This window comes from Gemmatimonadota bacterium, from assembly GCA_040882465.1.
GTDB lineage: Bacteria > Gemmatimonadota > Gemmatimonadetes > Longimicrobiales > Gaopeijiaceae > JBBEBG01.
In genome coordinates this window covers 112,978-170,434 of sequence record JBBEBG010000036.1, presented here as the reverse complement: position 1 = coordinate 170,434, position 57,457 = coordinate 112,978, and the positions used below count along the sequence as shown (strand labels likewise).

57 protein-coding genes (2 of these 57 running past the window's edge) are annotated in these 57,457 nt (G+C 68.2%); 56 read left to right on the top strand and 1 reads right to left on the bottom strand.

Annotation, left to right across the window (positions count from 1 at the left end; translation table 11 throughout):
- The 4 genes from WEG36_13765 to WEG36_13750 form a co-directional block, all read left to right on the top strand.
- Nucleotides 1-1,936, top strand: partial view of a tetratricopeptide repeat protein gene (locus WEG36_13765; protein ID MEX1258676.1) — the 3' portion only. It extends 113 nt beyond the left edge of the window; the window shows 1,936 of its 2,049 coding nt (coding positions 114-2,049); the start codon falls outside the window, past its left edge; it ends in the stop codon at nt 1,934-1,936.
- 100 nt (nt 1,937-2,036) lie between these two features.
- Nucleotides 2,037-2,981: a polyprenyl synthetase family protein gene (locus WEG36_13760; GenBank protein MEX1258675.1), complete on the top strand. Its 945-nt coding sequence runs from the start codon at nt 2,037-2,039 to the stop codon at nt 2,979-2,981.
- 118 nt (nt 2,982-3,099) lie between these two features.
- Nucleotides 3,100-3,393, top strand: coding sequence for a hypothetical protein (locus WEG36_13755; protein ID MEX1258674.1), 294 nt, complete (start codon nt 3,100-3,102; stop codon nt 3,391-3,393).
- A gap of 56 nt (nt 3,394-3,449) precedes the next feature.
- Nucleotides 3,450-3,725, top strand: a complete 276-nt coding sequence (locus tag WEG36_13750) for a twin-arginine translocase TatA/TatE family subunit (GenBank protein MEX1258673.1) — start codon at nt 3,450-3,452, stop codon at nt 3,723-3,725.
- 24 nt (nt 3,726-3,749) lie between these two features.
- Here WEG36_13750 and WEG36_13745 read toward each other — a convergent pair whose 3' ends face one another.
- A complete protein-coding gene (locus WEG36_13745; protein ID MEX1258672.1) occupies nt 3,750-5,600 on the bottom strand; it encodes a SurA N-terminal domain-containing protein in 1,851 nt (616 codons plus the stop codon).
- Nucleotides 5,601-5,881: 281 nt separating this feature from the next.
- Here WEG36_13745 and WEG36_13740 point away from each other — a divergent pair, with 281 nt between their 5' ends.
- From WEG36_13740 to eno, 52 genes are all read left to right on the top strand, one after another.
- Nucleotides 5,882-7,111: a hypothetical protein gene (locus WEG36_13740; GenBank protein ID MEX1258671.1), complete on the top strand. Its 1,230-nt coding sequence runs from the start codon at nt 5,882-5,884 to the stop codon at nt 7,109-7,111.
- Entirely contained in the window at nt 7,108-7,545 is a 438-nt protein-coding gene (gene aroQ / locus WEG36_13735; protein ID MEX1258670.1) for a type II 3-dehydroquinate dehydratase, read from the top strand. The genes WEG36_13740 and aroQ overlap by 4 nt, the downstream gene beginning before the upstream one ends.
- Before the next feature lie 31 nt (nt 7,546-7,576).
- Entirely contained in the window at nt 7,577-8,137 is a 561-nt protein-coding gene (gene efp, locus WEG36_13730) for an elongation factor P (GenBank protein MEX1258669.1), read from the top strand.
- A 5-nt stretch (nt 8,138-8,142) separates the two neighbouring features.
- Nucleotides 8,143-8,634, top strand: coding sequence for an acetyl-CoA carboxylase biotin carboxyl carrier protein (gene accB, locus WEG36_13725; GenBank protein MEX1258668.1), 492 nt, complete (start codon nt 8,143-8,145; stop codon nt 8,632-8,634).
- A gap of 40 nt (nt 8,635-8,674) precedes the next feature.
- Nucleotides 8,675-10,030 (top strand): acetyl-CoA carboxylase biotin carboxylase subunit, encoded by a 1,356-nt coding sequence (gene accC, locus WEG36_13720; GenBank protein MEX1258667.1) that lies wholly within the window; start codon nt 8,675-8,677, stop codon nt 10,028-10,030.
- A 17-nt stretch (nt 10,031-10,047) separates the two neighbouring features.
- Nucleotides 10,048-10,779: a 2-phosphosulfolactate phosphatase gene (locus WEG36_13715; protein ID MEX1258666.1), complete on the top strand. Its 732-nt coding sequence runs from the start codon at nt 10,048-10,050 to the stop codon at nt 10,777-10,779.
- A 34-nt stretch (nt 10,780-10,813) separates the two neighbouring features.
- Complete coding sequence (locus tag WEG36_13710; protein ID MEX1258665.1) at nt 10,814-13,141, top strand: DNA translocase FtsK; 2,328 nt, start codon at nt 10,814-10,816, stop codon at nt 13,139-13,141.
- Nucleotides 13,142-13,206: 65 nt separating this feature from the next.
- Nucleotides 13,207-13,917 carry an outer membrane lipoprotein carrier protein LolA gene (locus WEG36_13705; protein MEX1258664.1) on the top strand — a complete coding sequence of 237 codons (711 nt, stop codon included), beginning with the start codon at nt 13,207-13,209 and terminating at the stop codon, nt 13,915-13,917.
- Nucleotides 13,914-15,407: a 30S ribosomal protein S12 methylthiotransferase RimO gene (gene rimO, locus WEG36_13700; protein ID MEX1258663.1), complete on the top strand. Its 1,494-nt coding sequence runs from the start codon at nt 13,914-13,916 to the stop codon at nt 15,405-15,407. The genes WEG36_13705 and rimO overlap by 4 nt, the downstream gene beginning before the upstream one ends.
- A gap of 20 nt (nt 15,408-15,427) precedes the next feature.
- Nucleotides 15,428-16,723 carry a glutamate-1-semialdehyde 2,1-aminomutase gene (gene hemL / locus WEG36_13695; GenBank protein ID MEX1258662.1) on the top strand — a complete coding sequence of 432 codons (1,296 nt, stop codon included), beginning with the start codon at nt 15,428-15,430 and terminating at the stop codon, nt 16,721-16,723.
- On the top strand, nt 16,720-17,454 hold the full coding sequence (locus WEG36_13690) for a hypothetical protein (GenBank protein MEX1258661.1): 735 nt from the start codon (nt 16,720-16,722) through the stop codon (nt 17,452-17,454). The genes hemL and WEG36_13690 overlap by 4 nt, the downstream gene beginning before the upstream one ends.
- Nucleotides 17,455-17,557: 103 nt before the next feature.
- Nucleotides 17,558-17,989, top strand: coding sequence for a ferritin-like domain-containing protein (locus WEG36_13685; protein ID MEX1258660.1), 432 nt, complete (start codon nt 17,558-17,560; stop codon nt 17,987-17,989).
- Nucleotides 17,990-18,093: 104 nt separating this feature from the next.
- Nucleotides 18,094-18,303, top strand: coding sequence for a 50S ribosomal protein L31 (gene rpmE, locus WEG36_13680; GenBank protein MEX1258659.1), 210 nt, complete (start codon nt 18,094-18,096; stop codon nt 18,301-18,303).
- A gap of 99 nt (nt 18,304-18,402) precedes the next feature.
- Nucleotides 18,403-19,470: a peptide chain release factor 1 gene (gene prfA, locus WEG36_13675; protein ID MEX1258658.1), complete on the top strand. Its 1,068-nt coding sequence runs from the start codon at nt 18,403-18,405 to the stop codon at nt 19,468-19,470.
- Entirely contained in the window at nt 19,467-20,399 is a 933-nt protein-coding gene (prmC, locus tag WEG36_13670) for a peptide chain release factor N(5)-glutamine methyltransferase (GenBank protein MEX1258657.1), read from the top strand. The genes prfA and prmC overlap by 4 nt, the downstream gene beginning before the upstream one ends.
- 100 nt (nt 20,400-20,499) lie before the next feature.
- Nucleotides 20,500-20,856 carry a YlbF family regulator gene (locus WEG36_13665; protein ID MEX1258656.1) on the top strand — a complete coding sequence of 119 codons (357 nt, stop codon included), beginning with the start codon at nt 20,500-20,502 and terminating at the stop codon, nt 20,854-20,856.
- A gap of 46 nt (nt 20,857-20,902) precedes the next feature.
- Entirely contained in the window at nt 20,903-21,610 is a 708-nt protein-coding gene (locus tag WEG36_13660) for a CDP-alcohol phosphatidyltransferase family protein (protein ID MEX1258655.1), read from the top strand.
- Between the two features lie 24 nt (nt 21,611-21,634).
- Entirely contained in the window at nt 21,635-22,954 is a 1,320-nt protein-coding gene (locus WEG36_13655) for an inositol-3-phosphate synthase (protein MEX1258654.1), read from the top strand.
- Nucleotides 22,951-23,673 carry a dTMP kinase gene (gene tmk / locus WEG36_13650; GenBank protein ID MEX1258653.1) on the top strand — a complete coding sequence of 241 codons (723 nt, stop codon included), beginning with the start codon at nt 22,951-22,953 and terminating at the stop codon, nt 23,671-23,673. Before WEG36_13655 ends, tmk begins: the two co-directional genes overlap by 4 nt.
- 46 nt (nt 23,674-23,719) lie before the next feature.
- Nucleotides 23,720-25,417, top strand: coding sequence for a S41 family peptidase (locus WEG36_13645; GenBank protein MEX1258652.1), 1,698 nt, complete (start codon nt 23,720-23,722; stop codon nt 25,415-25,417).
- Between the two features lie 24 nt (nt 25,418-25,441).
- Nucleotides 25,442-26,290: a sulfite exporter TauE/SafE family protein gene (locus WEG36_13640; GenBank protein MEX1258651.1), complete on the top strand. Its 849-nt coding sequence runs from the start codon at nt 25,442-25,444 to the stop codon at nt 26,288-26,290.
- Nucleotides 26,291-26,427: 137 nt separating this feature from the next.
- Nucleotides 26,428-27,462, top strand: coding sequence for an asparaginase (locus WEG36_13635; protein MEX1258650.1), 1,035 nt, complete (start codon nt 26,428-26,430; stop codon nt 27,460-27,462).
- A complete protein-coding gene (locus WEG36_13630) occupies nt 27,459-28,148 on the top strand; it encodes a carboxymuconolactone decarboxylase family protein (protein ID MEX1258649.1) in 690 nt (229 codons plus the stop codon). The genes WEG36_13635 and WEG36_13630 overlap by 4 nt, the downstream gene beginning before the upstream one ends.
- A gap of 10 nt (nt 28,149-28,158) precedes the next feature.
- Nucleotides 28,159-29,265, top strand: coding sequence for a GTPase ObgE (gene obgE, locus WEG36_13625; GenBank protein ID MEX1258648.1), 1,107 nt, complete (start codon nt 28,159-28,161; stop codon nt 29,263-29,265).
- Entirely contained in the window at nt 29,238-30,392 is a 1,155-nt protein-coding gene (gene dprA / locus WEG36_13620; GenBank protein ID MEX1258647.1) for a DNA-processing protein DprA, read from the top strand. Before obgE ends, dprA begins: the two co-directional genes overlap by 28 nt.
- Nucleotides 30,389-31,582 (top strand): coproporphyrinogen-III oxidase family protein, encoded by a 1,194-nt coding sequence (locus WEG36_13615; GenBank protein MEX1258646.1) that lies wholly within the window; start codon nt 30,389-30,391, stop codon nt 31,580-31,582. The genes dprA and WEG36_13615 overlap by 4 nt, the downstream gene beginning before the upstream one ends.
- A complete protein-coding gene (hrcA, locus tag WEG36_13610) occupies nt 31,579-32,664 on the top strand; it encodes a heat-inducible transcriptional repressor HrcA (GenBank protein MEX1258645.1) in 1,086 nt (361 codons plus the stop codon). Before WEG36_13615 ends, hrcA begins: the two co-directional genes overlap by 4 nt.
- Before the next feature lie 67 nt (nt 32,665-32,731).
- On the top strand, nt 32,732-33,898 hold the full coding sequence (gene dnaJ, locus WEG36_13605; GenBank protein ID MEX1258644.1) for a molecular chaperone DnaJ: 1,167 nt from the start codon (nt 32,732-32,734) through the stop codon (nt 33,896-33,898).
- On the top strand, nt 33,895-34,842 hold the full coding sequence (locus tag WEG36_13600; GenBank protein ID MEX1258643.1) for a 50S ribosomal protein L11 methyltransferase: 948 nt from the start codon (nt 33,895-33,897) through the stop codon (nt 34,840-34,842). The genes dnaJ and WEG36_13600 overlap by 4 nt, the downstream gene beginning before the upstream one ends.
- Nucleotides 34,843-35,384: 542 nt before the next feature.
- On the top strand, nt 35,385-35,738 hold the full coding sequence (locus WEG36_13595) for a histidine triad nucleotide-binding protein (GenBank protein MEX1258642.1): 354 nt from the start codon (nt 35,385-35,387) through the stop codon (nt 35,736-35,738).
- Between the two features lie 127 nt (nt 35,739-35,865).
- Nucleotides 35,866-36,306, top strand: coding sequence for a GatB/YqeY domain-containing protein (locus WEG36_13590; GenBank protein ID MEX1258641.1), 441 nt, complete (start codon nt 35,866-35,868; stop codon nt 36,304-36,306).
- 28 nt (nt 36,307-36,334) lie between these two features.
- Nucleotides 36,335-38,782, top strand: a complete 2,448-nt coding sequence (locus WEG36_13585; protein MEX1258640.1) for a Smr/MutS family protein — start codon at nt 36,335-36,337, stop codon at nt 38,780-38,782.
- On the top strand, nt 38,779-40,629 hold the full coding sequence (gene dnaG / locus WEG36_13580) for a DNA primase (GenBank protein MEX1258639.1): 1,851 nt from the start codon (nt 38,779-38,781) through the stop codon (nt 40,627-40,629). The genes WEG36_13585 and dnaG overlap by 4 nt, the downstream gene beginning before the upstream one ends.
- Nucleotides 40,626-41,465 carry a hypothetical protein gene (locus WEG36_13575; protein ID MEX1258638.1) on the top strand — a complete coding sequence of 280 codons (840 nt, stop codon included), beginning with the start codon at nt 40,626-40,628 and terminating at the stop codon, nt 41,463-41,465. The genes dnaG and WEG36_13575 overlap by 4 nt, the downstream gene beginning before the upstream one ends.
- On the top strand, nt 41,462-43,228 hold the full coding sequence (gene recJ / locus WEG36_13570) for a single-stranded-DNA-specific exonuclease RecJ (protein MEX1258637.1): 1,767 nt from the start codon (nt 41,462-41,464) through the stop codon (nt 43,226-43,228). Before WEG36_13575 ends, recJ begins: the two co-directional genes overlap by 4 nt.
- Nucleotides 43,225-43,752: a 16S rRNA (guanine(966)-N(2))-methyltransferase RsmD gene (rsmD, locus tag WEG36_13565; protein MEX1258636.1), complete on the top strand. Its 528-nt coding sequence runs from the start codon at nt 43,225-43,227 to the stop codon at nt 43,750-43,752. The genes recJ and rsmD overlap by 4 nt, the downstream gene beginning before the upstream one ends.
- Nucleotides 43,749-44,255, top strand: coding sequence for a pantetheine-phosphate adenylyltransferase (gene coaD / locus WEG36_13560; protein ID MEX1258635.1), 507 nt, complete (start codon nt 43,749-43,751; stop codon nt 44,253-44,255). The genes rsmD and coaD overlap by 4 nt, the downstream gene beginning before the upstream one ends.
- Before the next feature lie 148 nt (nt 44,256-44,403).
- Nucleotides 44,404-44,736: an STAS domain-containing protein gene (locus WEG36_13555; protein ID MEX1258634.1), complete on the top strand. Its 333-nt coding sequence runs from the start codon at nt 44,404-44,406 to the stop codon at nt 44,734-44,736.
- Nucleotides 44,737-44,783: 47 nt separating this feature from the next.
- Complete coding sequence (locus WEG36_13550; GenBank protein ID MEX1258633.1) at nt 44,784-45,218, top strand: ATP-binding protein; 435 nt, start codon at nt 44,784-44,786, stop codon at nt 45,216-45,218.
- A 9-nt stretch (nt 45,219-45,227) separates the two neighbouring features.
- Nucleotides 45,228-46,814 (top strand): GAF domain-containing SpoIIE family protein phosphatase, encoded by a 1,587-nt coding sequence (locus tag WEG36_13545; protein ID MEX1258632.1) that lies wholly within the window; start codon nt 45,228-45,230, stop codon nt 46,812-46,814.
- An 11-nt stretch (nt 46,815-46,825) separates the two neighbouring features.
- Nucleotides 46,826-47,653 carry a 16S rRNA (adenine(1518)-N(6)/adenine(1519)-N(6))-dimethyltransferase RsmA gene (gene rsmA, locus WEG36_13540; GenBank protein ID MEX1258631.1) on the top strand — a complete coding sequence of 276 codons (828 nt, stop codon included), beginning with the start codon at nt 46,826-46,828 and terminating at the stop codon, nt 47,651-47,653.
- 120 nt (nt 47,654-47,773) lie between these two features.
- Nucleotides 47,774-48,436 carry a redox-sensing transcriptional repressor Rex gene (locus WEG36_13535; GenBank protein ID MEX1258630.1) on the top strand — a complete coding sequence of 221 codons (663 nt, stop codon included), beginning with the start codon at nt 47,774-47,776 and terminating at the stop codon, nt 48,434-48,436.
- 6 nt (nt 48,437-48,442) lie between these two features.
- Complete coding sequence (locus WEG36_13530) at nt 48,443-49,273, top strand: 3'-5' exonuclease (GenBank protein MEX1258629.1); 831 nt, start codon at nt 48,443-48,445, stop codon at nt 49,271-49,273.
- A complete protein-coding gene (locus WEG36_13525; protein ID MEX1258628.1) occupies nt 49,270-50,151 on the top strand; it encodes an MBL fold metallo-hydrolase in 882 nt (293 codons plus the stop codon). The genes WEG36_13530 and WEG36_13525 overlap by 4 nt, the downstream gene beginning before the upstream one ends.
- A complete protein-coding gene (locus WEG36_13520; GenBank protein ID MEX1258627.1) occupies nt 50,148-51,257 on the top strand; it encodes a Glu/Leu/Phe/Val dehydrogenase dimerization domain-containing protein in 1,110 nt (369 codons plus the stop codon). The genes WEG36_13525 and WEG36_13520 overlap by 4 nt, the downstream gene beginning before the upstream one ends.
- Nucleotides 51,254-52,519, top strand: coding sequence for a serine hydroxymethyltransferase (glyA, locus tag WEG36_13515; protein MEX1258626.1), 1,266 nt, complete (start codon nt 51,254-51,256; stop codon nt 52,517-52,519). The genes WEG36_13520 and glyA overlap by 4 nt, the downstream gene beginning before the upstream one ends.
- A gap of 49 nt (nt 52,520-52,568) precedes the next feature.
- Nucleotides 52,569-52,949: a Minf_1886 family protein gene (locus WEG36_13510; GenBank protein MEX1258625.1), complete on the top strand. Its 381-nt coding sequence runs from the start codon at nt 52,569-52,571 to the stop codon at nt 52,947-52,949.
- 23 nt (nt 52,950-52,972) lie between these two features.
- Complete coding sequence (locus WEG36_13505) at nt 52,973-53,170, top strand: hypothetical protein (protein MEX1258624.1); 198 nt, start codon at nt 52,973-52,975, stop codon at nt 53,168-53,170.
- A gap of 85 nt (nt 53,171-53,255) precedes the next feature.
- Nucleotides 53,256-54,845 carry an NAD(P)H-hydrate dehydratase gene (locus WEG36_13500; GenBank protein ID MEX1258623.1) on the top strand — a complete coding sequence of 530 codons (1,590 nt, stop codon included), beginning with the start codon at nt 53,256-53,258 and terminating at the stop codon, nt 54,843-54,845.
- Nucleotides 54,842-55,849, top strand: a complete 1,008-nt coding sequence (gene thiL / locus WEG36_13495) for a thiamine-phosphate kinase (GenBank protein MEX1258622.1) — start codon at nt 54,842-54,844, stop codon at nt 55,847-55,849. The genes WEG36_13500 and thiL overlap by 4 nt, the downstream gene beginning before the upstream one ends.
- Nucleotides 55,846-56,616, top strand: coding sequence for a lysophospholipid acyltransferase family protein (locus WEG36_13490; protein MEX1258621.1), 771 nt, complete (start codon nt 55,846-55,848; stop codon nt 56,614-56,616). The genes thiL and WEG36_13490 overlap by 4 nt, the downstream gene beginning before the upstream one ends.
- Nucleotides 56,613-57,457, top strand: partial view of a phosphopyruvate hydratase gene (gene eno / locus WEG36_13485; GenBank protein ID MEX1258620.1) — the 5' portion only. It continues 445 nt past the right edge of the window; the window shows 845 of its 1,290 coding nt (coding positions 1-845); its start codon is at nt 56,613-56,615; its stop codon lies off the right edge, out of view. The genes WEG36_13490 and eno overlap by 4 nt, the downstream gene beginning before the upstream one ends.

The following is a 57,457-nucleotide window of genomic DNA, read 5'->3' as shown; positions in this document are numbered from 1 at the left end:
GCCGGAAATTGCGCTCCACAATCGCGTCGGCGACCTCCAGCTCCGGCTCGGGGACGTGCTCGGCGCGGTGAGCAGCTACAACCAGGCCATCTCGCTCTACCTCGACGCGGGTCTTCCGAACAACGCCATCGCCGTCTGCCGGAAGATCATCCGCAACGATCCCCGGCGTCCCGATGCCTTCCTCCGGATGGCAAGGATTCGTGCGTCTCAGGGGCTGGTCGTGGATGCGCGGCAGAACTTCCTCACCTACGCGGAGATGATGCAGGCGAAGGGGAAATCCGAGGAAGCCATCGCCGCGCTCGAGGAGCTCATCGCGGCGGCGAGGGACGATGCCGAGACGCGCGAGCTCCTGGCGGATCGCCTCCTCCGGCATGAGCGCTTGGACGATGCGCTCGCCCGCCTGAAGGAAGCATACCGGATCCATGCCCGCGCGGGCGATGAGGAGAACGCGAGTCGCATTCTCGACCGGCTGCGCGAGCTCGCGCCCGACCAGCCCCTTCCCGACGCCGACGGTCCTTTCCCCGCTACGCCGGAGTTCGAGGAGGTGCCGCGCGACGAGGCCGCAGGACTGGCCGGCTTTGAAACCACCGCGCTCGGAGGGGAGGCGGAGCCGGAAGCAGCCGCGCGTGAGGATGAAGCCGCGCCGGTCTCGGGCCTGGAACCCGCGCACGACATGTTCAGGACCGATGCGGAAGCCGAGTTCGCCTCCGGAGCGGAGACGGAGGCGGAATCCGAAGTCCCGCGCGAGTGGGACGACGACCTGGTCTCCGCCGAAGCGGAGATCGAGCCGGAGGAAGACTCTTCGCCTCTCCCCTTTCTGACCGCGGACGCGGCGGAGCTCGTCGGCACCCACGAAGATGCCGAAGACTATGAGGAGGGGCCGGAGTCGTGGGAGGCCGAGGCCGCTCTGGAACTTCCGGACCTGGTGCCCGCGCTCCGCGAGCGTGTGGCGAGCGATCCGGCGGACGGGGAGGGTTGGCTTCTTCTCGCCCGCGAGCTCCTCGAAGGGGGCAACGAGGTGGAAGGGGGTGACGCACTCCACCGTGCGCACCAGGCATACGCCGCCGGAGGCGACCCAAGGGCCGCGATGCAGGTCGCCGAGGAGCTCCTCATCCTCCAGCCAACGAGGCTCGATCTTCGCCAGCGCGTGGTCGAATACGCCCATATGACCGGGGATCAGGACCTCCTCCTGGATGCCTTCATGGAGTTGGCCTCCGCTCTTCACGGCACAGGCGACACGGATCACGCCCGTGCGGTCCTCGAACGCATCGTGAAACTCGCCCCCGGCCACGAACGGGCCGGTGCCCTCCTGGCCGAAATCACGCCGCGCCAGGCGCCGCCGCCCACGAAGGCCGCGCAACCGCGGGCGGAGACTTCGCCGCCGGCGAAGGGAGCCCCGCCCGCGTCTCCTCCATCGGGCGATTACGTGGACCTCGGGGCTCTCGTCCTCGACGAAAAGGGAGAGGAAACGACCCGCTGGGTCGTTCCCGCCGACGCTCCCTCCGCGGACGAAGACGCGGACTTCAAGCGCACTCTCCAGCAGTTCAAGGCGAAAGTCGCGGAAAATCTCTCCGTGGATGACGCCAAGGCGCACTACGATCTTGGGACCGCCTATAAGGAGATGGGGCTGATGGAGGAAGCGATCGGCGAGTTCCAGCAAGCGCTCCGCGCGGATCCCGCGAACCTCGCCGCCTTCGAGGTCCTCGGCCAGTGTTTCCTCGAAAAGGGAGAACCTCAGGCGGCGATCCGGACGCTCGAGCGCGGCCTCCGCCTCCCGATCCAGGTCGAGGACGACCTCCTCGGGATCTACTACTGCTTGGGGAACTCGCACGAGGTGGTGGGGAACACCGATTCCGCGAAGGAGTTCTACGAGAGAATCTTCGCACTCGACATCAACTTCAAGGATGTGACGGATCGCCTCAGGGACCTCCGGTGACGTCCGGTCGGGTCCAACCGTCGCGGGCCGGCCGGCCATGAACGAAGCTCCCTCCGCTCCCCTCCGTGCGCCTTCGAGGCTTGCACGTATCCAGGAGCCCGTGCGGGAACGGCTCGACGGCGTCGTCGAGGAGATCCGCCGGATCATCCACTCGGACTTCGAGATCCAGGAGGAGGTGAACGACTACCTCCTCAAGATGCGCGGCAAGTTTTTTCGCCCCACCCTCCTCCTCCTCACGAGCCAGGTCGGGGACCGTCCCCACGAGGACGCCCTCCCCCTCGCCGCGGTCGTGGAGCTCGTGCATCTCGCGACGCTCGTTCACGATGACGCCGTGGATCATTCGGTCCTCCGCCGCGGGCTTCCGACGGTCAATCAGCTCTGGAACCACCAGGTCGCGATCATCGCGGGGGACTTCCTTTATTCGCGTTCGGTCCTGGAGCTCACGCGGGTGGGGCGGCTCGATGCGATCCGGGCGCTTGCGGCGGCCTCGAACGAGATGAGCGTCGGGGAGCTTCGCCAGCTCGTTTCCTTCGACGCGCTCGACTTCACCGAAGAGGACTACTACCGTCTGATCTCGTGCAAGACTGCTTCGCTCATGGGCGCGTCCTGCGAGATCGGGGCGCTCGTCGGGATCGAGGGGTACCGGGAACCCTACCGGCGATACGGGGAGGCTCTCGGCATGGCTTTCCAGATCGCGGACGACCTCCTCGATTACGAGGGGAGCGAGGAACGTACGGGGAAGCCGGTTGGGCACGATCTCCGGGAGCGGAAGGTGACCCTCCCTCTCGTGGAGGCCCTCCGCCGATGCGGCCCCGACGACCGGGAGCGGGTGCGGAGCTTTTTCACCCAGGTCGAGCCTTCCGATGAGGAGATCTCCGCTATCGTGGAACTGGTCCGGACTGCCGGGGGGCTTGAATATGCACGGGAGCGGGCGCGCCACTACGCCGAGATCGCCGGGGCGGCGCTCGCCGAGGTTCCCGAGCGGGGGGAGGCCCGGGATGCCCTCCAGGCGGCGATCGGGTACGCCGTCGAACGGTCCCGATGAGCCTGGCCGCAACCCTTTCGACCCCTGGCGCACATCGGCGCGAGGCCGTCCAATTGGTTAGATTAAGTAGATCGGAGATGGGGGAGACGACCGAGAGGGGCTCGAGACCCGGGTGGAGGTGGTGACGCTGAGCATGCTCCTCGACAACCGGAGCCGCACCGCCTCCCGTGTGGCTTGGAGCCTGATCCTCGGACTTTTTCTCGGCGGGCTCTTCACGGAGCTTTCCGAGCGATTCCTCCCCGAGAGCGCGGCGCGCGACTTCTTCACGACATCGGTCTCCGCGTCGGTCGGCCCCCTTCACCTCGATCTGGTCGCCGTCGCCATCACGCTGGGCCCCGTGGCCCTGACGATCAACGTGCTCACCCTGGTGGGGATCGGGCTGGTGCTCCTGGTCGCCCGCTCGTGGATCTGAGGCCGTAAGGGCCGGATTCCGAGGCCATCTAAGCCACCACTGGAGGACCGAAGGCCATGTTCAGCGGAATCGGGATGTGGGAGCTCATCTTCCTCTTCGTCATCGTGCTCCTTCTCTTCGGCGCGAAGCGGCTCCCCGAGATCGGGGCGTCCCTGGGGAAGGGAATCCGAGAGTTCAAGGGCTCGCTCCGTGAGATCGAAGGCGAGCTGAAACTCCCGCCGGAGCAGGAGAAGGGCCGCCCGCAGCAGGCGCAGCCGCAGGCTCGCGCCAAGGAAGCGGAGGAAGAGGGGGGGAACGGTGGGGAGCCCCGGCGCCTGACGACGAGCCAGTAAAGCCGGAGTTCTCGGCTCGGCCGGTCAGTATCCCAGACCGCCGAACGGCATGTTCGCCTGCATTTCTTCGGCGGCTCTGAAGTATGCCTCGCGGTTGTCCACGATGCGGATGGTCTCGCGGAGCCCCTCGATCCACTTTCCGAGCCGCTCCTGCTCGATCTGGAGCGTGACCTCCGAACGCTGAACGTCCTTCTGGGCCTCCCAGGCCTCTCGGTCGGCCTCCGTGCGTGCCTCGACGCGCAGGATGGCGATCCGGTTCCCGGCGATGACCGGCCCCGCGATCTCGCCGACGGGGGCGCCGAAAGCGGCCCCGATTGCCGGCGTGGACTGCCCCAAATTCGGCACGATCGTGGTTCGAGCGAACGGGCCCTCGTGGACCACCGGACGCCCCAGCCGGGCCGCGAGTTCCTCGAGACTGATGGCTCCGTTTCGGAGTTCGGTCGCCCAGCCGCGCGCCTCGTTCATCGCGAGTTCGAGCTTCCGCTCCGCCCGGATGTCCGCCTCGATCCGGCTCGATGCCTCGGCGACGGTGAGAGTGCCGGCCGGGGCGAGAGAGACGATCTCCAGCATGTAAAAGGCGTCGGGGCTTTCGAAGAGGGGGCTGACAGCGCCTCCGCCTTCCGCGTCGAGGAAGATCCAGTCCTGCCCTTCAGCCGCGTTCCCGACCCCCGCGAGCGTGGCCGACTCCTCCGTGATCTCTCCCGTGAGCACATCGAGCCCGAAGGCCGCGGCAGCCTCCGCCAAGCTGCGCCGCTCGCCCAGTGTCTCCAGGGAGTCGGCTTGGGTGAAGAGCGCGATCTCCGATTCGTCGGTTCGGACCACCTCGATCAGGATGTGGCGAAGCTCGGCCTGGTCCTCCTCGCGCGAAATGACCTCGAGGAGGTGAACTCCCGCCGTGGTCAGCACCGGCTCGCTCACTTCTCCCACGGGGAGTGAAAAGGCGGCAGAGTCGAGCTGGGGGAGAAGCTCTCCCCGGGCCCAGGACCCCATGTCGCCGCCGCTCATCGCCGAGCCCACGTCGTCACTCTCCCGTTCCGCCACCTCCGCGAAGGGCGTTCCCCCGAGGATTTCCTCCCGCAAGGTGAGGATTCGATCGCGTGCGGCGGTGGTGTCCGCGGCGGTGGGGCGGATGTCGAGGAAGGTGTAACGCACCTGGGCCCGCCCCGGAACCGCGAATTCGTCCGCGTTCGCCCGGTAATAACGAGAGATCTCCTCTTCGGTGACCGTAACCGCGGCGTCGGGGACATGTGTGACGGGGTCGATCAGGAGGGCGGTGACTTCGACCGACTCCCGGGAGGCCTTCCAGCGCTCCCAGAGCTCCCGGTCGGAGACGAAAATGCCGGCGGTGACCTGGAAAGCGAGCTTCTCCCTCGGGATCGTTTGCCGGTAGTATTCCTCGAGGCTCAGGAGGAAACCCGGGTTCTGAGCCTGCTGGCTGATATATTGGCGGTAGAGGGCGAGGTCGAACTGGCCCGCCGCGTTCTGAAAGGCCGGATCGCTCCGGAACTGCGGCGGCGGGTCGTTCTGGGCCCGGGCGAGGATCTCCTCGTCGCTCACCCGGATTCCACGGCGCTCCAGCTCGTTTCGGATGAGGATGTCGTTCACGACCTCGTTCCACGCCGTATCCTCGATCTCCCGGTTCTGCGCTGTGGAAACCGGCCCCGACTGGGAGCGCGCGACCTGGTCGTAAAGCGTCTGGTAAACGTTCTGGTAGGCCTGCACCGAAACCGGCGTGCGCCCGACTCTCCCCAGGTCTCCACCCACTGAGCGCCCGCTCACGTCCATCCCCCACTCGAAGACCATCAGCGCCACGAACGCGAAGGCCACGAGGATCATGATGATCTTCGTGTTCTGGCGCATCTGCCGCATCAGCATACGGCGAACTCCTCGAAGGTGGACTCGCGCGGGAGGGGTGCCGGCGCGCCCCCGCGCCCGGATGAGGGCCCGAAGGCCCCCCGGAGATCCCGGGGAAACGGGCCGAAACGTAACCCGTTTCCACGGGGCGCTCAACCAGATTCCGACCCGCCCCGGGGCCCGAGGTTCCGTTGACACGATTTCCGGGCGTTCCGTATCTTCCTCGACAGGTTCTCCTCGGGCATCTCCGCCGCCCAATCCTCGCTCGATGCACCGACAAGTCGGTGAAGAAAGGAACCAGCGTGTCCGAGTCGCTCGACCAGGAGATCCGAACTCTGCGGGCCCAGTTCTGGTCGGCGCGGGACCCCGAAGGGCGGGCCTTCGCCCCGCTTGCGGAAGCTTACCGGCGGTTGGGGGATCTCGACGAGGCGACCTCTCTCGTCCGAGACGGCCTGGACCGCCTTCCCGACTTCTCAACCGGCCATCTCGTCGCTTCCCGAGTGGCGCGGGACCGCGGCGACCTCCTTTTGGCCCGGGAGCACCTGGATCGGGTCCTCGACCTCGACCCGGAGAATGTCCTTGCCCTTCTGGAGCGGGCGGACGCACGGGCCTCGGAGGCGGACGGGGAAGGCGCGGCCTTCGACCTGAAGGCCGCGTTGGAGCTGGAGCCGGAAAACGCGGCCGCCCTGGGGCGGCTCGCCGACCTCGAGGACTCCCGCTGGGCCACGATGTTGGAGGGGGGGCAAGTGGGCGGTCCCGGTCTCCCGTCCCAAGGGGATCCCGCGCCCCCTCCCACGCCACCGCCGGACATCGCGACCGGCTCGGCCATTGTGCCCGCTCCCGAGCGGGTACCGGCCGACGGCGAGGACCGGGAAGAGGCGGAGGAGGACGAGTTCGCGGCGCGTATGGCCGCGGAGGAGGAATCGGATGAAGAGACTTTCCTCATGACCCGCACGATGGCTGAGCTCTACGCGAAGCAGGGGCTCCACGAGCGGGCGGTCGAGGTGTACGTGCAGCTGGTCGAGGCGAACCCGGATGACGCCGGGCTCGCGGAGCGACTGAGCGAGCTCGAGACTCACGCCTTCGAAGAGACGGAGGGAGAGGAGGAGCGCCCGCCCGCCCGGCTCGTGATCGAAGACATCGAGGAGGAGGAGGAGGAGGAGGGACCCGGAGTTCCGCCCTCCCCCCTCCCTTCTGCCGCGGAAGTTGCCATGGAGGTAGAGGGAGTCGGAGAGGTGTGGCTGGAAGTGGAGGTCGTCGAAGAGGAGGCGATCGAGAGGACGAGCCTCGCGCCGACCACGCGCGAGAGCGGTCCCCGGACGATCGCGGAGTACCTCGGGGACCTCCTCGCCTGGGTTCCCGGCGCCGTTCCCGTCGCCTCCCTCGCTCCGGATGGGTTGGAGGGTTCGAGCGTTCCACCCGCCCCTCTCACCACCGCCGAATGCGACCCCGATGAGGACGCGGAGGGGGCACACCGGGACGAAGGGGACACGGACGGGTTCGATGCCTGGCTGAGGAGCCTCCGCTCGTGAAGATCGTCGTCATCCACGGCCCCAACCTCCAGCTCCTGGGAACACGTGAGCCCGAACTGTATGGGGCGGAATCCCTCGCGGACGTGGATCGAATGATCTCCGAGCTCGCCGGCGAGCTCGGGGTCCAAGTCGAAACCTTCCAGTCGAACCACGAGGGGGAGATTCTCGACTTCGTGGCGAGGGCGGCCGGATCGGCCGACGGCTTTCTCGTGAATCCCGGCGCCCTGACGCACACGTCAGTGGCGTTCCGCGACGCCCTGGTCGGGGTCGGGCGGCCCTTCGTGGAGGTCCACATCTCGAACACGGCCGGCCGGGAGCCGTTCCGCGCTCACTCCTACCTTTCCCCCGTGGCCGCCGGGGTAGTGTTTGGATTCGGGGTCCAGGGCTATCTTCTTGGGTTCCGGGGGCTGGCGAGCCGGCTTTCCGGCGCCTGAACAGAATCATCACACATCCCAGATAGATCGCATGGCCTCGACGGCGGATTTCAGGAACGGGCTGGTGTTGGACATGGACGGGGTCCTCTGGGCCATCACCTACTTTCAGCACGTGAAGCCCGGAAAGGGCGGCGCCTTCGTGCGGACGAAGCTGAAAAACGTCCTTACGGGCCAGGTCGTGGAACGGACGTTTCGTGCGGGAGACAAGGTGAGCACGGTGCGTCTCATGCGGCGTCCCGTGAACTACAGCTACACGGACGGCCAGTTTTATTTCTTCATGGACCAGCAAACCTTCGAGATGATCCCGATCTCGGGGGACCTGATTGGCGCTGGCCAGCTCCGATACCTGAAGGAAAACATGGAGTGCGAGGGGCTCGTGCATGACGATCGCGTGATCGCGGTGGAGCTCCCTGACTTCGTCGTTCTCCAGGTGACGCGGACCGATCCGGGCCTGCGGGGCGATACGGCTCAGGGCGGAACGAAGCCGGCGACGCTAGAGACGGGAGCGGTCATTCAGGTTCCCCTTTTCATCGAAGAGGGCGACGTGGTCCGGGTGGATCGCCGCGAAGACAAGTATCTGGAGCGAGCCTGAGCTGAATGATTGATCTCGAGTTCATCGAGAGGCTGATCCGCACGCTCGACGCGAGCGGGCTCGATCACATCGAGATCGAGCGGGGCGGAACACGTGTCCGCCTTTCGAGGACGCCGGCGCCCGCCCCCGTCGTCTTCGCGCCCGAGGCTCCGGGCCACGCGGCCGATCCTTCTGGCTCCGCACCAGGGCGGCCGGCACCCCAAGGCGCTCCGGACGCGGGGTCCGCTGCGCCTCCGCCGGAGTCCTTGCCGGACAACGTCGTCGAGATCACTTCCCCCATGGTCGGCACATTTTACAGGGCCGCTTCCCCCGACGCCGATCCTTTCATCGAAGTGGGCCGCCGCATCGCCAAGGGAGATCCGCTCTGCATTATCGAGGCGATGAAGCTCATGAACGAGTTGGAATCCGACCTCGATGGAATCGTCCGAGAGGTCTGCGTGTCCAACGGGGCGCCCGTGGAGTACGGCCAGGTGCTCTTCCGGGTCGAGCCCGCCTGAGACGAGCTCCCAGGAAATCTCTTCTTTCGGGGACTAATCGGTGTTCAAGAAGGTGCTGGTCGCGAACCGGGGCGAAATCGCCCTGCGGGTGATTCGGGCCTGCCAGGAGCTCGGCGTTCCCACCGTCGCCGTGTTTTCCGAAGCGGACCGAGAGTCGCTCCATGTTCGTTTTTCGGACGAGGAGGTGTGCATCGGACCGCCCCAGTCCTCCGAGTCCTATCTGAACATTCCGAGGATCATGGCGGCCGCGGAGATTACCGGGGCCGAGGCGATCCACCCCGGTTACGGATTCCTCGCGGAAAACGCCGAATTCGCCGAGATCTGCGAGCGCTCCAACGTGACCTTCATCGGTCCGTCGGCGGAGCAGATCCGGGCGATGGGGGAAAAGGCGCGGGCGCGCCAACTCATGATTGAAGCGGGAATTCCGACCGTCCCGGGCTCGGACGGCCTTGTTCGCGATCCGAGAGAGGCGATGGAGATCGCGCGCGCCACCGGCTTTCCCATCATGGTCAAGGCGGCGGCGGGGGGCGGAGGGAAGGGAATGCGAGTCGCGCCAGACGAGGCGAGCCTGGAGCGCCTTCTCCGCGCGGCTCAGAACGAGGCTCAGGCCGCCTTCGGGGACGGCTCCGTCTATCTGGAGCGGGCCCTTCAGCACCCGCGCCATGTGGAGATTCAGGTCTTCGGCGATACGCACGGGCGGATCGTCCACCTCGGGGAGCGGGATTGCTCGGTGCAGCGCCGCCATCAGAAGCTCGTGGAGGAGGCGCCCTCGCCCGTCCTCAATTCCGAGCTCCGTGAGGAGATGGGGGCGGTCGCCGTGCGGGCCGCGGCGACGATCGGGTACGTCGGAGCCGGAACGGTCGAGTTCCTTCTCGAGCCCGATGGCTCTTACTTCTTCATCGAGATGAACACGCGGATCCAGGTGGAGCACCCCGTCACGGAGGTGACGACGGGATTCGACCTGGTCAAGGAGCAAATCCTCGTCGCCGCGGGCGAGCGGCTCTCCTTTCCGGAGGGCCCCGTCGTCATGCGCGGCCACGCCATCGAGTTCCGGATCAATGCTGAAAACCCCGAGAGGAACTTTCAGCCTTCGCCGGGGCAGATCACGACCTTTCACCCGCCGGGAGGACCGGGTGTACGGCTCGACACCCATGTCTATGCGGGGTACCGCGTTCCGCCCTATTACGACTCCCTGCTCGCGAAACTCATCGTGAGTGGAAAGACGCGAGAAGAGGCGCTCGTGCGGGCACGCTACGCGCTGGGTTCCTTCGTGATCGAGGGGGTATTCACGACGATCCCATTCCTATCGGAGCTGGTTCGACACCCGAGATTCCAGTCGGGAGATGTCGACACCCATTTCGTCGAGCGGATGCTCGCCGAGCGCGCCGCATCCTGAGATTCGAGACGAGATCCATGAAGGTCCGCACCTTTTTGTCCGCCGCCGAAGCCGAGTCCGGGGAAGTCGCGGGGCACACGGCGGTCGTGATCGACGTCATCCGGGCCACCTCCACGATCGTCGAAGCGCTCGCCGCGGGAGCGCGAGCCGTCTACCCGACCGTCTCCACGGAAGATGCCATCCGTATCGCCAACTCACTCGGCCGCGACGACACTCTCCTCTGCGGTGAGCGGAAGGGACTCAAGATTCCGGGGTTCGACCTGGGGAACTCCCCCTCGGAATTCACTTCGGAGAGCGTCGGTGGGATGCGTCTCGTGATGAGCACCACGAATGGAACGCGGGCCTTTCTCGCCGCGGAGGATGCGGATCGCATCGTCGCCGCCTCCCTCATGAATCTCTCGGCGGTCGTAGAGTCCGTCCGCGACGCCGACCGAATCGCGCTGATCTGCGCCGGCCGCGAGGGCCGCTTCTCGCTCGACGACGCCCTCTGCGCGGGGGTGATCATCCGCGAGCTCGAAGGCGACGGCGAGGCGGCGGAGCGGGATCTCGACGACGCCTCGCGCGCGGTCCTCGCCCTTTCCGCGAAGTTCAAGCCGGACCTCGCCCTCCTCCGCTCGACGGAGGCGGGCGCGGCCCTGGTGGAGGTGGGGCTCGAGGCCGATCTTTCGGCCTGTGCCTCGAGGGACCGGCACGACCTCGTGCCCGAGATGGGCGATCGGACGATCCGGGTGCCGGAGAAGGGATCTTGAACGGCTCACCGAACTCGTCGTGAGCCGAGCCAGAATGGCGAAATCCCAGCGCAAGAACGAACGAAAGAGCGAGCGAAAAAAAGAGCTCATCGGCGTGGGGCTTTTGGCCCTCGCCGTCTTCGTCCTCCTGACCCTCCTCCCCACCGCCCTCCTCGGATCCCTCGAAGCCACCTGGTTTCCGTCGGGGAATCTCATGGGGGTAGTGGGACACTGGTTCCGGACCGGCGCCGTCTACCTTTTTGGCGGGGGCGCCTGGCTCCTTCCCGCTCTGGTCGCGCTCGCGGGGATCCACCTCGGCGGATGGATCGCGCGGGAGCGGGCTGTGCGCCTCGCGATCCTGGGCCTCGGCCTCCTCGTCCTGCTTCCCGGCGCCTTCTTCGTCCTTTCGTTTCCGCCCGAGTGGCCGGGGCGGCTCGGCGTTGGCGTTGGCCTTCCTCTGGCCGGCGCCCTCGGCGTCTTCGGCGCAAGTTTTTTCCTCGCCGTCGCCTTTGTCCTCCTATCGCTGGCGACGCTCGGATGGAACCCGCTCCAGCGACCGGCGTTCTGGCTCCTCAAGGGGGCGAAACTCGCTTGGGAGCGGGGCGCGGGATGGCTCGAAGGGCGGCACATTCCGGAGATGCGGACCCCGGCACCGGCGGTCGTCGTGGAGGAGGCGCGCCCCTTCGAACGGGAGCCCGTCGTCGTGGAAGAGCCGGTCGAGGCGGCCGACGTGGAAGCCGAGGAGCCCGAGCCCGAGAGGGCGGTCGTTCCGGCGACGACGACCGCGGCCCCGTCCCGCAAGGACATCCTCCACGATCCACGCGACCCCAGGGAGTTGGCGGGGGACGAACTTCCGCCCCTCGACCTTCTCGATCCCTCCGAGCATCCCGACCGGAGGGAGATGGAGCGCGACCTGGACGCGCTGGGGGAAGTCCTCGTGGAAAAGCTCCGGACCTTCAGTGTGGAAAGCACGCTGGGCGGGCGCACCACCGGGCCCGTCGTCACTCAGTTCGAGGTGATCCCCGCCCCGGGAGTGAAGGTCAATCGAATCGCGAATCTCGACCGCGACCTCGCCCTCGCGATGAAGGCGAAGACGATCCGGATCGTCGCGCCGATACCGGGGAAGGGTGCCGTCGGCGTCGAAATTCCGAACCCCCTGGCCTTCACGGTCCGCCTGCGGGAGATCCTCGAGAGCCGGGCCTTCGGCGGGTCGCGCGCCGAACTTCCCCTGGGGCTGGGAAAGGATCTGAGCGGCGACCCCTACGTGGCAGATCTCGCCCGGATGCCGCACGCCCTCATCGCGGGCGCGACCGGGTCGGGAAAGTCGGTCTGCCTCAATACGATCATTACCTCCCTCGTATACCGGCACACCCCCGAGACCCTCCGCCTCCTCCTGATCGATCCGAAAATGGTGGAGCTCTCCACTTACGCCGATCTTCCGCACCTCCGGCACTCCGTCGTGACCGACCCGAAGGAGGCGGCTGGAGTCCTCAAGTGGGCGCTCATCGAGATGGAACGGCGGTACGCTCTCCTCTCGGCGAACGGAGTGCGCTCGATCAGCGAGTTCAACCGGCGAGTCCGGAAGGGCAGTACGCTCAAGCGGGTCGAGGCGGACGGAGACGAGGGGGATCCGGACCGCTGGATCTACACGGACGGAATCCTTCCCTTCGTGGTCCTCGTCGTGGACGAGCTCGCGGACCTCATGATGACCGTGCAAAGCGAGATTGAAAAACCGCTCACGCAAATCGCCCAGAAGGCGCGCGCGATCGGTCTCCACCTCATCGTCGCCACGCAGCGTCCCTCCGTGAACGTCGTCACCGGATTGATCAAAGCGAACTTTCCGTCGCGGATCGCGTTCCGCGTCGCGTCCAAGACCGACTCGAGAACCATCCTGGACCAAAACGGGGCGGACGTCCTCCTCGGCGACGGCGACATGCTTTTTCTCCCCCCCGGGCAGAGCGAGCCGGTCCGCATCCAGGGGGCGTATATCTCCACGGAGGAGACGGAGCGCCTCATAGGCTGGTATCGCGAGCTCCGCGAGCGGAAGCTCGCGGCCGAAGAGGGGGCGGGGCCGGCGGTGGAAGAGGATATCCTCGAAGTCGTCCGCGCTCGCGAAATCGAACAAGCGGGAGGCGGGGAAGAAGTCCTCGGGGGCGAGTGGGACGAATACTTTCGGGAAGCGGCCGAGATCTGCATCACGAACGACCAGGGTTCGACCTCTCTCCTCCAGAGGAAGCTCCGGATCGGGTACGGACGGGCGGCCCGGATCGTGGACCAGCTCCACGACTCCGGTGTCCTCGGGCCTCCCGATGGTTCCAAGCCCCGCGAGGTCCTGATCAACCTGGATCAACTCGACCGGATGTTCGGGGGGGGTCGGAACTGAGGACCCGGGAGGCCCGGCGGAGCTTCCCGAGAACCCTCTCCGTCCTCGGGCGTGTAATGAGACTCATGCGAACCAAAGACCTGGTGCATCGAATCCGGCGGACGTGTCCCGCCTCTGCCTTCTCCCGAGGGCGGACCGCGGGGGGCGTCTGCTTCTTAGCTTTAGCCATGGCTCAACCGGCGCGGGGACAGGAGGCCGTCGCGATTCTGGAGCGGGCCTCCGCGCGGCACGAGGCGCTCGACGGCTTCTGCGCCAACTTCCATCAGGTCATCGACGTGACCCTCCTGGGGGATACGATCGCGAGCCGGGGCGAGCTCTGTCAGGCGCGGTCGGACCGCTTCGACATGCGGTGGTCCGATCCGGCGGGGGACCGCATCGTGGCAGACGGGATCGATCTCTGGGTCTATTTCCCCAGCGTGGACGAGGGTGCGGTGAACCGGACCCGACTGACGGGCGCCGAGGGGAGGTTCGACCTCCACCGAGAATTTCTCTCGAATCCCGGGGAGCGGTACGATGCGACCTACATCGGGACCGAGCGGGCGGGGGGACGGCCGACTTATCTGGTCGCCCTTCGCCCAACCGAGCCCTCGCCTTACCGGAGCGCGCGGATCTGGATCGACACCGCCGACTACCTGATCCGGAAGATCGAGATCGAGGAGCTGGATTCCGAGAACACACGGACCGTCGAGCTCACGAACATCCGCCTGGATCCGAACCTTGCCGCGGACCACTTCCGCTTCGATCCCCCGGCCGGCGTGCAGGTGATCACGCCATGATCGGGCGGCTCCGCACGCGGGACCTCCCGGTCTTTCCGGTCACTGCGACGCCCATCCGGCCGGATGTCTCCCCCGCGGTGTCCGCCGTCCACCACGCCTTCGATCCGACCGGTCCCGCCGCCGGCCCGCGAATCGGTCTCGTCACTCTCGGCTGCGACAAAAACACGGTGGACTCCGAACGGATCATGGGAGCGCTCGTGGGGGAAGGCGCGCGGGTCGTCCCCGACGTCGCGGACGCGGACGTCATCGTCATCAACACCTGCGGCTTCATCGAGGCGGCGAAGGAAGAGTCGGTCGAAACGATTCTCGAGGCGTGCGCCCTCAAGAGCTCCGGGAAGGTGAAGGCGGTGGTCGCGGTCGGGTGCCTCGTCCAGCGTTACAAGGAGGAGCTCGCGGCCGAGATTCCCGAGGTGGATCTCTTCCTCGGGCTCACCGAGATGCAGGGGCTCGTGAGCGAGCTTCGGGCGCGCGGGCACCTCCCGGAGGAGGAATGCGCGATCCCGGTGATGGAGCGTCCTCTCCGGATCCTTTCGACCGACACGCCGCATGCCTCCCACCTCAAAATCTCCGAGGGGTGCGACCACACCTGCGCCTTCTGCGCGATCCCTCACATGCGGGGGCTCCACCGGTCCGCGCCCGTCGCGGAGCTGGTCCGCGAAGCACGGGGGCTCGAAGCGCGCGGAGTGCGGGAGCTGAACCTCGTTTCCCAGGACACGACCTGGTACGGGAAGGATCTGCGTCGCAAGGCCGTCGCGGCGACGCGCTCCGGGGGGGAGGCCGGGAACACGCCGCTCCTCCCGGACCTCCTCCGCGCACTCCTCGGGGAGACGACCATCCCCTGGTTTCGGCTCTTCTACATGTACCCGTCAGGGATCACGGACGAAATCGTGGAGCTCCTCGCCGGGGAGCCGCGGCTCCTCCCCTACCTCGACATGCCGATCCAACACGGAAGCGACGCCGTCCTCAAGCGGATGCGGCGCCCCGAGCGGAGGGACACGATTCGCGAGCGCGCGGGGCGCCTCCGCGCGGCGATTCCCGAGCTGGTGCTCCGCACGACGGTGATCGTCGGCTTCCCGGGGGAAACCGAGCGCGAATTCGAAGAGATGCTGGACCTTCTGGCGGAGGCGCGATTCGACCGGGTGGGCGCCTTCGCCTATTCCCCCGAAGAGGGGACGCCGGCCGCGGAGCACCCAGGCCACCTCTCGGAAAACGAGAAACGGGATCGCCTCGAGATCCTCATGGAGCTCCAGCGCCAGATCTCCTTCGAAAAAAACGAAGAACTCATCGGGCGCCGCGACCTGCTCCTCGTGGATCGGATCCTCGACGACGATCCGGAGCACGCGGGAGAAGGGAGAACCCGGGGTCAGGCACTGGATGTGGACGGACTCACCCGCATCCTCCCCGGAGTGGAGCTCCGACCCGGGGCCTTCCTCGAGGTCGAGATCGTGGACGCCCTCGACTACGATCTGATCGCCCGGGTGGTGGCATGAAAGGCGAGACCTCGGCGGCGATGACCAGAAAAGCGCGGTCCCCCACCTCCGGGCTCTGGGAGCGGGCGCTCGCGGTCCTGCCCGGGGGCGTCAACTCGCCGGTGCGCTCCTTCCGCTCCGTCGGAGGGATCCCCTTTTTCGTGGAGCGGGGCGAGGGCGCCTATCTGTGGGACACCGCCGGAAACCGATACCTCGACTACGTCCTCTCCTGGGGGCCCCTCATCCTCGGGCATGCGCCCACCGTGGTCGTGGAGGCGCTCGAGCACCAACTCTCGCGGGGGACGAGCTACGGAGCGCCGACCGAGGCGGAGGTGGAGCTGGCGGAACGGCTCGTGCGGCTCGTCCCCGGGATCGAAATGGTCCGGCTCGTGAGCTCGGGGACCGAAGCGACGATGAGCGCGCTCCGCCTGGCGCGGGCCTTCACGGGACGAACCCGCTTCCTCAAGTTCAGCGGGTGTTACCACGGCCACGCGGATCCTTTTCTCGTCGCTGCCGGGAGCGGAGTCGCGACGCTCGGGCTTCCGGACTCGCCTGGGGTCCCCGCCGCCGCGGTGCGCGATACCGCCGTTCTCCCCTTCAACGACCTCGAGGGCGTCGCCGACCTCTTCCGCCGGGACGGAGACGACTTCGCCGCGGTCGTCCTCGAGCCGGTCGTGGGGAACGCCGGCCTCATCCTCCCCGAGCTCGGATTCCTCGAGGGACTCCGGGAGATCACGGCGCGCCACGGCACGCTCCTCGTCTTCGACGAGGTCATGACCGGCTTCCGGGTGGGGCTCGGCGGCGCGCAGGGTCACTACGGAGTCGAACCGGACCTCACCACCCTCGGAAAGGTGATCGGGGGGGGGCTTCCGGCCGGTGCCTTCGGGGGGCGGCGCGACATCATGGCGATGGTTGCCCCGGCCGGCCCCGTGTATCAGGCCGGCACCCTCTCCGGCAATCCCCTCGCGACGGCCGCCGGGAATGCCCAGCTCGCCTGGCTGGAGGAACATGACCCCTTCCATGGGTTGGCGAATTACGGGGAGCGGCTCGTGAGCGGCCTGGTCGAGGCTCTCGGCGCGGCCGGAGTCCCTGCCACGGGGGCCGCCATCGGCTCCATGTGGGGAATCTTTTTCCACCCCGGACCCGTCCGATCCTTCGAAGAGGCCCGCGGCTCGGACACGGAGCGCTTCGCCCGCTTCCATGGAGAGATGCTCCGCCGGGGCGTGTTCTTGGCTCCCTCGCCCTTCGAGGCGGGGTTTCTTTCGATCCGGCATGGCGAAGAGGAATTGGCGTTCACACTCGAAGCCGCCCGGGGGGCGGCGGAGGCTCTGGGATGATGCGAAGGAGACGGGAAGAGATCTTTGGCGGATCGCGCCATTCGGTGAGTGCGGACGGAACGGTGTGGGGGGAGGGGAGGGGGACGGCGGCCGCGGGAATTGCGACTCTCCTTGCGATCGTTCTCGGCTCCTTCGCGCCCACTCCGGCACGAGCTCAGGGGCTCGCCGACTTCGACTACGAAAACCTCTCCTTCCAGGGGGCCATGCTCGATGTGGGCTACATCTTCCCCGCAAAGGTGGACAACACGCAGTCCTTCGGCGGACGGGTGGACCTGGGGCTCCTCGGTCCCGGGGTTCGCGTCACCTTCGGCTTCAACCGCTGGTCCTCCTTCCTGACCAGCTCCGAGGTCGAGCGGCTGGAGAACAGCGTCTCCGCTCTCATTTTCGAGCGGACCGGTGAGGTGGTCCTCGTGGACCTCGGTGCGATCCGGTGGTCGGACGTGGCGCTGCACGGGGATATGCACTTTCTCTGGGAGGTGCCCTTCGGACTCCTGACCTACGCCGGGGGAGGCCTGAGCGCCCACGTCCTTCGGGGAGGGGGATCCGCGGTGGACGGGACCTTCGTGGACGACCTGCTCGATTCGGTCCGGGCGGGAGTGAACGTGCATGGAGGCGTCGAAGTGCCGCTCGGGACGCGCCTGCGCGTCGTGGGCGAAGGGCGCTTCGAGCTTCTCGAAGATCTGAGCTACTTCCAGCTCCGCACCGGCCTCGAGATCCTCTTCGGCCGTTGACTTCGGGTAAGCTCTCGGGTCCTTTTCTGATCCCCCGGCCTGCTCCGGGGTAAGAATCCCCCCCAAAGGGCGAGCTCGGAAGGCGACCCCAAAGGAGAATCGAATGGCCGCGACGATAAAGAAGCTGCTCGAGGGCCTAAATATAGATCTGGCCGCGGAATACCAGGCCGTCATCACTTACCGGCTCTTCGCGAGCCTCGCTTCCGGCCCCTACCGGCAGGAGATCCGGGACTTCTTCGAAGCGGAGATTCCGGACGAGCTCGGGCACGCACAGTTTCTCGCCGACAAGATCGTGGCCCTCGGCGGCACCCCTACCGGGGCGCCCCGCCCGGTGAAGATCTCCCGCACGAACCGCGAAATGTTCGAGATCGCGCTTGCGGCGGAAAAGGACGCGATCGGGCGTTATGAGAAGCGGGCGAAGCAGGCCGAGGAGCTGGGGCTCACCGCGCTCAAGGTCCGTCTCGAAGACCTGATCGTGGACGAGACGGGGCACAAGGAGGAGATCGAGCGCCGGTTACACAACTGGAAGGAATGAGGGGTCGGCCCTGGGAGCTTGAATCGGGTCCAGAGGATTTCTATATTTAAGGTCTGGCATGGGGTTGGTCGATCCCGCGCCGCGCACGGTATCCGGAGAAGTTTATGAGGCAGGGTATCCACCCCGAATACAAGCCGGCACGCATCGTCTGCGCGTGCGGCAACGTCATCGACACCCGCTCTACGGCAGGCGACCTCCACGTCGAGATCTGCGCGGTCTGCCACCCCTTCTACACGGGGAAGCAGAAGCTCGTGGATACCGCGGGCCGGGTCGAGCGTTTCAACCGCAAGTACAAGCAGGAAAGCGAGTCCTAGCTCCCGCCGCGGACCGTCCATCTTCGGTCCGGGCGGTCCGGTCGGCACCTGTCGCTTCCTTCCGGCCTACCGGTGAAGGTTTCCCAACTCGACGAACGAATGGAGCGGCGGCTTTCGGATGCCGTCGCGCGTTTTCGCGCCATCGACACCCGCCTGTCCGAGCCGGAAACCGCCCGCGATCCCGACCTCCTGAGACGGCTAGGGCGCGAGCGGGCGGAGCTCGAGCCCGTGGTCCGGACGGCGAACGCCCTAAGCTCAGTGGCACGCGAGTTGGCCGGTGCCGGCCAGATGGTGCGCGAGACGGACGACGACGAGATCCGGTCGCTCGCCGAGTCGGAGATTGCCGGGCTGGAGGGCCGTTTCGAAGTCCTGAGCGCCGAGGCGCGGCGCCTCCTTCTCCCCAAGGACCCGTTCTCCGGGCGCGATGCGGTCCTCGAGATTCGCGCGGGAACGGGAGGGGATGAGGCGGGGCTCTTCGCGGCCGATCTCCTCCGCATGTACCGTCGTTTCGCCGAGCGCGAGGGGCTGAAGGTCGAAGTCCTCGACATTTCCGAGGGGATTCCCGGGTCGGTGAAGGAGGCGATTCTGGTGGTGCGGGGCCCGGGCGCCTACGGGACGCTCCGTTTCGAATCCGGCGTACACCGCGTGCAGCGGGTCCCGGCCACCGAAGCCCAGGGTCGGATCCACACCTCCGCGGCCACCGTCGCGGTCCTCCCCGAGGCCGAAGAGGTGGACGTCCAGATCGAGCCCGGAGAGCTGCGGGTGGACGTGTACCGTTCCTCGGGTCCGGGGGGGCAGTCCGTGAACACGACCGACTCCGCCGTCCGGATCACCCACCTCCCGACCGGGCTGGTCGTAACCTGCCAGGACGAAAAGTCCCAGCTCAAGAACAAGGTGAAGGCGATGAAGGTGCTCCGGTCCCGCCTTCTCGACCGCGTGGTGGCCGAGCGGGAGTCCGCGCGGGCACGCGACCGCAAGGCCCAGGTCGGCACGGGCGACCGCTCCGCGAAAATCCGCACATACAATTTCCCGCAGAACCGCGTGACGGACCACCGAATCGGCCTCACCGTCCACCAGCTCGAAGACGTCCTCGACGGCGATCTGCGGGAGCTCGTCGGGGCGCTCCGGCTCGCGGATGAAGAAGAGCGCCTCCGGGAGGCGGTGTGAAGGACGCGTCGCCGCGCCCAGGCGCCGCCGTCGCGCTCCCTGCGGAGGGTGCGTGTTGGACGGTCCTCCATCTGGTCCGCTGGAGCGCCGAATACTTGAAAACAAAGGGGATCGCAGGGGGACGTCTCGACGCGGAACTCCTCCTTGCGGAGGTGCTCGGGATGGACCGGCTCCACCTCTACCTGGACCACGACCGCCCCCTCGAGCCCGAGGAGCTGGCCCGCTTCCGAACCACTCTCCTGGCTAGAGCGCGGCGGCAGCCTCTCCAGTACATTCTCGGGCGCGCGCACTTCCGGGAGGTCACCCTTCGAACCGACCCGCGAGTGCTGATCCCGCGTCCGGAAACGGAGGAATTGGTCGGGGCTGTGCTCGCCCGCGTGGGCCTCTGGGATCGGACCGGCCTGCGCGCGCTCGACCTGGGCACCGGGAGCGGGGCCATCGCCCTCTCCCTCGCCCTGGAGGGCCCCTTCGTGCAGGTTGTCGGAACCGATGCGTCGGGGGGTGCTCTCGACGTGGCGCGCGAAAACGCCGCGCACCTCGGGCTCGAAGCGAAGGTCGAGTTGCGCCTGGGCGACCTCTTCGACCCCGTGGCGTCGGGAGAGGCGTTCGATGTCATCGTGTCGAACCCTCCCTACGTTTCCGAAGGGGAGCTTCCGGGTCTCGAGCCGGAGGTCCGGGAGTGGGAACCTCGGGAAGCGCTGGTCTCCGGGGGGGAGGACGGGACGGCCTTCACCTTCGCTCTGATTGAAGGAGCGGCGACCCGGCTCAGTTCCGGCGGCCTCCTCGCCCTCGAAGTAGGGGTGGGGCGGGCGGGCCGAATCGCCGAAAAGATCCGCGGCGTGGGGGGCTTCGGTCCTCCGGAGGTTCTCCGGGATCTGGCGCGCCGGGAGCGAATCGTTCTGGCGACGCGGCTCGGGCCGGAGGCATGAGGGAGGAGTTCAGAGGCGCCTCGGACGTTCCGAAGGAGAAGAGGTGGTCGCGGGAGTGGCCCGCGCCCTGTGGATGTGACGACCAGGAAGGGGTGGTGTGATGTCCAGGATTCAGGACATGGCGAAGGATCTCGGCCAGGCCCTCGGGCGCACGGACGAGTATCAGGCGCTCAAGAGCGCGGCGGAGAAGGTGGACGATGACCGGGAGCTCGTCGAGCTTCGCAACCAACTCGAGCGGCTCGAGTCCGAGATGGTCGCACTGCTCCAGAGCGGACGGGAGCCGGAACAGGCCTCCCGGTCCCGCTACGAGCTGCTGGCGCAGGATCTCCAGGTGCGTCCCTCGTACCAGCGGCTCGTGGCGGCGCAGGCGAACTTCGACAAGCTCCTTCAAAAAGTGAACGAGACGATCTCCACCGGGATTCGGGAAGCGGCCGGCAGCCGGATCATCCTCCCCTGAGCGGCGCGACGGACACCACATCGCAGTCCCAGAGCGCGGGCGAACGATGCAATCGCTGAAAGTCTTCAAGCACATCGTTTACCGGATCATAGACCCGGTCACGCGCGGGCTCGTGCGGGCAGGCGTGCATCCCAACGCGGTCACGACGATCGGGTTCGCCGTCACCGTGATGGCGGGGGTCTTTTTCCACCTCGATCACGTGCGTTGGGCGGGCCTCTTTATCCTGATCGGAGGGGTGATCGACATCTTCGACGGCCAGGTCGCGCGGCAGAGCGGGCTCGCCTCGAAGTTTGGATCGTTTTACGACTCCACTCTCGACCGGATCAGCGAGATCGTCGTTTTCCTCGGTCTCCTTTCCCTTTACAACCAGTACGGGAGGGAGCTGGCCGACGTCTGGATGGTCTACGTGATCATGCTCGCGATGGGGGGATCCCTCATGGTGAGCTACACGCGCGCGCGCGCCGAGGCGCTGGGGCTCGACTGCTCGGAAGGGCTCATGCAGCGGGCCGAGCGGGTCGTCCTTCTCGGGGGGAGCTGCCTCGTGGTCGGACTCGCGTGGAACGGGATCGTTCTCCGCATCGTCCTCATCATTCTAGCCGTCACGACGATCGGGACCGCGATCCAGCGCATCGTCTGGGTCTATCAGCACGCGAGGGGCGTCCCCCTCGATCCGCCTCGGACGAATCGGTCTCGGGCCGACGCGGATGAAGGATTCGAGGCCGGGCAAGCGGATCCATCCCAGGTCAGACGTTGAACCCAATCGCATGGAGCTTTTTCTGTGACCGATAGACCGGAGATTCCACCCGCGAAGGGCCGCCTCGGCATTCTCCTTCCCGGATTCGGGGCGGTGGCGACCACCATGGTCGCGGGTGTGGAGGCGGTGCGAAGGGGGCTCGCAACGCCTGTGGGATCCCTCAGCCAGCTGAACAGGATCCGTCTCGGGAAGCGCACGGAGGGGCGGAACCCGCTCATCAAAGACTTCCTCTCCCTCGCGACGCTCGACGACCTGGTTTTCGGCGCCTGGGATCCGATCCCCGACGACGGTTACGCGAGCGCGAAAAACGCGGGTGTCCTGGAGCCGCGCCACATCGAGCCGATCGAGGATTTCCTCCGCTCTATCAAGCCGATGCCCGCGGTGTTCGACCGTGAATACGTGCGGCGGCTGGATGGGACGAACGTCAAGACGGGGAAAAACAAGCTCGATCTCGCAGAGCAGCTTCGCGAAGACATCCGACGTTTCTCCTCGGACAACGACTGCGACCGTCTCGTCATGATCTGGTGCGGGTCCACGGAGATCTTTCTCCGCCCCGGTCCGGCGCACGCTTCCATCGAAGCCTTCGAATCGGCGATGAAGGCGAACGATCCCGCGATCGCGCCGAGCATGATCTACGCATACGCGGCGATCATGGAGGGGATTCCCTACGCGAATGGGGCCCCGAACCTCTCCGCCGATTTCCCCGCCCTGGAACAGCTCGCCGAGGAACGCGGGGTCCCAATCGCGGGGAAGGATTACAAGACGGGGCAGACCCTCATGAAGACGATCCTGGCGCCTGGCTTCAAGGCGCGGATGCTGGGGGTAGATGGGTGGTTTTCGACGAACATTCTCGGGAACCGGGACGGCGCGGTCCTGGACGATCCGGATTCGTTCAAGACGAAGGAGGAGTCGAAGCTCGGCGTCCTCGAACACATCCTCCAGCCCGACCTCTACCCGGACCTCTACGGGAAGCTCTACCACAAGGTGCGGATCAACTACTATCCCCCGCGGGGCGACAACAAGGAGGGATGGGACAACATCGACATCACCGGGTGGATGGGGTACCCGATGCAGATCAAAGTGGACTTCCTCTGCCGCGACTCGATCCTCGCGGCCCCGATCGTCCTCGACCTCGCGCTTTTCCTCGATCTCGCCAAGCGCGCGGGAATGGGCGGGATCCAGGAGTGGCTCTCCTTTTACTTCAAGAGCCCGCAGACCGCTCCCGGCCTCTATCCCGAGCACGATCTCTTCATCCAGCACAAGAAGCTGAAGAACACCCTGCGTTGGCTGGGGGGGGAGGAGCCGCTGACCCACCTCGGCCGGGAGTACTACGAAAATGAGTGAGCCGTGCGGATGCGCAGCGGGGCATGCCCGGCGGCGCGCGGCCGCCGCACCGTGGTGAGGGGGCGGAGTTGACTGGACGGGGCCTCTTTCTCGCGCTCGAAGGCGTCGAGGGAGCGGGGAAGACGACGCAGCTCCGACTTCTCGGCGAGTGGATGGCTTCCCGTGAGCTCCCGCACACCCTCGCGCGGGAGCCGGGAGGAACCCCCGTGGGAGAGGCGATCCGCCGCGTCCTCCTCGACTCGGGCGCGTTGGATGTCCCGCCCCGGACGGAGCTTCTTCTGATGCTGGCGGCACGGTCCGCATTCGTCCGGGGCGTCGTGCGCCCGGCGCTGGAGAGGGGGGAAGTGATGGTCTCGGACCGCTTCGAGCTTTCCACTTTCGCCTACCAGGGAGGCGGCCGGGGGCTGGACCGTGAAGAGATCCGTGCGCTGAACCGGTTCGCGACGGAGGGGGTGCGACCGGACCTCACCCTCCTCTTCGACCTCCCCGTGGCCGCGGGGATCGCTCGGCAGCGCGAGTCGGGGAAAACCCGTGACCGGATCGAGCGGGAAGCCGGGGACTTCCAGGAGAGGGTGCGCGCCGCCTATCTGCAGATGGCCGAAGCGGATCCATCCGTGATCGTCGTGGATGCCGCTTCCTCCCCGGGGGCCGTGCATGAACGGGTTCGTGAACTGCTTGCGGCCCGCTTTCCGGAACCCTTCGCCCCTTCCCGGGGTTGAGAATCCGGCGCTCGTAGCCCCACTCAAATTCCGGCGCGGATTCCGCATGCGACCCCCACGCGCTCTTTTTGGACCCGGTCTCGTCCTCCTGCTCACCCTCGTCACCGGGGGGTGGTTTCTCCGCCAGGGAGTGGCCCAGGACCAGAGCGCGGCGGATGCCCGCCTCTTCCAGGAAGTCGTCGAGCACATCGCCAACCAGTACGTGGATCCGGTGGACCGCAATGCCCTTTACGAGAATGCGATCAACGGGATCCTGACGGAGCTCGGGGACCCGAACACCGCGCTCATGACCGGCGAAACGTTCGAAAACTTCCGACTCCAGACCGAAGGGGACTACGGTGGGGTGGGTCTCGAGATTTCCGATCGCGACGACTTCATTACGGTCGTGAGCCCGCTTCCCAGCACGCCCGGCGCCCGGGCCGGCATCCGGGCGGGAGACGAGATCGTCGAGGTGGACGGCGCTTCGACGCGCGATTGGCCCGTCCAACAGGCGGTGCAGCTCCTCCGGGGCCGTCCGGGGACCGATGTCGAGGTCCGAATCGTGCGCCAGGGCGCGGACGATCCCATCGACTTCACGATCACGCGGGAGCGAATCCAGCTCTTCGCCGTCCCCTTCGCGACCCTTCTCGAGGGGACGATCGGCTACGTCCCGCTCGGACTCTTCAGCGAGAGCTCGACCGCCGAGGTGCGCGCCGCGGCGGATTCGCTCAGGAGCGCGGGCGCGACATCGCTCATCCTGGACCTTCGTGGAAATCCCGGGGGGATCCTGGATCAGGGGGTCGGGATCGCGGATCTCTTCCTCCCGGCCGGGGCGCCGGTCGTCGAGACGCGGGGACGGAACGGGGTGACGAACGGGATGCTCAGGGCCTCTTCCGGCGACCGATACGAAGGGATGCCGATCGTCGTCCTCGTGGACCGCGGAAGCGCATCGGCGTCGGAGATCGTCGCGGGGGCCCTTCAGGACCTGGACCGTGCCTTGATTCTCGGGGCGTCCACCTTCGGAAAAGGGTCGGTCCAGAGCCTCTTCTCCCTCTCGAGCGGATATGTGCTGAAGCTCACCACGGCGCGCTGGTTCACTCCGCAGGGCCGGTCCATCGAGCGGATGGGGTCCGGCAACCTCGACCTCCTCACCCTCACCGCAGGGGACTCGGTGGCCGCCGCCGTCGTCCCGGAAGCGCTGGAACACCTTCCGATCACGGTGACGGGGGCCTACGTCCTTCCGGCGGACACCGCCGGACGCCCGACCGTGATCTCGGTGGCCGGCCGCACCCTCTACGGGGGAGGCGGGATCGTCCCCGACGTCCTGGTGCGGCAGGACACGCTGACGACCGCCGAGCAGGAAGCCACGCGCGCGCTCTTCCAGGAAGGGGGCAAGTTCTCCCTCGGCCTCTTCAGCTACGTGGTCGAATTCCTGAACGAGCGCGGGACCGGGAATCCGGACTTCGAAGTGACGGACGCCGATCTCGTGGAGCTGCACGAAGTGCTGCGCACGGAGCGGGAGCTGGAGCTCGACTTGCCCACCTTCCTCGTCGCGGGACGCATCGTTCGTTTCGAGCTCGAGAGCGAAATCGCCGCGCGGGGGTGGGGCGCCCTCGAAGGGTTCCGGAGGACCATGCAGCACGACGCCCCGCTCCAGAGCGCCATCGAGCTTCTCCGCGGCGCGGACTCGCCGGCAGACCTCTTCACGCTGGCCGGTCGGGCCGGGATCGCGACGCTGGGGTTCTCGGGCGGGGTGGGCTTCTAACTCGGAATCGTCAGGCCACCCCCGGTGAGTCCTACGGCCCTCGTCCTTTCCCTCCTCGTCGGGGCCGTCGCGGGGATGGCGTCCGGGTTACTCGGGATCGGGGGAGGGCTCCTCATGGTCCCTTTCCTCTATTTCCTCATGGGATCGAGCGGATGGAGCGGGCTGGCCATCCCCCTCGAGTCGCAGGCGGCCCTCGCGCACGCCACTTCCCTGGCGGTCATCGTACCGACCGCGCTTTCGGGACTCATCGCGTTCCGGAGGATGGGTCTCGTTCCCTGGTCCACCGTGCTTCCGCTCGGAGGCGCGGCGGCAGTCGCGGCACTTCTGGGGGCCCGGGTCGCCATCGTCCTTCCGACCCCAACCCTCAAAGCCGGATTCGGACTTTTCCTCCTCATCTCGGGGATTCGACTCCTCAGAACCCAACCGCTTCCAGGCGCGGCCGCGGGAGGAGGCGAGTCGCTCGGGCGGACGCGCGCGGTCGCGGGAGGGGGCGCGGTCGGCTTCCTCTCGGCTCTACTGGGCGTGGGAGGCGGAGTCATCGCCATCCCCATCTTGCTCCACTGGGGGAAGCTGGAGCTCCGTCGCGTGGTTCCGGCTTCCATCGCGATCATCCTCTTCGCGGCCCCCGCCGGAGTCCTCTCCTACGCACTCGCCGACGCCTCCACCGCTGGACTTCCGGCTTCCGCGATCGGCTACGTCCACCTGACGGCGGCGCTGGCGATGATCCCCGGGGCCGCCGCCTTCGCGCCGCTCGGGGCCCGCTGGAACCAGCGACTCGGCGCCCGTATCCGTCCCCTCTTCGCGATCCTTCTCCTCCTGGCCGGCACCCAGCTCGTCTGGGCGAACGGGACTCGGATTTTCGGCGGACCATAGGAGGCCATCGAGAGGGGTCCGAACTTTCCCTCGACCGATCGTTCGGGTGGGGACGCGGCACGGCTGGTCCGGTTACCTTCCCACGCGCGCCGGAGTCCCAGGCTCCCATTCCGGGGGCGCGGTCCGGAGGAGAGGTTATGACATCGGTGCTGGTCCTGCGCGGATCGGTCGTCGAATCTCGGCACCGGATCCATGCCGCGGTGGCCGGGCCGGGCGGTGAGCTCGAGGCGTCGGTGGGAGATCCGGGGTTCGTGACCTTTCTGCGGTCGGCGGCCAAGCCCTTCCAGGCGCTCCCGCTCATCGAAGAGGGAGCGGCGGCGGCCTTTGGAATTCCGCCGGAGGAGCTCGCCCTCTGCTGCGGTTCACACAGCGCCGAGCCCGAACATGTGACCGGCGTGCGTAGCCTCCTGGCACGGACCGGGATTCCGGAGCCGGCCCTGGAATGTGGTCCACATGCGCCGATGAACGAGAGTGCGGCCCGGGCGCTCCGCGAGACGGGAGAGGCGCCGAAGCCGATCCACAACAACTGTTCGGGCAAACACGCCGGAATGCTGGCACTTGCAAGCCATCTCGGGTGGGAGCTCCAGGGGTATTCCCGGGCGGGTCACCCCGTCCAGGAACGAATGCGTACCGAAGTCGCCCGATGGACGGGAGTGCCGGCCGAAGCGATCGGGACGGGCGTGGATGGGTGCGGAGTCGTCTGCTTCGCGATTCCCCTCCTGGCCGGAGCCCGCGGCTATGCCAGGCTGGCGGCCGCCGCGGCCGAGGGCGCGGTTGCGCCGCGGGAGGTGGTGGAGGCGATGACCGGACACCCGTGGATGGTCGGCGGGACCGGTCGCCTCTGCACGGGCATCGCGGAGGCGACGGGGGGGAAGGTGTTCGCGAAGGTGGGCGCGGAGGGGGTCTACTGCGCCGGCGTGCGCGACGGGGCGCTGGGGATCGCACTCAAGGTGGAAGACGGGGCGCGCCGCGCTGCGGAGGTGGCGCTGGTCCAAATCCTTCACCTCCTTGGCCTGCTCTCGGAGGGCGCTCGAGCCGCGCTCGCGGGGAGTCTGCGCCCCGCTATCCGCAACACCCGTGGGGAGATCGTGGGTTTCGTGGAGCCCGCCTTCGAGCTGGCGCGACCCAAAGGGACGCGGGCGGGACGCCCGGCGGCGCGGAGCGCGGAGTGAGCGCGGAGACGCTCGCGCCGGAGCTGGCGGGCCTCGTTCGCTTGAGCGGAGCGTTGGCCACGCGGGACTCGGCGACGATTCGCGGCGAGATGGCCGCAGCGCTGGACGTCTGCGTTCCGGACGAGGTCGAGGAAGCGATCCTCCAGTCCTACCTCTTTCTCGGGTATCCGGCGGCCCTGGCCGCCTTTGGGCTCTGGCGAGAGCTCTCGGGGCGCCCCGCGCCGCCGCGGCGCAAAGACGACCGGGAGTCGTGGCGGACCCGGGGGGACCGCGTCTGCCGCGCCGTGTACGGGCGCCAGTTCGAGGCGCTCCGCCGAAACGTCGCGGCCCTTCACGTGGAGCTGGGAGATTGGATGGTGGAGGAAGGATACGGAAAGGTTTTGGGCCGGGAGGGGCTGGGATTTCCCGCGAGGGAGCTCTGCATCGTCGGGCTTCTCGCGGTGCTTCATGCGCCCGACCAGCTTCATTCGCACCTCCGGGGCGCGTTGGCCGTGGGTGTCGATCCGGGAGCGGTCGAGGCGGCCTTGCGCGAGGCGGATCCTTATCTGATGCCGGAAGCGCATGAAGCGGCGTGGTCCCGCTGGCGGGAAGTCATCGGCCGGCGGCGAGGCTCCCACGAGACAGCCCCGGGAACAGGAAACGCGCCGGGTGGGCCTTCGGAGCCTGACTCCGCGCCGGGGAGGTGAGGAACGATCCATGTTCGTAGATCTGGCGACGATCAAGGTCGAAGGGGGCACCGGGGGCTCGGGGGCCGATGCCTTCCGGAGAGAGTCCGGAGTGCCTCGGGGGGGCCCTTCCGGTGGAGATGGAGGCCACGGCGGAAGCGTCGTGCTTCTCTGCGATCCCCAACTCTCCACGCTCCTCGACTTCCGGTATCGCGCCGAATACCGGGCGCCCCGGGGCGCGCATGGAATGGGAAGCAACAAGTCGGGCGAGAGTGGCGACGACCTCGAGCTGAAGGTTCCTCCGGGGACCATCGTGCGCGACGCGGAGTCCGGTGCGACGCTGGGCGAGCTCGTGCATGAGGGTCAACGGATGGTCGTCGCGAAGGGGGGGCGGGGGGGGCGGGGAAACGCGCGCTTCGCGACCGCGACGCGTCAGGCGCCGCACCACTGGGAGCCGGGAGAGGAGGGAGAGCGCCGGACGATCGAGCTCACCCTCAAGCTGATCGCCGACGTCGGGCTCGTCGGTGAGCCCAACGCGGGGAAGTCCACCTTCCTGTCATCGGTCTCGGCGGCGCGCCCGAAGGTTGCGGACTATCCCTTCACGACCCTGACGCCCCAGCTCGGGGTCGTGGAGCTTGCTGACTATCGCTCGTTCGTCGTGGCCGACATCCCCGGGATCATCGACGGGGCGCACGAAGGGAAGGGGCTCGGCCACCGCTTTCTCAGGCACATCGAGCGCACGCGCGCCCTGGCTCTCCTCGTCCCCGTGGACGACCCGGATCCGCAAGGGTGTTACGCGCGCCTCCGGGAGGAGTTGGCGCGTTATTCCCCCGCCCTCGCGAGTCGCCCGCATTGCGTCCTCCTCACGAAGCGGGATCTGCTCGGTCCGGACGAAAAGGCGCCGCCCCTGGAGGCGCCGGACGCATGGGGCCAATTCCCGGTTTCCTCGGTCACGGGGGAGGGGATCGCTCCGGTCCTGGAGACGCTCTGGTCTCAAACCCGCGGTCCAGGGGCCCTTCCGGATCCGACCGACGATGTCGGTCCCGCCGCGGGGGCTCCCCCGGTCGTCGAATCGAGTGCGCCGGGTGAGGAGTCCGCTGAGGAGTCGTGGTGGAGGTCGGTGGACCGCGAGATCTGACCTCCGCCGTGGAGCTCCGCGCCCTCTTGGTCCTCCGGCTCCTCCCGGGGATCGGGGACCGGACGGCGCTCCGGCTTCTCCGCGCTCAGGGGTCGGCCAGCCGGGCGCTCGCCCTCCCGGCGCCCGCGTTCGCCGCCGCCGCCGGAACTGGCGCCGAGCGAGCCCGGGGGGACGGAAGGATTCATGCGAGGTCGGATGAAGTTCTGGAGTCGTGCGCCCGCCTCGGAATTCGGATCGTTCCCTTCGGCGGAGAGGAATACCCTCGCTCCCTCCACGCGCTCGTGGATCCTCCTCCCCTCCTCTTCCTCCGCGGACGCCGGCCTCTCCCCGGTGAGCGCACGGTCGCCATCGTCGGATCGCGGCGTGCGACGCCGGTGGGACGCCGCGCCGCGGAGCGGCTCGGAAGGGAGCTTTCGGAGGCGGGGGTGACCGTGGTGAGCGGGATGGCGCTTGGGATCGACGGGGCCGCGCATAGGGGCGGGCTTGCGGGTGAGGGCGGCACCGTCGCGGTCCTCGGGTCGGGGCCGGACCGTCCGCATCCTCCCGGAAACCGAGGGCTCTTCGAGCGAATCCTCCGCGAAGGACTGGTTGTGAGCGAATTCCCTCCGGGCGAGCCCGCTCGGCCTTATCACTTTCCGCGGCGGAATCGGCTCATCGCGGCCCTCGCGCGGGCGGTCGTGGTTGTTGAGGCCGCCGAGAGGAGCGGGGCCCTGATCACGGTGGACCACGCCCTCGATCTGGGCCTCGATGTCTTTGCGGTCCCGGGATCCGTCGAGACGCCCCAGGCCGCCGGCGCGAACGCGCTGATTCGAGACGGCGCCCACCTCCTCACGCGGGGGGAAGAACTCATGGAAGTGATGGGGTGGAGCGCCCCGCCGCGCGCGACGCTCGATGCCTTGCCCGCGGAGGCCTCGCCCGGAGCGGGTTCGGGAGAAGCGGCCATTCGGACGTTCGCTGCCGCCCTCGGTCAATCCCCGCGCTCGCTCGAGCAACTCGTCGAGGCGCTCGGCATCACCGCTTCCGCGGTGCTCGCCCAGCTCACGCGCGCGGAGATCGCGGGCACGGCGCGCCGCAGCGGAGAGGGTTGGGTGAGGGGCGAGCCTCCGCGCTCGGAGGTCCGAGGGTGAGCCTTCCCGCGCACCTCTATCTCCACGTGCCCTTCTGCCTCCGCGGTTGCCCTTACTGCGACTATGCGGTTTCCGTGGATGATCCTCCAAGTCTGGAAGGATGGCTGAGCGCCGTCCGGGGAGAGCTCGATCTGCGCGGCGGCCCGGAGACTCTGTCGAACCCCCTTCGCACGGTCCACGTCGGAGGAGGAACGCCTTCGACGCTGGGGGAGGCACTTCCCCTTGGGATCCTCGCTCTCCTGGGTGCGAAGCGATTGGATGGGCTCGACGAGTGGACGATTGAAGCGAATCCGGAAGATCTGGACGCCCCTCTCCTGGCCCGCTGGAAAGAAACCGGTGTGACCCGGGTCAACGTGGGACTTCAAAGCCTTCATCCGGCCGCACTCGACTTCCTGGGCCGCGGGCATGAGGCGGGGAGGGGAGAGGTGGCTCTCCAGGCCATCGCGAAGGGTGGGTTCCGGAGCTGGGGAGTGGACCTCCTCTATGGCCTCCCTCCTGACGTGGAGCGGCGGCCGAGGGTGTCTCTCGAGCGGGTCCTTCGGGCGGCTCCACCGCATGTCTCGCTCTACGAGCTCGTCGCCGAAGCGGGCACCCCGCTCGGCCGGGCCGTGGCCCGTGGCGCCGTCAGGCTCGCCGACGACGATCTCCGTGCCGATCAATACCTGGAGCTAGGAGGGCTTCTGGAGGTGGAGGGGTACGAAGCGTACGAGATGACCGCCTTCGCGCGGCCCGGGCATGAATCCCGCCACGGGCGCGCCGTGCTCCTGGGCGAGTCCTTCGTGGGGCTCGGACCGAGCGCCAACTCCCGGATCGGTGGCCGGGTTCTGCAAAATGCGCGAAATTGGCAGGGTTACGAACGATCCGTCGCCCGGGGCATAGGGATCGGCCGTGCCCGCGGATGGGACGCGCGGGCTGGCGTCGAAATCGTGGCGGAGGGCGAGTTGACGCTCGTCCGGCTCCACGATCGGCTCCGGCTGCGAGAGGGACTCCCACTCGAGGGGCTCACCGCAGCGGGCCGCGAGCTCGGGCGCCGATGGACCGCCCTCGGGTGGGCCCATCCCGATCCGGAGAGACTTCGCCTCACGCCGGCGGGGTGGCTCCGGCTGGACTCGTTGGCGATCGAATTGGGCCGTGTGGAAACGGAAGGGGCGGAGAAGGTGTTGGACCGGAACGGGATGGAGGACGGATGAAAGACATTGCATCGAGACGAGCGTCGAGACCGCGCGACGCGGAGGAGCTCTCCGAGCGGGAGCGACAGGTCCTCGAGGCCGTCGTGCGCACGTACGTGGACACGGCTGAACCGGCGGGGAGCCGGAACGTCACACGCCGCTACGACCTCGGCGTCTCGCCCGCGACCGTCCGCAACACCATGAGCGACCTCGAGGCGAAGGGCTACCTCTTCCATCCCCACGCGTCCGCGGGTCGCATTCCGACGGACCGGGCCTACCGAGCCTTCGTCGAACAGTTCATGCAGCCGGCCCGCCTCACCGATGTGGAGAAGGAACGGCTCGAGCTCGCGATCGACGCACGGGGATCGTCGGCAGTCGAAATGATCGTCCGCCGCGCCACGCGCGCCCTCGGGCTCCTCTCGCAGGAGCTCGGCGTCGCGGCGGCGCCCCGTCTGACCTCCGCCGTTCTCGAACGGATCGACTTGGTGCGTGTGTCGTCCACGAAGGTCCTGATGGTGGCCCAGGTCCGGAGCGGCTTCGCACGCACGGTGTACGTGGACCTCGCTTGCGAAGTCCCGGACGACACGCTGGTGACCCTGACCCTCCTTCTGAACGAGCGTCTCACCGGGCTCACGTTGAAGGAGATCCGCGACACGGTCGCGCTCCGCATCCGCGACGCGGTCTCGGACGGCGATCCGGCCACGGAAGAGGTTCTGAACATCTTCATGCAGTCGGGGAGCGACCTCTTCGACTGGCCGGAGATCGATGGGAATGAAATCCACATCGGGCAGGCCAGCGTGCTCGCTTCACAACCGGAATTCACGAGCGGGGAACGGCTCAAGGGACTCCTGGAGCTGACGGAGCGAAAGGACGTGCTGGCCGGGGCGCTCGCCGGACGGTCGCACCAGCGGGGGATCCAGATCACGATCGGGGGCGAAAACCAGACCGAAGAGCTGACCGGCTTCACGATCGTGACGGCGGAGTATCGCGTCGGCGGGCTCAAAGGGGTGATCGGTGTGATCGGCCCCACCCGGATGCCCTACGAAAAGGTCTGCGCGATCGTGGACCACACCTCATCCCTCGTGAACCGCATTCTCGAATGAGATTCCCGCCGGTGGAGATTCTTCTCGGACCGGACTTCCTCCCTCACGGCCCCCCGTTCTGAGCGCGATGGCGGACTATTACGAGATTCTCGGCGTCTCGCGCGACGCGGATGCCGAGCAGATCAAGAAGGCATATCGGAAGCTCGCGATGCAGTTCCATCCGGACAGGAACGCGGGCTCGACGGAGGCGGAGTCCCGCTTCAAGGAGCTCTCGGAGGCCTACGAGGTCCTGAAGGATCCTCAGCGCCGGACCGCCTATGATCGCTTCGGGAAAGAAGGGGCGCGCGCGGAGGCAGGGGGACCTTTTCCGGAAGGGTTCGACCTGCACGATGCCATCGAGATCTTCATGCGCGACTTCGGTGGCGCCGGTGGATTCGAGGAGCTTTTCGGGGGTCGCCGCCGCGAAGGGGCGCGACGGCGGAAGGCGACGGGAGAGACGCTACGGGTGCGGGTTCCGATCACCCTCCTGGAGGTCCTGAAGGGGGCGACCCGGAAGCTCCGCGTCGCGATCCTGAATCCCTGCGCCACCTGCGACGGGACCGGGTCCGCGGACAAGGGCGAAGCGGAGACCTGTGCCACGTGTGGTGGATCCGGCGAGGAGCGGGTCGCCCAGCGCTCCGTCTTCGGCCAGTTCCTCTCCGTGACGACCTGCCGGAGTTGCGGGGGGGAAGGCCGGGTCGTCCGAGATCCCTGCCCGACCTGTCATGGGGAAGGGCGCGTGCGGGGCGAAAGTGAAATCGAGGTCCAGATCCCGCCCGGCGTGACCTCCGACAACTTCATCACCCTACGGGGGAGGGGGAATGTGGGACCTCGCGGCGGGCCGCGCGGCGACATCGTCGTCCTCCTCGAGGTTCAGGAGGATCCCCGCTTCGTCCGCGAGGGGAATCATCTCGTGATGGATGTGGCCATCACGGCCGCCCAAGCGGCCCTCGGCGCCGAATTGGAGGTCCCCACCGTGGAGGGCCCGGCCACCGTGAAGGTCCCGAACGGGATCCAGAGTGGACGCGCCGTGCGACTCCGGGGGAAGGGACTTCCCGATCTGAACTCCGGCGCGATTGGAGACCTGATCGTCCGCGTGCGGGTCTGGACTCCGAGCCGCCTCGGCACGGAGCAGCGCGAGGCCTACGAGCGCCTGCGGTCCGTCGAGGATGCCGCCCCCGACCGCGTGGAGGAAGGGAAGGATGGCCCCAGGGGCTTCTGGTCGAGGGTGAAAGAAGCCTTCACATCGGGATGACGCGCCCGGGTCCGCTCGACCCCAACCCCCGCACGGCCCCCGCGGAGTGGCTGGTCCTCGAGGTGGGGAAACCGGTCGATGAGGAGGCTGCCGCGATCGCGATCGAAGTGCTTGTCGCGCGATCCGGGCGGGGAATCGAAGAGCGAGACGGGATTCTGGTTGGTTACCTCCCCGCGACCGAGGCTCCTGCGTCCAGCGTGGTCGAGGAGTTGTGCCGGGAGCTCGCCCGGGCGCTCGGGGGGACCGCACCCCCGGTCGCGTACCGTCTCCAGCGCCATGAAGCGTGGGAGGAGAACTGGAAGCGCGGCTTCGGTCCCCGCCGGGTGACGGAAAGGATCGTGGTGAGCCCGAGCTGGGCGGATCCAGGACTTCAACCGGGAGAGCTTCTCCTATCGCTCGATCCCGGGATGGCCTTCGGGACCGCGGAGCACTCGACGACGCGCGGCTCCCTCCGCCTCCTCGATCGCCGCGTCGCGGCCGGGGACCGGATCGCCGATGTGGGCTCGGGTTCCGGTATTCTCGCGATCGCCGCAGCCCTCCTCGGCGCGAGCCGGGTCGTCGCATTCGAACCGGATTCCTGGTCGTGCGCGGCGGCCGGAGAAAATGCGGTGCGCAACGGGGTAGCGAAAATCGTCGAGGTGCGGGAGGAGGCGGTGGGCCCGGACACGCTCGCCGCGTTCTCCCCCTTCGACGGGATCGCCGCGAATATCGAAAGCGGCATTCTGACACCGCTCCTCTCCTCCTTCCGCCGAGCTCTGGGTCCCGGCGCCTGGGTCATTCTGAGTGGGATCCTCGCGGCGGAGTGGGACGAGATGGCGAAACGATGTGATGCTGCCGGTTTCTCGGTCGAAGCAGTGGATCGCGAGGACGAATGGGTTTCCGCGGCGCTGCGGGCGCGCCCGGTGGGGTTGGGGACGCCGACTCTCCAGGTGGACGCCGTGTAAGGATCGTGCGCACGCGGGCTTCCTCTTCCAGGAGCCTCGTCCACCTCGCCCAGGCGAGGGCCGAGTCCGGCTCGACGGCGCGGCCAAGGTGGCGTAGCGTGAGTCTCATTCGGGCGAGCAGGGGACGGAGGGGCGGCGACTCGACGCGCGGCCGGTCGCCGGCGAGGATCCAGGCCCTCGGTCCGACCGGGGTGCACCACCTTCGCTTGGGACAAACCAGAACACGGAGCCGCCCTGAACCGTCTGCCAGCTTTTCGAGGAGGCGAGTCCCGTCCGGATCGCCGCCCGGCGACTCCCCGGCCATGAGCGCCCGCATTCGGTCCATCGGAAGCGCGGGCGAGGGGTCGCGGCCGAGGAGGTCGAGGGCGGTGAGGCTCAGAGGTTCCATGCGGGGCTCCCGTGGACGTTACATGTGGGCGGAAGGTGCGGAGACCGGGTCGAATCCGTCCGCTCCGCACACGATAGGAACCCAGGGCGGGCCGCCCCATGGCGAGAGGGGCCTGATCTCGGGCGCGCGCGCCTCCACCTGAAAGGAGTCTCCGATGGGCGGATCCACTTCCTGCATCTTCTGCCGCATCGCGAGCGGCGAAATCCCCGTGCGGCTGGTCCACGAGGACGACCAGCTCGTGGCCTTTCACGACCTGAACCCTCAGGCCCCGGCCCACGTGCTCGTCATCCCCCGCAGGCACGTCGAGTCGCTAGGGTCGCTCGTGAAAGACGATGCGGAGCTCGCCGGGCGCCTCCTCCTTACGGCGGCCGAGATCGCCCGGTCCCTGAAGGTGGACGAGACCGGCTACCGGGTGGTGGCAAACGTCGGCGAAGACGGTGGGCAGTCGGTCGCGCACCTGCACCTGCACCTCCTGGGCGGGCGCGCGATGGTCTGGCCGCCGGGATGACCCGGGCGCGGGGCGCCACCTGACGCCCTCGCCCCGGCGGCGCGTTGACCCTGCCTGGGGCCCCCGGTAACTTTCGGTCGAACGGCGCGCAGGGCCTCCCTGGCGCCTCCACAGCTTCGGGAACCCCGTGGGAATCAGTCTGCAGCAACAACTTAGGGACGCGCTGACCCAGGCCCGGAAGGGAAGGGACAAGGCGCGGACCGTTCTCCTCACCTCGACCCTCTCCGACATCCGGAACCGCGAGATCGAGCTCGGCCAGGAGGCCGGCGACGACGTCGTGCGGGAGGTCCTTTCCCGCGGGATCAAACAGCGCAAGGAATCCGCGGAGCAGATGCGGGCCGGGAAGCGAGAGGACCTCGCCGGCAAGGAGGACGCGGAGGCGGCGGCGCTCGCCCAGTTCCTCCCTCCCCCCATGAGCGAGGAAGAGGTCCGCGCGATCGTACGGGAGATCCGGGCCGAAGGGATCACGCAGGCCGGTCCCCTAATGGGGAAGCTCATCCCCCGGATCCGCGGGCGGTTCGACGGCAAGGATGCGAACCGGATCGTGCGGGAGGAGCTCGCCGGGTGACGGCTCGCGCCGTCGGGGGAGGCGGTTCGTGAACGCCCACGCCCTCACGGTGCTCGAGTTCGGGCGGGCGCTCGAACTCGTCGCGGGCCGAGCCGCCAGCCAACCGGGGAAGGAGCATATCCTCTCCCTTCGGCCCGGGACGGCACTCGAGCCGCTCCGCGCCGAGCTCGCGAGAGTGGGAGAGACGCTGCTACATCTGGAGCGCCATCCCGATTGGGCGCCGCCTCCCTTTCCGGATTTCCGCGAGTCCCTCGCCCGCCTCGATCTGGAAGGGAGTGTGCTCGGGCCCGCCGAGCTGCGGGATACGATTCGCCTTCTCCACGCGTCCCGAGAGTTGTCCTCCGGTCTCGCGGACGCCGGTGCGCAGGGTGAGGCCGGGACGGCGAAGGCTCCCGGCCCCTCGCGCCAGGCCCCGCCCGGCCTCGGTCCATCGGCGCTACGGGAACTTCGAAGGCGCCTCCTCAGCCGCCGCGATCTGGAGGCCTCGCTCGACCGGATCGTGGACGAAGAGGGAGGGGTGCGGGACGATGCCAGCCCCGCTCTCTCCTCGATCCGGCGGGGCCTTCGCGAGACTCGCGGAAAGATCGTTCGGAAGCTCGAAAAGTATCTCGCCGGTCTCCCGGACCGCTTCCGGGTCGAGGACGCTTCCGTTTCGATCCGGGACGGTCGTTACGTCATCTCCGTGCGCCGGGAGGGGAAGGGAGATGTCGGAGGTATCGTCCATGGGGAGTCGGCGACCGGAGCGACGCTTTTCATCGAGCCCCCGCTCGCGATCGAGCTGGCGAACGAGTTGCACGAGCTCGAACGAACGGAAGCGCGCGAGATCCAACGGATCCTTCGCGAGACGACCGATCTCCTCCGCCCGGCTCGCGCGGAGCTCGGCGACGCCTTCGACGCGCAAGTGGAGCTGGACACGCTCTGGGCGCGGGCGCTCACGGCTCGTCGCTGGAGCGGGGTCCCGCCCGAGCTCGTCCCGCCGGCGGACCAGGCGCTTCGGGTGGTCGAGGCCCGCCACCCTCTCCTCGTGGAACAGGGAATCCCGGTGGTCCCCTTTTTCCTCGAACTCGGCGGCGATGAGCGGGCCGTCGTGATCTCGGGCCCGAATACGGGGGGAAAAACCGTTCTCCTGAAGGCGATGGGTCTCATCCACGCGCTCGCTCAGAGCGGCGTCGTCCCTCCCGTCGCCGAGGGAACGCGACTCCCCCTCGTGGAAGACATCTTCGCCGACATCGGGGACGAGCAGTCGCTCGCGGCATCGCTTTCGACCTTCTCCGCCCACCTCGCGAACGTCCGCGAGATCTTGGACGGGGCGGGTCCCCGCTCCCTGGTTCTCGTGGACGAGATGGGAACGGGCACCGATCCCTCCGAGGGCGCCGCGCTCGCTCGCGCACTGCTCGAGGTCCTCGTGGAGCGCGGGGCGCGCGTCTTCGCGACATCGCACCTGGGGGCGCTCAAGCGGCTCGACGTGGAGGGAAGCGGGATCGTCAATGCGTCTCTCCTCTTCGATGCCGGGCGGATCGAGCCGACCTACACACTTCAGAAGGGGCTCCCCGGACGGAGCTACGGGCTCGCCATCGCCCGCCGCCTCGGGCTCCCTGCCGAGGTCCTCGACCGCGCCGAGGGTTACGTGGACGCGGGTGAGCTTCGTCTCGAGACTTTGCTGGCGACCCTGGAAGAGAAGGAAAGGCAACTCTCCGAAGCGTTGCGCCGGGCCGAAGCTGCCCAGCGGGAAGCGCTCGAGGTCCAAGGCGAGGCGGAGGCGCGCCGGGAGCGTCTCGACGACCGTGAGCGGACCGCGGAGGCGCGCGCGCGGGAGCAGGCGCGCCGACTTCTGCTCGAAGCGAGAGAGGAGGTGGAGGAGGCGATCCGCGAGGTGCGAACCGCCCACGGCGCCGCCGCCGATGAAGTGGAGGGTGAGGCGCGCCGCCGCCTCGAAACGGCGGCGCGCGCCCTCCGCGAACCCGCGCCCGAGCAGAGGTCCTCCGGGGCCTTCGAGGATCCCCCCCGCGTGCATGAAGGCGACCGGGTGGAGCTGGTCGGAAGCGGGGCGCGCGGCGTCGTCCGCGGGCTGACGGATGAACGCGTGACCGTGGAAGTGGGCGGCATGCGCCTCAGCGTTCCGCTCCGGGAGGTCGCGCCCGTCGCGGGTGGAGGCGATTCGCCCCGGCCCGACGCTCCCCGGGGCCGGGTCCCCGCGATGAGTGGCGCCGGCTGGTCGGCGCCCGAGGTCGAGGCCCGCCTCGAGGCCGATCTTCGCGGGCTCCGGGTGGACGAAGTGGCGATGGCGCTCGGGCGCGCGCTCGACGGAGCGATCGTAGGCAACCTCTCCGAGCTTTGCGTCATTCACGGGAAGGGGACGGGCGCGGTGAAGTCCCGGGTCCAGGAGCTCCTTCGCCAGGACCTACGCGTCGCCGTCTTCCGACCCGGCGGAGAGGGAGAGGGGGGAAGTGGGGTGACCGTGGTGACCCTCCGATGATCCCGGATGCCGTGGTGGACGAAGTGCGCGCCCGCGCGGACATCGTCGAAGTCGTGTCCGAGTCGGTCCCCCTCAAAAAGTCCGGGAAGGACTGGAAGGGGAAGTGTCCCTTCCACGATGACCACTCCCCTTCCTTCTACGTCGTCCCGGAGAAGGGTTTCTACAAGTGCTTCGGGTGCGGGGAATCGGGAGACGTCTTCACCTTCCTCATGAAGCGTTCGGGAATGGAGTTTCTGGATGCGGTTCGTTACCTGGGTGGGCGTTACGGCATCGAAATCCGCGAGGTGACCGGGGGACGGGAGGAGGACGATCCCTTCCGCGCGCTCTACGAGGCGAATGCCTTCGCACGCGTGTGGTTCCACGAGCGACTTCTGGACCCCGATGCGGGAAAACCCGCCCGAAGCTACCTGGAGCGACGTGGAATCGGGCTCGAGGTGGCGGAGCGCTTCGGCCTCGGGTTCGCGCCCGACTCCTGGCGAGGGCTCCGGGAGGCGGCGGCGAAACATGGGATCGGCGACGACCTCCTCCTCGAGGTCGGCCTCCTCACGACCTCCGAGCGCTCCGCGGAACCCTACGACCGCTTTCGGAACCGGGTCATTTTTCCGATCGAATCCGTAACCGGTCGGGTAGTCGGATTCGGGGGAAGGATCGTTTCAGGCGAAGGCGAGGGGGTGCCCAAGTATCTCAACTCGCCCGAGTCTCCGATCTACCACAAGGGCGACACTCTCTACGGACTCGGCTGGAACCGGAACGCGATCCGGCGAGAAGGAGTCGCCCTCCTCGTCGAGGGGTACATGGACGTCGTGGCGCTCGCCGCCGCGGGGATCGAACACGCGGTGGCCGCGCTCGGGACCGCCGTGACGGAGGAGCATGCGCGTCTCCTCACCCGGTATACCCGAAAGGCTCTCCTCCTCTTCGACTCGGACGAGGCGGGAGAACGGGCGACCTTTCGGGCCGCGGATGCGCTTCTCGCGCACGGGATCCACCCGTCGGTCGTCACACTTCCGCCGGGCGAGGATCCGGACACTCTCGTGCGCGCCCAGGGCGCGGCCGGCCTGAAACGTTTTCTGGACGCGGCGGTGGATGTGATGGACCGCAAGATCCAGCTCCTCGACGAGAAGGGGTATTTCGGGTCCATCGAAAAGGTCCGGGCGGCGGTGGACAAGCTTCTCCCCACCCTCCGCGCCGTGCGCGATCCGGCGCTGAGAGACATCTATCTGGCGAGCGTAGCGCGCCGTACGGGCGTTCGGACCGAGACCCTCGAGGAGGAGGTCGCACGAGGAAGCCGGCCAACGAGTCCGTCCGGTGTTCCGGCGCCGATGGGCGCGACTTCTCGTGGACTCCGGCCCAGCCCCCGCGGGCGTGCGAGTGGCGGCGAGCTTCGGCGCGCGGGCTTCGGCGCCGAGCGGAAGCTTCTCCTCGTTCTCCTCCGCGATCGAACTCTTGTGGAAAGGACGTTGGAGAGAATCGGGCCAGAGGAGTTCCGCGATCCGAGCTACCGCGCGATCTTCGAGGCGCTCTCTCAGAATCCGGAGTTGGAGGCCCTTCCTCCAGGGGTGTCTCCAGAGGCGGAGAGGCGATTCGATGAGCTCATGGGGAGTCCGGAGGACGTTGAGCACACGGAACAGATATTCCTAGATTCGCTTCGTGTGTTGGAGGACCAGGGTCCTCAGGCACGCCAGGCGGCGATGAAGACCGAGATCGCGGAGGCCGGCTCCGAGGACGAGGAGCGACGCCTTCTCGAGGAATCCGCTCGGTTGAGAAGGGAGCGCAGTGGAGGGTGGAACGTGATCCGGCGGGGGGGACCCGTCGGAATTGGTGGAGACGATCAACTGGTGAACGAATGACCAATACGACGATGAGCGCCCTGAGAGAGGTCCAGAAGCTCGACGAGAGAATCCGCGACGTGAAGAAGGAGATGGGCGCCTTCGACGAGCGACTGGCCGAGGTCGAGGAGCCGGCGCTCGCTCTGGAGCAAGAGTTGTCCCAGCTCCGGGATCGACTGACGCAAATGCGGAGCGACGCGCGCCGTCTCGAGCGGGGGGCCGACGACAAGCGGGCGCGGGCGGAAAAAATGGATCAGCGACTCACCCGCGTCTCGAACCTGCGCGAGGAGGCGGCGGTTCGCACCGAGCTCGACCTGATCCGCCGGGCGATCGAGGCGGACGAGCAGGAGGCCCTTCAATTGATAGATCAGATCCGGCGGCTGGAGGTCACCGAGGAGGAGCTCGACGCCCGCACCTCTTCCGCGCGTGCCGAGGTGGGTCCCCGCCAGGATGCGCTCCTCTCCGACCGCGCCTCCTGGCAGTCGCGCCTCTCCGACCTCCAGAACCGCCGATCCGAGGCGCTCGGGACAGTGGCGCTTCCCGAGCGTCGCGTTTACGACGCTTTCCATCAGTCCGGTCGTTCGGTCGTCGTTGCCTCCCTCCTGGACGACGGGGCATGCGGCCACTGCTTCGGGGTGATTCCCCTCCAGATTCAAAACGAAGTGCGGCGGGCGGAGGGGCTCATCCGGTGCGAGGCGTGCGGCGTGATCCTCACGACCGAGCCGGAGCCGGAGTTGGATCCTTCCCTCGTCGAGCCTCTCTCCAGCGCTTCCACTGACGACGAAGGGGCGGACTTCGAAGAGGAGCCCGCGGAGGAAGGGACGGGCGAATCCGAACCGGGGTCCGATCTGGCGTGACCCGGTCCACCGCGCCGGTCGCGGCTCTCCCTCCTCCTCCGTCTCCGGAGTGGACGTTTCGCGGCGACCCCGATCCCGCCATCGTCGAACGGCTCGAGCGCGAGCTCTCCCTCCCGCGCCCTCTCTGCGCCCTCCTCGCGGCCCGAAACGTCACCGACCCCGAGCAGGCTAGGTCCTTCCTCCGCCCCCGCCTGGAGGATCTCCATCCCCCCGAAGCGATGCGTGACCTGGACCGAGCGGCGGCCCGCATCCTCGCGGCGATCGCAGGGGGTGAGATCATCCTCGTGCATGGGGACTACGATGTGGATGGGGTCTGCGCGACCGCCCTCCTGACCCGATGGCTTCGCCACCTCGGGGGAGAAGTCGTTCCCTTCGTTCCACACCGGAGGCGGGACGGTTACGACCTCGGGGAGGCCGGCATCGAAGCGGCTCGGTCCGCTCGGGCGACGCTCCTCATCACCTGCGATTCTGGGATCCTCGCGCACGACGCGGTCGCGAGCGCACAGGCCGCCGGGATCGAGGTGATCGTCACGGATCACCACACTCCGGGCCCGACCCTCCCCCCGGCGTTCGCCGTCGTGAATCCGTCGAGGGGCGACTGCACCTATCCCGAAGGCACTCTCTGCGGGGCGGGGGTCGCCTTCAAGCTCTGCCAGCGCCTCGGGGCGCTCCGAGAGGTCCCGTCCGAGGAGCTCTGGCCTCACCTGGACCTCCTTGCCCTCGCAACGGTTGCCGATCTGGTTCCCCTCGTCGGAGAAAACCGGGTTTTCGTGAAGTTCGGGCTCCGCTACCTCTCGCACACGCCGAAGCCCGGGCTCCGTGCCCTCCTCGAGGTTGCGGGGCTCACGCCGGGGAAGGCGCTCGGAGCGGGGCAGGTCGGGTTCGTCCTCGCCCCCCGGATCAACGCCGCGGGGCGGATGGAGCACGCCGAGCTGGCGCTCCGCCTCCTCCTCACCGAGGACCCAGAAGAGGGTCGCGCGCTCGCGGGAGCGCTCGATGCCGAAAACGCACGGAGGCAGGACGAGGATCGCGCGACGCTCGTGGACGCGCTCGAGCGGCTGGCGGCGGACTTCGATCCCGAGCGGGACTACGGGGTCGTGCTGGCGGGCGAAGCGTGGCACCCGGGCGTGATCGGGATCGTGGCGTCCCGGGTGGTCGAGCGGATCCACCGGCCCGTCGTCCTCATCGCCCTCGACGGGGAGCGGGGGAGGGGAAGCGCACGCTCCATTCCGGGCGTGCATCTCTTCGAGGCGCTCGACGCGACCCGGGAGCATCTCCTTCGCTTCGGCGGGCACCGCCAGGCGGCCGGCCTCGACATTTCCCGCGCCGAGCTCCCCGCCTTTCGGGCCGCCTTCAATCGGAGCGTGAAGGCGCAGCTCGAGGGGCGCCTGCCGCGTCCTCAGGTCGGCGGCGACCTCGCGCTCCCCCTGGCACGCGCCGACCGTGAGCTGCATCGCTTCCTCGAGCATCTGGGACCGTTCGGAATAGGGAATCCGCGCCCGGTCTTCTGGGCCCGCGGCCTTCGCGTCGTCGGTTCCCCGCGCATCGTCGGAAGCGGGCATCTGAAGCTTCGCTTGGGGGAGGGGGGGCGGGAGCTCGATGCGATCGGCTTCGGGATGGCGCCCCGGGTTCCCCCGGGATCATTCGGCGGGGGCGCGGTGGATGTCCTCTTCCAGTTGCAGGAGAACGAATACCGGGGAACCCGCTCTCTCCAGGCCCTGCTCGTGGACCTCCGTCCCGCGGATGTTCTCACGGCCGGATGAGGATCATCGCCGGCGAGTGGAGGGGGCGGACGATTCGGGCGCCCCGCGGATCGAGAGTCCGGCCCACCACAGACCGTGTCCGCGAGGCATGGATGTCCTCTCTCGGGGCGCGGATCGTGGGCGCCCGCGTGCTGGATCTCTTCGCCGGCTCGGGTGCGCTCGGCCTCGAGGCCCTTTCCCGCGGGGCGGAGGAGGCCGTTTTCGTCGAACAAGATCGCCACGCCCTTCAGGCGCTCGAGGCCAACGTGCAATCGCTCGCAGCCGGTTCCCGGTGCCGCATCGTCCGCGGGGACACCTTCCGCTACCTGGAACGCCTCGACGAACCGATGTTCGACCTCGCCCTCGCCGATCCCCCCTATGACCAGGGGTTCGCGGTCCGCCTCCTCGGGGCTGCCGCCGCCAAACCGTTTGCGCGGGAGCTTTGGGTCGAGCATCGTACGGGCGAGTCGCTTCCGCCCCTTCCGGGGCTTCGCTCCCGACGATATGGCGACACCACCCTCACGATCTGGGAGATCCCCGAATGACCCGTTCCCGAGCGGTGACCGCGCTTTATCCCGGATCCTTCGATCCGGTCACCCTGGGGCACGAGGACATCGCGCGGCGGACCCTTCGCGTCGCGGACCGCGTTGTCGTGGGGGTGGCCGACACGGCTACCCAGGCCAAGACCCCGGCCTTCACGCTCGAGGAGCGCCTCGAGATGCTCGAGGAGGTCTTCGCCGGCGAACCCCGCATCGAGTGTGAGGCTTTTTCGGGGCTCCTCGTGACCTATGCCCGCGAACGGGGCGCGGATCTCGTCGTCCGCGGGCTTCGAGCCGTCTCGGACTTCGAATACGAGTTCCAGATGGCTCAGATGAACCGGGCGCTTTCCCCGGATGTAGAATTCATCTTCCTGACTCCGGATGCGCACCTCTCCTTCCTCTCGGCGTCTATCGTGCGCGAAGTGGCGCGGCTTGGAGGAGACGTGTCACCTTTCGTCTCCCCGCCCGTCCTCCGGCGTCTTCGGGAACGTTTCGGGTCCGGTGGGTGAACGCGGACGTGGAGCTTCACGCGCGCCTTGCCTCCGGGCGCAGGATCTTAATAGCTTTTTTTGACTCTACCGCGATCGCGCCCATTTCGGGGCGTGTCCACCCCCGGCCGGACCCAAGAACGCCGGCCGCCGCCCTGATGGAGAATTCATGGCATTCACAGTGAAGCGCGAGGGGAGTGTCACCGTCGTGGATGTGGACGGCCAACTCATCGTCGGCAACCGCCAGGAGCTCAAGCAGAAGGTTCTGGACGAGCTCGAAGGTGGAGCCCGGAAGTTCCTCATCGATTTCACGCGCACCGGTTACATTGATTCATCGGGGCTCGGGGTTCTCGTGAGCCTCTCGAAGAAGATTCGCGAGCAAGGAGGCGAGCTCCGGCTCTCCACCCTGAATGAGGACCTGCGGACCCTCTTCGAGCTCACCAAGCTGGACACGCTGTTCCGAATCGCCGCGACGAGAGAGGAGGGGCTGTCGGGGTTCTAGGGGACCGTCCCCGTCACCACCGGTCGCTGAAAGAGGGAGGAGTGCCCTTGGAGCGACAGATTGTCTTCGATCTTCCAAATGACCTCAATCGCATTGAGGAGACGGTGGAGTTTGTCGTCTCGCGATGTTCGACCTGCGAGGAAGTGGCTCGCAAGGTCCGCTTCAATTTCCGGGTGTCTCTCGTGGAAGCCCTTTCCAACGCGATGATCTACGGAAACGGCCGCGATCCTTCCAAGCGCGTACAGATCGAGGTGGCCGTGGAAGGGAAGTTTCTCACCGCGCGTGTCACGGACGAGGGGACCGGATTCGATCCCTTCGGCGTCCCCGATCCCACCACTCCGAGGAATATTCAGAAGGTCGGAGGCCGGGGCCTCTTCATCATGCGAAAGCTGATGGACGAGGTGCATTTCAACGAGTTGGGAAACTCGGTCACCCTCATTCTGCGACTTCCCGACCGGGACCAGATATCACACCAGGCGTAGTGGTCCCCCATGGCCCCTGACCGGACCACTCCGGAGCTTCTCCCTGAGTCGGCCGTTCGGGTGATGAACGAGTTCCGGCGTGGGTTCTCGCTCGATCTTCATCTCTGGCGGGAAGTTCGGGGGCGGCGCGCTCTCCACCTCTATCCCTCCGAGGACGGCGGGGTGGCCCCCCTCTCCGATTCGATCCTCCTCGCCATCCCCACGCGCGGGGCGACCGAGCTCACTCTCGAGGTGCGAGGCGCGAGTGGCGACGGCCCCGAGGCGGCGGCGAACGCCCTCCGGCTCGTTCTCGAGAATCTCTATGATTACGCGGAAGAGGTCCGCTTCTTCGCGTACGAGATGTCGGAGCGGTACGAGGAGATCAACCTCCTCTACTCGATTTCCGAGACGCTCGGCTCCCTCCTGCATTGGAGCGATGCCTCGCACACGATCTTGACCGAGGTCTGCGAGGTCATGGGGGCGAGGCGGGGCTCGCTCTGGGTGCATGATCGGCGGGGAGGGCAGCTCCATCTGGTCGCTTCGGTCGGGGAAGGGGGGCTGGCCGGTCCGCTCGAGACCGATGACTCGTCCGCGGTGACCGCCCGCGTCTTCCGGGAGGGACGCCCCCTCATCCTCACCGGAGACGGCTTCAAGTCCGTGGGAACGGAGGGCCAGCCCCTCCTCGCTCCGGACGATTCCGTCCTTTCGGTTCCCATCCGGTACACGCCCCCCGGAGGGACGACGATGACGGTCGGTGTCATCAATCTCATCGGGCGCCGCCACGGGGGGCGCTTCACCGCGTCGGACCAGAAGCTCCTCGCCGCGATCGCGAGCCAGGTGGGTGCCGCGCTCGAAAACAACCGGCTCGTCCGAGAAAGCCTGGAGCGCGAACGGGTCACGCGTGAGATGGAGCTCGCGCATGACCTCCAGATGAAGCTGCTCCCGACGGCGGATTCTCTCGACCCGGCGATCGTCGCGGCGAAGGTGGAGCCGGCCGAATCGGTGGGAGGGGACTTCTACCACTTCTTCCGTGTCCCCGGGAATCGTTTCGGGGTGATGATCGGCGATGTCTCGGGTCACGGCTTCCCGGCGGCGCTGATCATGGCGCTCTCGATGAGCGCCGGGACGATCTATGCCTCCGAAGTCCAATCGCCGGCGCGCGTGCTCCAGGGGATGGGGGAAGCGCTCATGGACGAGCTCGAGTCCACCGAGATGTACCTCACCCTCTTTTACGGGGTCCTCGACCCCGCACGCGGAGAGCTCGTGTACGCCAACGCCGGCCACCCACACGCCTTCGCGGTGCGGGGCGACGGTGCGGTGGAGCGGCTCGAGGCGATGGATCCGCCCATGGGAATCGCGGGGACGGTGGAGTATGGGCAACGCGCCGTCGCCTGGACCCCGGGCGCCGACCTCCTCCTCCTCTTCACGGACGGTCTCTCGGACAATCTCTCCGCGGGTTCCCGCGCCGCTGGCGAAGAGCGGATTTTGGCGGAGGTGGCAAGGCTCCGCCGCGAACCGGTATGTGACATCGTGAAGGCGCTCTTCAACCTCGAGGGAAGGCGCGGTGGAGGGACGGCTTACGGCGACGACCGCACCGCCGTCGTCATGCGGGCCTGAGCCCCCGACGAGTGACAGCCCGCCCCAAACGCGCGCTCGGACAGAACTTCCTGGTCGATCCGGCGCTCCGGCGGCGGATCGTCGAGGCGGTCCAGCTCCAGCCGGGGGAGACGGTGCTCGAGATCGGCCCCGGGCGGGGCGCCCTGACCGAGGGTCTCGTCGCGGAAGTCGAGGCGAAGGGAGGGCACCTCCTCCTCGTCGAGCTGGACGACGCCCTCGCCGCCGAGCTCGCGGAGCGGTACGCCGGGCTCCCCGCGGTCACCGTCTACCACCGGAGCATTCTGGACCTGCCGCTGGAGGAGGTCACGACAGACCCTTCGGCGCTCAAGGTCGTCGGGAACATTCCCTACAACCTGACCTCCCCCATTCTCTTTCATCTCCTGGCGCGCCCCCGCCCCCGCGAGGCGCTCCTCATGGTCCAGAAGGAGGTCGCGGACCGGATCCTTTCCCCGCCGGGGAGCCGGGAGTATGGGGCGCTCAGCGTGGGGGTCCGGACGGTCGCGGAGGTCGATCGTGTCCTCACCCTCGGTCCCGGCGCCTTTCGGCCTCGTCCAAAAGTGGATTCCACCGTCATCCGGATTCGCCCGCTCCGCCCCCTGCCCCTCACGGAGGAGGAAGAGAGGCGGCTTCGCGACCTGACCCGCTCGGTCTTCCAGTGGAGACGGAAGCAGCTGGCGAAGATCCTGCGCGACCACCCCGATCTCGGGCTGGGGGAGGGAGGCGTGGCCCGGGCGCTCGCCGCGGCCGGGGCCGCCCCGGCGGCCCGCCCCGGGGAGCTCTCGCCGGAGCGCTTCCTCGCCATGGCGCGTGCGATCGCGGCGGAGGCCGCCGATCGTTGACGGGGCTCCCCGCCAGGACCTAGCTTTTGTGAAGGATTTCACAAGCCGACGCGGCCTCGGGTGCCGCATGCGCCTGGGCCGGCCAGCCTTCGCCTTCTCCGTCCGCCATCGGTTCCTTCCGTGTCCTCCACCCCGCGCAGGGTCTCCGATTCCGCGGTGCGGCGGCTTTCTTTGTATCTCCGGGGGCTCGAAGAGCTCGAGCTGGAAGGGGTCCGCACCGTGGCGAGCGAGGCCCTCGCGCGCCGCGCCGGCACCACGGCGGCACAGGTCCGGAAGGACCTCTCTCTCTTCGGGTCCTTCGGGAAACGCGGCCTCGGATATGCCGTTCCCCCGCTCCAGGCCCAGCTCCGCACGATTCTCGGGCTCGCACGTCCCCGGCGGGTCGCGCTGGTCGGCGCCGGGCGGATCGGGGCGGCACTCTTCGAGTATCCTCCCTTTCGCGAGCGCGGCTTCCGGATCGTCGCCATCTTCGACGAGGATCCCGCGAAGATCGGGAGGGCGTGGGGTGGGGTGCCGATCCACTCTGCGGCGGACCTCGCCGAAACGGTGCGGTGCGAGGGCGTGGAGATCGCGATCCTCGCCATTCCGGCGGGCGCCGCGCAGCGCATGGCGGACGCCCTGACCTCGGCGGGGATTCGTGGGATCCTCAACTTCGCTCCGGTGCAGATCCAGGTGCCCGAGGGGGTGGTCGTGAACGACGTGGACATGTCGGTGGAACTGGAGGCGTTGACCTTCGCGCTGGATGCCCCTCCCGGGGGTGGACGCGCCGGGAGCGGAGGCTGAGCCGGAGTGAGGTCTCAAGGACTCTCCCTCCTCGAAGCCGCCGCGCTTCGGCTGGCCGGAGGCCCGGCACACACGCTCGAGTTGGCCCGCGAAGTGATGGGGCTTTCCGGACACGCCGGTGCGGCCTCCAGGGCGGTTTTCACGCTCCTTGGGGCCGATCCCCGCTTCGGCGTGGACGGGGTGGGCGTGTGGACGCTGCGCGAAGGGGTGGAGCCGCCGGGACCCCCCTTCGCTTCGCATCGCTTCGCGGTGGTGGACGTGGAGACCACGGGTGGCCGGTCCGGGACGGGAGATCGGATCACCGAGATCGCCGTCGTGCATGTGGACCGGGGAGCCGTAGGCTCGGCCTACCACACCCTGGTGAATCCGGGACGCCCCATTCCCCCCTGGGTTCAGGGGCTCACCGGAATAACGGACGCGATGGTGGCCGAAGCTCCCTACTTCGAGGGAATCGCCGGGCGCGTCGCGGAAAGCCTCGGGGACCGGATCTTCGTCGCGCACAACGCGTCCTTCGACTGGGGATTCGTACAGTCCGAGCTCCTCGCGGCCACGGGGGACATCCCGTCCGTGGAACGGCTCTGCACCGTCCAGCTCGGACGCCTCCTGGTTCCCCGCCTCCGCGGCCACGGGCTGGACGCGATGACCGCGCATTACCGCATCCGGGTCGAGGACCGTCATCGGGCTCTCGGCGACGCGATCGCGACCGCCCGGCTCCTGATCCACCTCTTCCGCGAAGCGGACACGCGCGGACTCTCCGACCTGGGGGCGCTCCGCTTCGCACTGGGAGGGCGCGGACTCGCTCCACGCGAGAGCCGCTCCGGCGCGGAGGAAGAGTGACGGCTCCGGACGGCGGTGGGGCGGGACCTTTGGCCCGGAGCCGGACGATCGGACGCATCAGGATCCACGCGATCGAAGCCGGAGTCCTTCGCCTCGACGGGGGCGCGATGTTCGGCGTCGTCCCAAAAGCCCTCTGGGAGCGGCGGATTCCGGCCGACGAACGGAACCGGATCGCCCTCTCCCTCCGCTGTCTCCTGATCGAGGCGCCGGATGCGCTCGTCCTCGTGGACTCGGGGGTCGGCAACAAGGGGGACGCAAAGTTTCAGAACATCTACGGCGTGGAGAACGAGGGGAACCCGACTCGCCTCGAGGACGGAATCCGCGCGGCGGGCTTTTCCCCGGAGGATGTCGAGATCGTCCTCCTCACGCACTTGCACTTCGATCACGCGGGAGGAGGCACCGTGCGGCGCGACGATGGCGCGGTCGTCCCGGCCTTTCCGGGCGCACGCTACGTCGTCCAGCGAGGCGAGCTCGTGGACTCGGGGAGCCGGAACGAGCGGATTCGTTCCAGCTACCTCCAGGACGACATCGAACCGATCACGCGGGCGGGACTCTGGGACCTCGCCGGGGGCGACGGCGTGCTGACCCGGGGGGTCCGCCTCCTCCGCACGCCGGGACACACTCCCCACCACCAGTCCGTCCTCGTGGAATCGGACGGCGCAACGGCTTGTTTTCTCGCCGATATTTGCCCCACGAGCGCGCACGTCCCCCTGACCTGGACGATGGCGTACGACCTCGAGCCCCTCGTCGCCATCGAAGCGAAGCGCGAACTCTGGCGGCGCGCGAGCGAGGAGGAGTGGCTCCTCATCTTCCAGCACGACGAGCGCGTCCCCTGGGGGTTCCTCGACGCGGATCGGCGCGGAGTCCGGGGCGAATGACGGCGCCGGAGTCTCTTTTCGACCGGATGGCCCGAGACGGCCACGAGCAGGTCAGCTTCTGGTCGGAGCCCGGGGAAGGGTACCGGGGCATCATCGCGGTCCATGATACGACCCTCGGCCCCTCCATGGGGGGGACACGGTTGTGGAGCTACGCCTCCGACGCGGAAGCGCTCGAAGACGCCCTACGGCTCTCCCGCGCGATGACGTACAAGTCCGCCATCGCGGGCCTCGACCTCGGGGGCGGAAAGTCGGTCATCATCGGGGATCCGCGCACGACGGAGCGGGAACCGATCTTCCGGGCGCACGGCCGGGCCATTCAGTCGCTCGGCGGGCGCTATTACGCGGCCGAGGACGTGGGGACCTCGGCGGACGACATGGCGGTCATCCGAAAGGAGACGCGCTACGTTTCGGGACTTCCCGGCCGCTCCGGCGACCCGTCTCCTCTCACGGCGTATGGCGTCTTTCATGCCCTACGCGCGTGCGCGATCGAGCGATTCGGGGCGCCGTCCCTCCGCGGCAAACATGTCGCTCTCCAGGGAGTGGGGCACGTCGGCTTCCACCTCTGTGCCTTACTCGCCAAGGAAGGAAGCCGCCTCACCGTCACCGACGTGGATTCTGCGAAGGTGGCTCGCGCGGAGGCGAGCTTCGGAGCGCGGGGGGTCGAGCCGGAGGAGATCTACGACGTGGAGGCCGAGTTCTTCTCGCCCTGCGCTCTCGGAGCGGTGCTCGACGACCGGACGATTCCGAGACTCCGGGCCGGGATTGTCGCGGGCGCGGCGAACAACCAGCTCGCCGAGCCCCGGCATGAGGAGGCGCTCGTCCGGCGGGGGATCCTCTACGCCCCGGATTACGTCGTGAACCCCGGCGGGATCATCAGCGTATACGGGGAGCTTCACGGGTGGAGCCACGACGAGAGCCAGGCCAAGACGCACGAAGTCCATGCGACTCTGCTCGGCGTGTTCGAACGAGCGCGCGCCGACGGGGTTTCAGCGGTTGCCGCCGCGGACCGGATCGTGGAGGAGAGGCTGGCGGCGGCCCGCCGGGAGCGCCGGAATTCACCCGGCGCTCGTTCACCGACACGAGACCAAGGAATCGAGCCTTCATGACCGTCCCTTACGCCCATCTTCGCACCCAGGACCCCGACGTCTTCCACGCCGTCCAGAGCGAGCTTGCCCGGCAGGCTGGGCAACTCGAGCTCATCGCCTCCGAAAACTTCGTGTCGAGAGCCGTGCTCGACGCGGCCGGGACGGTCCTCACCAACAAGTACGCGGAGGGGCTACCCGGGAAGCGGTATTACGGGGGGTGCGAGTTCGTGGACATCATCGAGGATCTGGCGCGCGACCGCGCGAAGCGGCTCTTCGCCGCGGACCACGCGAATGTCCAGCCGCACTCGGGGGCGCAGGCGAACATGGCGACCTACCTGGCCTTCCTCGATGCGGGGGACCGGATCCTCGGGATGAGCCTGAGCCACGGCGGACACCTTACCCACGGTTCGCCGGTGAACGCCTCGGGGATTCTCTACAAGGTGAGCTCGTACGGGGTGCGCGAAGAAGACGGGCGAATAGACTATGACGCGCTCCGAGAGCAGGCCCTCCGCGAACGGCCGAAGATGATCGTGGCCGGGGCGAGCGCTTACCCGCGGCAGATCGACTTCGCCCGCTTCGGGGAAATCGCGCGTGAGGTCGGCGCCGTCCTCATGGTGGACATGGCGCACATCGCCGGGCTCGTGGCCGTCGGTCTCCATCCGAGCCCCGTTCCACACGCGGACGTCGTGACGACGACCACACACAAGACGCTACGCGGGCCACGCGCTGGCGTGATTCTCTGCAAGGCCGAGCACGCCCAGAAGGTGGATAAGGCTGTGTTTCCCGGAACCCAGGGTGGACCGCTCATGCACATCATCGCGGCGAAGGCGGTGGCATTCGGCGAGGCGCTCCAGCCCTCCTTCCGCGACTACATCGCGCAGGTCCTCGCGAATACTCGCGCACTCGGCGAGCGCTTGGTGGAGCGGGATTTCGATCTCGTCTCCGGCGGAACCGACAACCACCTCATCCTCGTGGATCTGACGAACCGGGGAGAGCTCACGGGGAAAAAAGGCGAGTACGCACTCGAGGCCGCCGGGATCACCGTCAACAAGAACACCGTCCCGGGCGAGAAGCGTTCGCCCTTCGTGACCTCCGGGCTCCGGATCGGTACCGCCGCCGTCACGACGCGCGGGATGAAGGAGGAGGAGATGCGCCGGATCGCGGACTGGGTCGCCGACGTTCTCGAGGCGCCGGAGGACTCGGATCGCCACACGGGGATCCGGCGCGAGGTGGGAGAACTCTGCGGAGCTTTCCCCCTCTACCCCGATCTCCAGGAGAGCTAGTGTACCGTCCCACTGGCGTCTCAGGGGCCATCGGGACAACTTTGGCGCCATGACGGATGTTCAATTCGCCGACGAGATCCTGGATCGCCTCAGGGAGCGGAATCCCCGCTTCCACGGGAAGGCCTATCTCTTCCTCCTCTCCTCCCTGCATTACGTGATGGCGGAGTTGGAGCAGCCCCGGCACATCTCCGGCGCCGAGCTGGCGGAGGGAGCGCGGTCCCTCGCCCTGGAGCGCTTCGGGCCGCTCGCCCGGACGGTCCTCGAACACTGGGGGATCCATTCGACCGACGACCTCGGCGAGATCGTCTTCGCCCTGGTGGAGGCGGGAATTCTCGTGGCCGAGCCCCACGATCGTCCGCAGGACTTCCGGGGGCTCTTCGACTTCGAAGAGGCCTTCGAGCGCGGTTATCCTTGGAGGGTTGTGGACTAGCAGAGCTTCGCTAGGGGGTGAAGATGAACGAGGATCACCGGTTTCCGCCCTGTCAGAAGTGCGACCACGGGCTCCTTCTTCCCCTTTCGGACTACGGGCGCGAAGGCGCCCCCATCCAGTACAAGGCCTGGGTGTGTTCGAATCCGGATTGCGGCTTCAACATCCGGATAGACAACGGGGAGATCACCTTGGGCCGGGCCATCGGGCAGAGCTTCAAGTAGTGCAGGCCCGGCGCGTGCCCGCTCCCCCGTTCGACGTTGCCGCGGACTTCCGTCGTTTCCTTCCATCGCGGCGTCGCATTCGGCCATGAGACGCGCCGTCCCCCTTTCGCCACTATTCACGGACTACGGACGCGAGGAGGTTCCCCTCCTCACGGGGACCGAGGCGGCCCGCCTGGACGCCTGGGCGATAGAAGAGGCCGGCGTCCCCTCTCCCGTCCTGATGGAGAACGCGGGGCGGAGCGCGGCGCTTGTGCTCCAACGCCTCTGGCCGACGGGGCCGGTGCTGGTCTCGGTCGGCTCCGGGAACAATGGGGGCGATGGGATCGTGCTCGCGCGGACGCTCGCGGCGGCGGGGCGTGAGGTGAGGATCGTGGCGGCGGGGAGCCGCCCCGACCCGGAGTCCCTCCTCCACGGGTGGCCACTCGCGATTCGCCCCGCGCCCGCGTCCGATGAAGACCTCGACGGGCTTCTCTCGGGGGCGGACGTGATCGTGGATGCCCTCCTCGGCACGGGGGCGACGGGGGCTCCCCGGGGGGTCGTCCGACGTGCCATCGAAGCGATGAATCGGGCGGCGGCGCCCGTTCTCGCGCTCGACCTTCCGTCCGGTGTGGATGCGGAGACCGGCGCGGTCTCGGGAGTTGCCGTTGGGGCCGAGGTGACGGTGGCCTTCGGCGCGCCGAAGCTCGGGGCCCTGCTTTTTCCCGGGCGCGAGCGGAGCGGTCGCCTCGTCGCCGTCGAGATCGGATTTCCGCCGATGCCGGGGGAGGTCGCCGCGGCGGCACTGGTCACGACGGGGTGGGCCCAAGCGCACCGGCCGAAGCGGGCGCTCGTCACCCACAAGAAGGCGGCGGGATGGGTGGTGATCCTGGCCGGCTCCCCCGGGATGGGAGGGGCGGCCGTCCTCGCCGCACGGGGCGCCCTGCGCGCGGGAGCGGGATACGTGCAGGTCGCCTCGGCTCCCGAAAACAGGGAACTGATCCTCGGCGCGGTTCCCGAGGCGATCTTCCTCGACGCGACCAATGAGCCGGCTCTCCTCGCCGCCGTCCGGAGCTGCGATGTGCTCGCCGCGGGGCCGGGGATGGGGACGGGAGCCGTCGAGGCTGCTCGCCTGGACCGCCTTCTCGCCCTCCCCGAGCTCCGGGGGATCGTCCTCGACGCGGACGCCCTCTCCCTCCTCGGGGGGGGAAAGCTCCCGAGCTTTCCGGGGGCGGTTCCGGCGGCCCGGCGCCTCCTGACCCCGCACCCTGGGGAGATGGCCAGGCTCCGGGCGGAGCCCGAGGAGATCCGGACGATGCCCCTGACCGCGTGCCGGCAGGGTGCCGCGCGATGGGATGCGGCCCTCCTTCTCAAGGGGGCTCCCTCCGTTGTGGCGGCACCGGACGGGGGGGCCGTGCGGGTCTCCACGAGCGGCTCCTCCGATCTCGCCCGCGCCGGGATCGGGGACGTCCTGACCGGGGTCGCCGGCGCCTTCATGGCCCGGGGGCTCTCGGGGGCGGACGCCGGCGCGCTCGCCCTCCACGTCACCGGACGCGCCGCGCGCCTCTCGGGGCGCGGGGAAACGCTTCTCCCGACGGATGTCGCGGACGCGGTCGGCGAGGCGCTCCTCACTCCCGAGCCGGAGTCGTCGGATCTTGCTCTCCCCTTCGTGACGCTCGACCTGGGCCCGCCCCGGTGAGCGACGGGGGGCGCGGCGCTACCCCGCTCGGGGGAGGGAAGGAGTTCGACCGGATCCGGGAGATTCTCTCCGGGCTTCCCTCGCTCGGCCCCGGGATCAGGGTGGGCCCCGGAGACGACGCCTGCGTCCTCGAGGACGGGTGGGTGATCTCCACCGACCTCTCGGTCGAGGGGATCCACTTTCGTCTGGACTGGATCACGGCCGAAGAGGCCGGATTTCGAGCCGCGGCGGGAGGGCTCAGTGACCTTGCGGCCATGGCAGCAGATCCGATCGGGATCCTCGCCTCGGTCGCGGCGCCGGAGGCCGGCGAGGGGGCGATCGCCCTCATGGCCGGGGTGAAGCGGCTTGCCCAGGAGCACGGGGCCCCGCTCCTCGGCGGGGATCTCACGCGCTCTCCCGGCCCTCTTTTCCTGGACATCGTTTCGGTCGGGCGGGCGGAAACACCCCTCCTCCGATCTGGAGCGGAAGAGGGAGACGAGCTCTGGGTCACGGGGTCGCTCGGGGGCGCGGCGGGCGCCACGGCCCTCTGGAGCGCGGGGCTTCCCGTCCCGCCTCCGCTACGGCAGGCCTTCGCACAGCCCCGCCCGCGGATTCTGGAAGCCCGCTGGCTCGTCCAGGCCGGGGCCCGGGGCGGCCTGGACCTCTCGGACGGCCTCGCCGGCGACGGGGGACACCTGGCCGCGGCATCGGGGGTCGCCGTCGTCCTGGAGGAGGAGGCGATTCCCATTCATCCCGCGCTCGCGGCGGCGGCCCTCCCTGGAAGTGCCGGCCCCCTGGCCCTCGCCCTTCACGGGGGCGAAGACTACGAGCTCCTCCTGGCGGCCCCTTCGGGCCGGCTCGCCCCGCGGGTGGAGGAATTCGCGAGGCGGTTCGATCTTTCCCTTACGCGAGTCGGGCGGGTGGTGCGCGGCGAGGGGGTGTATCTCGAGCCCGCCGGGTCCGGTCCACTCCGGCGTCCGGACCGGGGCGGGTACGACCACTTCGGGGGAGGGGGAGGCACTTGATTCGGACGGCGTGGGTTCTCTTCGCGGGCCTCGTGACGACCGCGTACTGCGCCAGCGTGGTCACCTTCTCCGCACGCTTTCGAAAGGCTCGTCTTCCCTGCGTCTGCGAAGGGATGCCACGGGCATGGGCACGCGCGGTCCTGCGTCTCGCAGGCGTGAAAGTGCGCCTCCTTGGGGACGAACGCATGGATTGGGACCGGCCCCTGGTCGTGGTCGCGAATCACCAGTCCTGGTTCGACGTCTTCGCCCTCGCCGCATACCTCCCCACGAAGGCGCGGTTCGTGGCGAAGCAGGAGTTGGGTCGAATTCCCATCTTCGGAAAGGCCTGGAAGGCTTGTGGCCACATCTCCGTGGACCGATCCGACCGAAAGCAGGCGGTGGAGTCGCTCCAGCATGCCGGACGGCGGGTGCGCGACGAAAAACTCGTCATGATCCTCTTTCCGGAGGGGACTCGCTCCCCGGACGGGCGGCTCCAGCCCTTCAAGAAGGGGGCCTTCGTTCTCGCGATCGAAACGGGCGTGCCCCTCGTTCCCCTCGGGATCACGGGAAGCCGCGAGGTCATGGCGAAGGGCTCCTTCCGGATCCACCCCGGTGAAATCACCATCCGGGTGGGCGAGCCGATCGGTGTCGAAGGGCTCGGGCACGAGAACCGGGATGAGCTTCTGAAGCGGAGCCGGGCCGCGGTGGCGGCCCTCATCGGACAATCACTCGGCGCGGGGAATGGGTCCAGCCCCGCGGTGGACGACTTCGAGGAGACGACGCTGTGAGCGGAACACGAATCCGGGTGGTGTGGGGGAGGGAGATTCTCGACTCGCGGGGGAATCCGACGGTCGAGGCGGAGGTGGAGCTCGAGGGCGGCGCCATGGGCCGGGCGGCCGTGCCGAGCGGCGCCTCCACCGGCGAGCACGAGGCGGTGGAGCTCCGGGACGGCGACAAGGGTCGTTATCTGGGGAAGGGCGTCCGCACCGCGGTCGGGAATCTTCGTGGGGAGATCCGCACCCTCCTCGTCGGGATGGACGCGGCCGACCAGGTCGCTTTGGACCGGGCCCTCATCCAGGCGGACGGGACCCCCAACAAGGGTCGTCTCGGCGCGAACGCGATCCTGGCGGCCTCACTCGCCACCGCCCGCGCCCACGCATCGGCCCGCGGCCTCCCGCTCTTCGAGTCGCTCGGCGGCCCGGATGCCGTTCTCCTCCCCGTCCCCATGATGAACATCCTGAACGGCGGAGCACACGCCCCGAACAACGTGGACCTCCAGGAGTTCATGGTCATGCCGCTCGGGGCGGATTCCTTCGACGAAGGGCTCCGGATGGGCGTCGAGATCTTCCATCGCCTGAAGGAAGTCCTGCGCGAGCGGGGCGGGAGCACCGCGGTCGGCGACGAGGGGGGATTCGCTCCCGACCTCTCCGGGAACGAGGAAGCGGTCGAGGTCGTGCTCCGCGCCATCGAGCGCGCGGGTTACCGCCCCGGCGAGGACGTGGTTCTCGCCCTCGATGCGGCGGCCTCCGAGTTCCACAAGGGCGGGTCGTACGAGTTTCGCTGGTCGTCGGGGGAGAAGCGGGATGCGGCCGGGATGGTGGAGTTCTGGATCGAGTGGGTTGGCCGGTA

Bases quoted from the DNA above. Each gene is read 5' to 3' on its own strand.
- WEG36_13750 (MEX1258673.1), top strand. From the start codon at position 3,450: ATGTTCAGCGGAATCGGGATGTGGGAGCTCATCTTCCTCTTCGTCATC.
- WEG36_13745 (MEX1258672.1), bottom strand. From the start codon at position 5,600: ATGCTGATGCGGCAGATGCGCCAGAACACGAAGATCATCATGATCCTC.
- efp (MEX1258669.1), top strand. From the start codon at position 7,577: ATGGCCTCGACGGCGGATTTCAGGAACGGGCTGGTGTTGGACATGGAC.
- accB (MEX1258668.1), top strand. From the start codon at position 8,143: ATGATTGATCTCGAGTTCATCGAGAGGCTGATCCGCACGCTCGACGCG.
- WEG36_13715 (MEX1258666.1), top strand. From the start codon at position 10,048: ATGAAGGTCCGCACCTTTTTGTCCGCCGCCGAAGCCGAGTCCGGGGAA.
- WEG36_13710 (MEX1258665.1), top strand. From the start codon at position 10,814: ATGGCGAAATCCCAGCGCAAGAACGAACGAAAGAGCGAGCGAAAAAAA.
- WEG36_13705 (MEX1258664.1), top strand. From the start codon at position 13,207: ATGCGAACCAAAGACCTGGTGCATCGAATCCGGCGGACGTGTCCCGCC.
- rimO (MEX1258663.1), top strand. From the start codon at position 13,914: ATGATCGGGCGGCTCCGCACGCGGGACCTCCCGGTCTTTCCGGTCACT.
- hemL (MEX1258662.1), top strand. From the start codon at position 15,428: ATGACCAGAAAAGCGCGGTCCCCCACCTCCGGGCTCTGGGAGCGGGCG.
- WEG36_13690 (MEX1258661.1), top strand. From the start codon at position 16,720: ATGATGCGAAGGAGACGGGAAGAGATCTTTGGCGGATCGCGCCATTCG.
- WEG36_13685 (MEX1258660.1), top strand. From the start codon at position 17,558: ATGGCCGCGACGATAAAGAAGCTGCTCGAGGGCCTAAATATAGATCTG.
- rpmE (MEX1258659.1), top strand. From the start codon at position 18,094: ATGAGGCAGGGTATCCACCCCGAATACAAGCCGGCACGCATCGTCTGC.
- prfA (MEX1258658.1), top strand. From the start codon at position 18,403: ATGGAGCGGCGGCTTTCGGATGCCGTCGCGCGTTTTCGCGCCATCGAC.
- WEG36_13665 (MEX1258656.1), top strand. From the start codon at position 20,500: ATGTCCAGGATTCAGGACATGGCGAAGGATCTCGGCCAGGCCCTCGGG.
- WEG36_13660 (MEX1258655.1), top strand. From the start codon at position 20,903: ATGCAATCGCTGAAAGTCTTCAAGCACATCGTTTACCGGATCATAGAC.
- WEG36_13645 (MEX1258652.1), top strand. From the start codon at position 23,720: ATGCGACCCCCACGCGCTCTTTTTGGACCCGGTCTCGTCCTCCTGCTC.
- WEG36_13635 (MEX1258650.1), top strand. From the start codon at position 26,428: ATGACATCGGTGCTGGTCCTGCGCGGATCGGTCGTCGAATCTCGGCAC.
- obgE (MEX1258648.1), top strand. From the start codon at position 28,159: ATGTTCGTAGATCTGGCGACGATCAAGGTCGAAGGGGGCACCGGGGGC.
- hrcA (MEX1258645.1), top strand. From the start codon at position 31,579: ATGAAAGACATTGCATCGAGACGAGCGTCGAGACCGCGCGACGCGGAG.
- dnaJ (MEX1258644.1), top strand. From the start codon at position 32,732: ATGGCGGACTATTACGAGATTCTCGGCGTCTCGCGCGACGCGGATGCC.
- WEG36_13600 (MEX1258643.1), top strand. From the start codon at position 33,895: ATGACGCGCCCGGGTCCGCTCGACCCCAACCCCCGCACGGCCCCCGCG.
- WEG36_13595 (MEX1258642.1), top strand. From the start codon at position 35,385: ATGGGCGGATCCACTTCCTGCATCTTCTGCCGCATCGCGAGCGGCGAA.
- dnaG (MEX1258639.1), top strand. From the start codon at position 38,779: ATGATCCCGGATGCCGTGGTGGACGAAGTGCGCGCCCGCGCGGACATC.
- WEG36_13575 (MEX1258638.1), top strand. From the start codon at position 40,626: ATGACCAATACGACGATGAGCGCCCTGAGAGAGGTCCAGAAGCTCGAC.
- rsmD (MEX1258636.1), top strand. From the start codon at position 43,225: ATGAGGATCATCGCCGGCGAGTGGAGGGGGCGGACGATTCGGGCGCCC.
- coaD (MEX1258635.1), top strand. From the start codon at position 43,749: ATGACCCGTTCCCGAGCGGTGACCGCGCTTTATCCCGGATCCTTCGAT.
- WEG36_13555 (MEX1258634.1), top strand. From the start codon at position 44,404: ATGGCATTCACAGTGAAGCGCGAGGGGAGTGTCACCGTCGTGGATGTG.
- WEG36_13545 (MEX1258632.1), top strand. From the start codon at position 45,228: ATGGCCCCTGACCGGACCACTCCGGAGCTTCTCCCTGAGTCGGCCGTT.
- WEG36_13520 (MEX1258627.1), top strand. From the start codon at position 50,148: ATGACGGCGCCGGAGTCTCTTTTCGACCGGATGGCCCGAGACGGCCAC.
- glyA (MEX1258626.1), top strand. From the start codon at position 51,254: ATGACCGTCCCTTACGCCCATCTTCGCACCCAGGACCCCGACGTCTTC.
- WEG36_13510 (MEX1258625.1), top strand. From the start codon at position 52,569: ATGACGGATGTTCAATTCGCCGACGAGATCCTGGATCGCCTCAGGGAG.
- WEG36_13505 (MEX1258624.1), top strand. From the start codon at position 52,973: ATGAACGAGGATCACCGGTTTCCGCCCTGTCAGAAGTGCGACCACGGG.
- WEG36_13500 (MEX1258623.1), top strand. From the start codon at position 53,256: ATGAGACGCGCCGTCCCCCTTTCGCCACTATTCACGGACTACGGACGC.